The organism is Mycobacterium sp. NGS24 (assembly GCF_059813065.1).
The window spans coordinates 169,510-221,448 of record NZ_JCALDW010000008.1 but is presented as its reverse complement, the minus strand read 5'-3'; the positions used below and the strand labels follow the sequence as shown (position 1 = coordinate 221,448).

General features: G+C 68.6%; 50 protein-coding genes and 1 pseudogene (1 of these 51 only partly in view). 12 read left to right on the top strand and 39 right to left on the bottom strand.

Annotation, left to right across the window (positions count from 1 at the left end; genetic code table 11):
- Positions 1 to 55: 55 nt before the first annotated feature.
- From AC5Y6Y_RS13815 to mqo, 7 genes are read right to left on the bottom strand one after another with little or no spacing between them, the layout of a single operon-like run.
- Entirely contained in the window at positions 56 to 1,648 is a 1,593-nt protein-coding gene (locus AC5Y6Y_RS13815; RefSeq protein WP_463826975.1) for an MFS transporter, read from the bottom strand.
- 22 nt (positions 1,649 to 1,670) lie between these two features.
- Entirely contained in the window at positions 1,671 to 2,879 is a 1,209-nt protein-coding gene (gene cobA / locus AC5Y6Y_RS13810; RefSeq protein ID WP_473139938.1) for a uroporphyrinogen-III C-methyltransferase, read from the bottom strand.
- Positions 2,876 to 4,273 (bottom strand): cobyrinic acid a,c-diamide synthase CobB, encoded by a 1,398-nt coding sequence (locus AC5Y6Y_RS13805; RefSeq protein ID WP_473139939.1) that lies wholly within the window; start codon positions 4,271 to 4,273, stop codon positions 2,876 to 2,878. Before AC5Y6Y_RS13805 ends, cobA begins: the two co-directional genes overlap by 4 nt.
- On the bottom strand, positions 4,267 to 4,881 hold the full coding sequence (cobO, locus tag AC5Y6Y_RS13800) for a cob(I)yrinic acid a,c-diamide adenosyltransferase (protein WP_473139940.1): 615 nt from the start codon (positions 4,879 to 4,881) through the stop codon (positions 4,267 to 4,269). Before cobO ends, AC5Y6Y_RS13805 begins: the two co-directional genes overlap by 7 nt.
- 1 nt (position 4,882) lies before the next feature.
- The gene (locus AC5Y6Y_RS13795) at positions 4,883 to 6,712 is read right to left on the bottom strand and encodes a magnesium chelatase subunit D family protein (protein ID WP_473139941.1); all 1,830 of its coding nucleotides are present in this window, start codon (positions 6,710 to 6,712) and stop codon (positions 4,883 to 4,885) included.
- Positions 6,709 to 7,185, bottom strand: a complete 477-nt coding sequence (locus AC5Y6Y_RS13790) for a GNAT family N-acetyltransferase (RefSeq protein WP_463826980.1) — start codon at positions 7,183 to 7,185, stop codon at positions 6,709 to 6,711. The genes AC5Y6Y_RS13795 and AC5Y6Y_RS13790 overlap by 4 nt, the downstream gene beginning before the upstream one ends.
- A gap of 7 nt (positions 7,186 to 7,192) precedes the next feature.
- Positions 7,193 to 8,674 (bottom strand): malate dehydrogenase (quinone), encoded by a 1,482-nt coding sequence (gene mqo, locus AC5Y6Y_RS13785; RefSeq protein ID WP_473139942.1) that lies wholly within the window; start codon positions 8,672 to 8,674, stop codon positions 7,193 to 7,195.
- Between the two features lie 130 nt (positions 8,675 to 8,804).
- Here mqo and AC5Y6Y_RS13780 point away from each other — a divergent pair, with 130 nt between their 5' ends.
- The 4 genes from AC5Y6Y_RS13780 (at position 8,805) to AC5Y6Y_RS13765 (ending at position 13,367) form a co-directional block, all read left to right on the top strand.
- Positions 8,805 to 9,791 (top strand): alpha/beta hydrolase, encoded by a 987-nt coding sequence (locus AC5Y6Y_RS13780; protein ID WP_463826982.1) that lies wholly within the window; start codon positions 8,805 to 8,807, stop codon positions 9,789 to 9,791.
- A gap of 7 nt (positions 9,792 to 9,798) precedes the next feature.
- Positions 9,799 to 11,178: a mycothione reductase gene (mtr, locus tag AC5Y6Y_RS13775; RefSeq protein WP_499930102.1), complete on the top strand. Its 1,380-nt coding sequence runs from the start codon at positions 9,799 to 9,801 to the stop codon at positions 11,176 to 11,178.
- A gap of 39 nt (positions 11,179 to 11,217) precedes the next feature.
- On the top strand, positions 11,218 to 12,348 hold the full coding sequence (locus AC5Y6Y_RS13770) for an alkaline phosphatase family protein (protein WP_473139944.1): 1,131 nt from the start codon (positions 11,218 to 11,220) through the stop codon (positions 12,346 to 12,348).
- An 83-nt stretch (positions 12,349 to 12,431) separates the two neighbouring features.
- Entirely contained in the window at positions 12,432 to 13,367 is a 936-nt protein-coding gene (locus tag AC5Y6Y_RS13765; RefSeq protein ID WP_463826985.1) for a PPE family protein, read from the top strand.
- Position 13,368: 1 nt separating this feature from the next.
- On the opposite strand, the gene AC5Y6Y_RS13760 is transcribed toward AC5Y6Y_RS13765, so the two are convergent.
- The 12 genes from AC5Y6Y_RS13760 to dxr form a co-directional block, all read right to left on the bottom strand.
- Entirely contained in the window at positions 13,369 to 14,145 is a 777-nt protein-coding gene (locus AC5Y6Y_RS13760; RefSeq protein WP_473139945.1) for a 3-oxoacyl-ACP reductase, read from the bottom strand.
- On the bottom strand, positions 14,142 to 15,509 hold the full coding sequence (locus AC5Y6Y_RS13755; RefSeq protein WP_463826987.1) for an aldehyde dehydrogenase family protein: 1,368 nt from the start codon (positions 15,507 to 15,509) through the stop codon (positions 14,142 to 14,144). The genes AC5Y6Y_RS13760 and AC5Y6Y_RS13755 overlap by 4 nt, the downstream gene beginning before the upstream one ends.
- Positions 15,506 to 16,246, bottom strand: a complete 741-nt coding sequence (locus AC5Y6Y_RS13750) for a gamma-glutamyl-gamma-aminobutyrate hydrolase family protein (protein ID WP_473139946.1) — start codon at positions 16,244 to 16,246, stop codon at positions 15,506 to 15,508. The genes AC5Y6Y_RS13755 and AC5Y6Y_RS13750 overlap by 4 nt, the downstream gene beginning before the upstream one ends.
- Positions 16,227 to 17,582, bottom strand: coding sequence for a glutamine synthetase family protein (locus AC5Y6Y_RS13745; RefSeq protein ID WP_473139947.1), 1,356 nt, complete (start codon positions 17,580 to 17,582; stop codon positions 16,227 to 16,229). The genes AC5Y6Y_RS13750 and AC5Y6Y_RS13745 overlap by 20 nt, the downstream gene beginning before the upstream one ends.
- Positions 17,583 to 17,608: 26 nt before the next feature.
- Positions 17,609 to 18,157, bottom strand: a complete 549-nt coding sequence (locus AC5Y6Y_RS13740; RefSeq protein WP_463827175.1) for an alpha/beta hydrolase — start codon at positions 18,155 to 18,157, stop codon at positions 17,609 to 17,611.
- Between the two features lie 92 nt (positions 18,158 to 18,249).
- Positions 18,250 to 19,107, bottom strand: coding sequence for a type I methionyl aminopeptidase (map, locus tag AC5Y6Y_RS13735; RefSeq protein ID WP_463826990.1), 858 nt, complete (start codon positions 19,105 to 19,107; stop codon positions 18,250 to 18,252).
- 36 nt (positions 19,108 to 19,143) lie between these two features.
- Positions 19,144 to 19,719: a DUF1707 SHOCT-like domain-containing protein gene (locus AC5Y6Y_RS13730; protein WP_463827176.1), complete on the bottom strand. Its 576-nt coding sequence runs from the start codon at positions 19,717 to 19,719 to the stop codon at positions 19,144 to 19,146.
- A gap of 78 nt (positions 19,720 to 19,797) precedes the next feature.
- Positions 19,798 to 21,606, bottom strand: coding sequence for a penicillin-binding transpeptidase domain-containing protein (locus tag AC5Y6Y_RS13725; protein ID WP_473139948.1), 1,809 nt, complete (start codon positions 21,604 to 21,606; stop codon positions 19,798 to 19,800).
- Positions 21,607 to 21,697: 91 nt separating this feature from the next.
- Positions 21,698 to 22,552: a GNAT family N-acetyltransferase gene (locus tag AC5Y6Y_RS13720; protein ID WP_473139949.1), complete on the bottom strand. Its 855-nt coding sequence runs from the start codon at positions 22,550 to 22,552 to the stop codon at positions 21,698 to 21,700.
- Positions 22,553 to 22,601: 49 nt separating this feature from the next.
- Positions 22,602 to 23,780, bottom strand: a complete 1,179-nt coding sequence (gene ispG / locus AC5Y6Y_RS13715; protein ID WP_463826993.1) for a flavodoxin-dependent (E)-4-hydroxy-3-methylbut-2-enyl-diphosphate synthase — start codon at positions 23,778 to 23,780, stop codon at positions 22,602 to 22,604.
- Between the two features lie 19 nt (positions 23,781 to 23,799).
- Positions 23,800 to 25,014: a M50 family metallopeptidase gene (locus AC5Y6Y_RS13710; protein ID WP_463826994.1), complete on the bottom strand. Its 1,215-nt coding sequence runs from the start codon at positions 25,012 to 25,014 to the stop codon at positions 23,800 to 23,802.
- On the bottom strand, positions 25,014 to 26,243 hold the full coding sequence (gene dxr, locus AC5Y6Y_RS13705) for a 1-deoxy-D-xylulose-5-phosphate reductoisomerase (protein WP_473139950.1): 1,230 nt from the start codon (positions 26,241 to 26,243) through the stop codon (positions 25,014 to 25,016). The genes AC5Y6Y_RS13710 and dxr overlap by 1 nt, the downstream gene beginning before the upstream one ends.
- Before the next feature lie 96 nt (positions 26,244 to 26,339).
- On the opposite strand from dxr, the gene AC5Y6Y_RS13700 reads away from it, so the two are divergent.
- The 3 genes from AC5Y6Y_RS13700 (at position 26,340) to AC5Y6Y_RS13690 (ending at position 29,052) form a co-directional block, all read left to right on the top strand.
- Complete coding sequence (locus AC5Y6Y_RS13700) at positions 26,340 to 28,058, top strand: cytochrome c biogenesis protein DipZ (protein ID WP_473139998.1); 1,719 nt, start codon at positions 26,340 to 26,342, stop codon at positions 28,056 to 28,058.
- Between the two features lie 82 nt (positions 28,059 to 28,140).
- Positions 28,141 to 28,719: a fasciclin domain-containing protein gene (locus tag AC5Y6Y_RS13695; RefSeq protein ID WP_463826996.1), complete on the top strand. Its 579-nt coding sequence runs from the start codon at positions 28,141 to 28,143 to the stop codon at positions 28,717 to 28,719.
- A 78-nt stretch (positions 28,720 to 28,797) separates the two neighbouring features.
- Positions 28,798 to 29,052: a DUF2631 domain-containing protein gene (locus AC5Y6Y_RS13690; protein ID WP_463826997.1), complete on the top strand. Its 255-nt coding sequence runs from the start codon at positions 28,798 to 28,800 to the stop codon at positions 29,050 to 29,052.
- A 7-nt stretch (positions 29,053 to 29,059) separates the two neighbouring features.
- Here the strand turns inward: AC5Y6Y_RS13690 and AC5Y6Y_RS13685 are convergent, their stop codons facing one another.
- The 6 genes from AC5Y6Y_RS13685 to pyrH all read right to left on the bottom strand — a co-directional run bounded on the left by AC5Y6Y_RS13685 (position 29,060) and on the right by pyrH (position 34,106).
- Positions 29,060 to 29,941, bottom strand: a complete 882-nt coding sequence (locus tag AC5Y6Y_RS13685; protein WP_473139951.1) for a cytochrome c biogenesis CcdA family protein — start codon at positions 29,939 to 29,941, stop codon at positions 29,060 to 29,062.
- Between the two features lie 4 nt (positions 29,942 to 29,945).
- The gene (gene dsbE, locus AC5Y6Y_RS13680) at positions 29,946 to 30,437 is read right to left on the bottom strand and encodes a disulfide bond-forming protein DsbE (RefSeq protein ID WP_473139999.1); all 492 of its coding nucleotides are present in this window, start codon (positions 30,435 to 30,437) and stop codon (positions 29,946 to 29,948) included.
- Between the two features lie 213 nt (positions 30,438 to 30,650).
- Positions 30,651 to 31,745 carry a dual-specificity RNA methyltransferase RlmN gene (gene rlmN, locus AC5Y6Y_RS13675; RefSeq protein ID WP_473139952.1) on the bottom strand — a complete coding sequence of 365 codons (1,095 nt, stop codon included), beginning with the start codon at positions 31,743 to 31,745 and terminating at the stop codon, positions 30,651 to 30,653.
- A gap of 13 nt (positions 31,746 to 31,758) precedes the next feature.
- Positions 31,759 to 32,667 carry a phosphatidate cytidylyltransferase gene (locus AC5Y6Y_RS13670; RefSeq protein ID WP_463827000.1) on the bottom strand — a complete coding sequence of 303 codons (909 nt, stop codon included), beginning with the start codon at positions 32,665 to 32,667 and terminating at the stop codon, positions 31,759 to 31,761.
- A 31-nt stretch (positions 32,668 to 32,698) separates the two neighbouring features.
- Entirely contained in the window at positions 32,699 to 33,256 is a 558-nt protein-coding gene (frr, locus tag AC5Y6Y_RS13665) for a ribosome recycling factor (protein WP_463827001.1), read from the bottom strand.
- 85 nt (positions 33,257 to 33,341) lie between these two features.
- On the bottom strand, positions 33,342 to 34,106 hold the full coding sequence (gene pyrH / locus AC5Y6Y_RS13660) for a UMP kinase (RefSeq protein ID WP_463827002.1): 765 nt from the start codon (positions 34,104 to 34,106) through the stop codon (positions 33,342 to 33,344).
- A gap of 265 nt (positions 34,107 to 34,371) precedes the next feature.
- On the opposite strand from pyrH, the gene mbp1 reads away from it, so the two are divergent.
- Both mbp1 and AC5Y6Y_RS13650 read left to right on the top strand, forming a co-directional pair.
- Positions 34,372 to 34,608 carry a microaggregate-binding protein 1 gene (mbp1, locus tag AC5Y6Y_RS13655; protein ID WP_463827003.1) on the top strand — a complete coding sequence of 79 codons (237 nt, stop codon included), beginning with the start codon at positions 34,372 to 34,374 and terminating at the stop codon, positions 34,606 to 34,608.
- Positions 34,609 to 34,796: 188 nt separating this feature from the next.
- A complete protein-coding gene (locus AC5Y6Y_RS13650) occupies positions 34,797 to 35,516 on the top strand; it encodes a winged helix-turn-helix domain-containing protein (RefSeq protein WP_463827179.1) in 720 nt (239 codons plus the stop codon).
- Positions 35,517 to 35,520: 4 nt separating this feature from the next.
- Here AC5Y6Y_RS13650 and AC5Y6Y_RS13645 read toward each other — a convergent pair whose 3' ends face one another.
- The gene (locus AC5Y6Y_RS13645; RefSeq protein WP_473139953.1) at positions 35,521 to 36,456 is read right to left on the bottom strand and encodes a lysophospholipid acyltransferase family protein; all 936 of its coding nucleotides are present in this window, start codon (positions 36,454 to 36,456) and stop codon (positions 35,521 to 35,523) included.
- Between the two features lie 258 nt (positions 36,457 to 36,714).
- Positions 36,715 to 37,266, bottom strand: a pseudogene (locus AC5Y6Y_RS13640) (MPT63 family protein); the annotation flags it as partial.
- Between the two features lie 389 nt (positions 37,267 to 37,655).
- Between AC5Y6Y_RS13640 and AC5Y6Y_RS13635 the strand changes: the two are divergent.
- A complete protein-coding gene (locus AC5Y6Y_RS13635; protein ID WP_473139954.1) occupies positions 37,656 to 38,075 on the top strand; it encodes a MarR family winged helix-turn-helix transcriptional regulator in 420 nt (139 codons plus the stop codon).
- A 3-nt stretch (positions 38,076 to 38,078) separates the two neighbouring features.
- Here the strand turns inward: AC5Y6Y_RS13635 and AC5Y6Y_RS13630 are convergent, their stop codons facing one another.
- Genes AC5Y6Y_RS13630 through rpsB form a run of 3 tightly spaced genes read right to left on the bottom strand, consistent with a single transcriptional unit; the run spans position 38,079 to position 41,166 of the window.
- Positions 38,079 to 39,482 (bottom strand): amidase, encoded by a 1,404-nt coding sequence (locus tag AC5Y6Y_RS13630; protein ID WP_473139955.1) that lies wholly within the window; start codon positions 39,480 to 39,482, stop codon positions 38,079 to 38,081.
- 12 nt (positions 39,483 to 39,494) lie between these two features.
- Positions 39,495 to 40,313 carry a translation elongation factor Ts gene (tsf, locus tag AC5Y6Y_RS13625; protein WP_463827007.1) on the bottom strand — a complete coding sequence of 273 codons (819 nt, stop codon included), beginning with the start codon at positions 40,311 to 40,313 and terminating at the stop codon, positions 39,495 to 39,497.
- Between the two features lie 13 nt (positions 40,314 to 40,326).
- On the bottom strand, positions 40,327 to 41,166 hold the full coding sequence (gene rpsB / locus AC5Y6Y_RS13620; protein ID WP_463827008.1) for a 30S ribosomal protein S2: 840 nt from the start codon (positions 41,164 to 41,166) through the stop codon (positions 40,327 to 40,329).
- Between the two features lie 286 nt (positions 41,167 to 41,452).
- Between rpsB and AC5Y6Y_RS13615 the strand changes: the two genes are divergently transcribed.
- Positions 41,453 to 41,962 (top strand): M23 family metallopeptidase, encoded by a 510-nt coding sequence (locus AC5Y6Y_RS13615; protein ID WP_473139956.1) that lies wholly within the window; start codon positions 41,453 to 41,455, stop codon positions 41,960 to 41,962.
- On the opposite strand, the gene AC5Y6Y_RS13610 is transcribed toward AC5Y6Y_RS13615, so the two are convergent.
- The 9 genes from AC5Y6Y_RS13610 to AC5Y6Y_RS13570 all read right to left on the bottom strand — a co-directional run bounded on the left by AC5Y6Y_RS13610 (position 41,947) and on the right by AC5Y6Y_RS13570 (position 51,630).
- Positions 41,947 to 42,843, bottom strand: coding sequence for a tyrosine recombinase XerC (locus AC5Y6Y_RS13610; protein ID WP_463827010.1), 897 nt, complete (start codon positions 42,841 to 42,843; stop codon positions 41,947 to 41,949). The genes AC5Y6Y_RS13615 and AC5Y6Y_RS13610 overlap by 16 nt on opposite strands.
- Before the next feature lie 31 nt (positions 42,844 to 42,874).
- Entirely contained in the window at positions 42,875 to 44,035 is a 1,161-nt protein-coding gene (locus tag AC5Y6Y_RS13605) for a lactate 2-monooxygenase (protein ID WP_473139957.1), read from the bottom strand.
- Positions 44,036 to 44,061: 26 nt separating this feature from the next.
- Positions 44,062 to 44,910: a siderophore-interacting protein gene (locus tag AC5Y6Y_RS13600; RefSeq protein ID WP_463827012.1), complete on the bottom strand. Its 849-nt coding sequence runs from the start codon at positions 44,908 to 44,910 to the stop codon at positions 44,062 to 44,064.
- 64 nt (positions 44,911 to 44,974) lie between these two features.
- Positions 44,975 to 46,135, bottom strand: coding sequence for a DNA-processing protein DprA (gene dprA / locus AC5Y6Y_RS13595; RefSeq protein ID WP_463827013.1), 1,161 nt, complete (start codon positions 46,133 to 46,135; stop codon positions 44,975 to 44,977).
- Positions 46,132 to 47,643 carry a YifB family Mg chelatase-like AAA ATPase gene (locus AC5Y6Y_RS13590; protein ID WP_473139958.1) on the bottom strand — a complete coding sequence of 504 codons (1,512 nt, stop codon included), beginning with the start codon at positions 47,641 to 47,643 and terminating at the stop codon, positions 46,132 to 46,134. Before AC5Y6Y_RS13590 ends, dprA begins: the two co-directional genes overlap by 4 nt.
- Positions 47,643 to 48,020, bottom strand: coding sequence for a YraN family protein (locus AC5Y6Y_RS13585; protein ID WP_473139959.1), 378 nt, complete (start codon positions 48,018 to 48,020; stop codon positions 47,643 to 47,645). The genes AC5Y6Y_RS13590 and AC5Y6Y_RS13585 overlap by 1 nt, the downstream gene beginning before the upstream one ends.
- Before the next feature lie 118 nt (positions 48,021 to 48,138).
- Positions 48,139 to 48,369, bottom strand: a complete 231-nt coding sequence (locus AC5Y6Y_RS13580; RefSeq protein WP_463827016.1) for a deoxyribodipyrimidine photolyase — start codon at positions 48,367 to 48,369, stop codon at positions 48,139 to 48,141.
- A 70-nt stretch (positions 48,370 to 48,439) separates the two neighbouring features.
- Positions 48,440 to 49,267, bottom strand: a complete 828-nt coding sequence (gene fdhD, locus AC5Y6Y_RS13575; protein ID WP_473139960.1) for a formate dehydrogenase accessory sulfurtransferase FdhD — start codon at positions 49,265 to 49,267, stop codon at positions 48,440 to 48,442.
- Positions 49,267 to 51,630 carry an FdhF/YdeP family oxidoreductase gene (locus AC5Y6Y_RS13570; RefSeq protein ID WP_473140000.1) on the bottom strand — a complete coding sequence of 788 codons (2,364 nt, stop codon included), beginning with the start codon at positions 51,628 to 51,630 and terminating at the stop codon, positions 49,267 to 49,269. Before AC5Y6Y_RS13570 ends, fdhD begins: the two co-directional genes overlap by 1 nt.
- Before the next feature lie 110 nt (positions 51,631 to 51,740).
- Here AC5Y6Y_RS13570 and AC5Y6Y_RS13565 point away from each other — a divergent pair, with 110 nt between their 5' ends.
- Positions 51,741 to 51,939, top strand: the beginning of a protein-coding gene (locus AC5Y6Y_RS13565) for a WS/DGAT/MGAT family O-acyltransferase (RefSeq protein ID WP_473139961.1). Its footprint extends 1,157 nt past the window's final position; 199 of the gene's 1,356 nt are visible here — the first part of the coding sequence; it begins with the start codon at positions 51,741 to 51,743; its stop codon lies off the right edge, out of view.

Genomic DNA, 51,939 nt, shown 5'->3' with positions numbered 1-51,939 from the left:
GGGGGTAGCGGCGAATGCGGGCTCGGCGACGCGAAGGGCGCGACGACGCGAAGGGCTACAGCTCGCCCGCGTCCAGCGCTTCCTTGACCTCCTGCGCGTGCGCGACCTGCTCCGGCGTGTAACCGATGAACAGCGCCGCACACCCCACGATGACGGCCGTGCCGGCCACCCACAGCAACCCGTAGGTGTAGCCCTTGTCGAGGGCATGCAGCTGCAGTTCGTTCATGAACTTCACCGGCCCGGTGGTGCCGCCGTTGTAGAGCGTGCGCGAGGTGATCACGGCCTGGATGACCGCCAGCACCAACGGCCCGCCCAAGCTCTGCAGCATCAGCGTCATCGCCGAGACCGGACCGATCTGGTCGAACCCGACGCCGGCGATCGCCGAGAGCGTCAGCGGAACGACGACCATCCCGATCCCGATGCCGCCGACGACGATGGGCAACACCAGGTTGGGGAAGTAGGGAGCCCCGCGGTGCATGCACAGGGAGCCGTAGATCATGGCGCCCAGCAATAGCCAGCCACCGCCGATGGTCAGCACCCGCGGCGAGAACCGGGACACCAGCTGTGAGGAGATGCCCAGGCCGATCCCCATCGCAATGACGAACGGGATGAACCCGATGCCGGCGCGTAGCGCGCTGTAGCCCAGGATGTCCTGCACGTACAGGCCGATCGACACGGTCAGGCTGAACATGACGCCGCCGGCCAGGAAGATCGCGCCGAAGGTGACCAGCCGGTTGCGGTCGCGGAACAGCTCGAACGGAATCACCGGGTTCTCCGCGGTGCGCTCCACGATGACGAAGGCGATCGCGGCGGCCAGTGCCACCACGCCCGAACCGATGGTGGTCACCGAGATCCAGCCCTTTTCCGGCCCGATCGAGAAGGCGAAGACGGCCGCGGTGCAGGCCAGGGTGGCCAGCATCGCACCTGCGGCATCCAACTTCATCCGCTCGCGGTTGGTTTCCCGCAGCGCGGTGCGGGCCAGGTAGATCATCACCAGCCCGATCGGCACGTTCACCAGGAACGCCAGCCGCCAGGAGTACTCGGTCAGGAACCCGCCGACCACCAGACCCATCACCGAACCGATCGCGGTCATCGCGGCGAACACGGCGGTCGCGGCGTTACGCGCCGGCCCCTTCGGGAAGGTCGTCGCCACCAGCGCCAAACCGGTCGGCGATGCGATCGCCGAACCAATGCCCTGCGAGAGCCGCGCAATGACCAGGGTCACTTCATCCCACGCGACCGCGCACAGCACCGAGGAGATGGTGAACAGGGCGACACCGACGATGAACGTGCGCTTGCGCCCGATGGTGTCGCCGAGGCGCCCGCCGAGCAGCATCAGTCCGCCGAAGGTCAGCACGTAGGCGGTGATCACCCAGCTGCGGCCCGCATCGGACAGGCTGAGCTCGTCCTGAATCTTAGGAAGCGCGACGATGGCAACGGTGCTGTCCATGGTGGCCAACAGCTGCATCCCACCGATCGCGATGACCGCGGCGATGAACCGGTAGGAAGGCAGCCAGGTCGGGTAATACCTGCTCAGGCGCTGCAAGGTGGTCTCCACCGAATCCGTGGGACGCTCCTGTGCCGAACTTTGCGAGCGTCCATCTGTCCAAGTATGGACAACCCGCTCTGAGTCGTTGAGAGCCGTCATAGCAGGTTACCTTACAGTAATCTTAAGAATCGTCTAAAGCCCCGAGGCCCGCGACGGGTCCGATCACGATGATTGCGGGTGGTCGGATCCCCTCCGCACGGACCTTCTCCGGGGTCTCCGCGAGGGTGGCCCGCAACGTCTGTTGCGCCGCCGTCGTGCCGTGCTGGACCACCAACACGGGAGTATCCGCAGGTCGGCCGCCTTCCAGCAGCGCGGCCGCGAAGAGTTCGATGCGTTCGACCGCCATCAGCAAAACAATCGTGCCCGTCATTGCTGCCAATGCATCCCAATTCACTAACGATTCGGGATGGTCGGGCGCCAGATGGCCGCTGACCACCACAAACTCGTGATTTGTGGCCCGATGGGTGACCGGAACGCCCGCCATGGCAGGTACAGCTATGGCACTGGTCACACCCGGCACCACAGTCACCGGAATCCCCGCTTCGGCGCACGCCAGCACTTCCTCGTAACCCCGTGCGAACACGAACGGATCACCGCCCTTGAGCCGGACCACGAACTTGCCGGCCCGAGCCCGTTCGATCAGCACGGCGTTGATCGCGTCCTGGGCCATGGCGCGCCCGTACGGGATCTTGGCCGCGTCGATCACCTCCACGTGCGGGGCCAGCTCGGCGAGCAACTCCGGCGGCGCGAGCCGATCGGTCACCACGACGTCGGCCTGGGCCAGCAGGCGGCGGCCGCGCACCGTGATCAGCTCGGGATCGCCGGGTCCGCCGCCGACCAGTGCCACACTTCCGCGCACCGCGTCCTCGCTGTCGGCGAGGATGACGCCCTGCTGCAGCGCCTCGCGGATCGCCGACCGGATTGCCGCCGAACGGCGGTGCTCGCCACCGGCCAGCACGCCGACCGACAGGCCCGCGTATTCGAACGACGCCGGGGTGACCGCGGTGCCCTCGACGGCGATGTCCGCGCGGACACAGAAGATGCGGCGACGTTCCGCTTCGGCGACGACGGCCGCGTTCACCTGCGGATCGTCGGTGGCCGCGATGGCATACCAGGCGTCGTGCAGGTCACCGTCGCGGTATTCCCGCAACGTCAGCGTGATCCCGTCCATCGCCTCGACGGACTGGGTGGCGCTGCGGGAGACGACGTGCACGTCGGCGCCGCTGGCGATGAGCAGTGGTAGCCGTCGTTGCGCCACGCTGCCCCCGCCGACCACGACGACCTTCCTGCCGGTCAGTCGCAGTCCCACCAGGTAGGGGCTCTCGGTCACCGGGCAAGCCTAGTGGCGGGTGTGGCGGCGGTGCAGGCCGTGGCGTGCGCGACGAAGCGCGCCACCGCCCGGGGCGTCGCGGCGGCGTGGGTGTGCAGATACGAGGCGTGCACACCGCCGTGCACTGCGCCTTCGCGCGCCCCGCCGGCCCCCGGGTAGGCCCAGGCGGGCTGGTAGTCGTCGTTGAAAGCGATTGTGGTCCGGTGGAATTCGTGTCCGGACACCCGCTCCCCGGTCGCGTACACCGACGAATCGGCCAGCGCGACGGCGTCGCGGTAGGCCAGGGTGAGGTGCTGGGTGAAGCGCGCCGAGCCGGCCAGTACCCCGCACATCGGGTGTCCGTCGACGTCGGAGACCAGATAGATCAGTCCCGCGCATTCGGCATGCACCGGAGCGCCGGAAGCGGCCAGTTCGCGGATCTGCCGGCGCACCTCGTCGTTCGCGGACAACTCGGCGGCGAACTGCTCGGGGAACCCGCCCGGCAACAACACGGCGGTCGTCCCCGCGGGCAGGGTTTCACTGAGCGGGTCGAACTCGGCGACCTGCGCACCGGTGCCCTGCAGCAGTTCGGCGTGTTCGGCGTAGCCGAAGCTGAACGCCTTTCCCGCAGCCACGGCGATCACCGCGTCGCGGGCGCCTGCGACCGGCCCGACGGCGACCGCCGGATCCCACGCCGCGTCGTCGACCCGTCCCCCGGCGGCCGCCACCACGGCGGCCAGATCGACATGACGGGCCACCAGATCCGTCATCGCCGCCACCGCCGACCGGGCGTGCCGACCGTATTCAACGGCAGTCACCAAACCCAGATACCTGGTCGGCAGCTCCAATTCGGCGACGCGGGGAATCACACCCAGCACCGGCACGCCGGCCTGCTCGCACGCCTGCCGCAGCACCTGTTCGTGCCGGGCCGAACCGACGCGGTTGAGGATGACGCCGCGGACCCGGGTCTGGGGGTCGAACGTGGAAAAACCGTGCAGCAGCGCGGCGATGCTGTGGCTCTGGCCTCGTGCATCGACCACCAGGATCACCGGCGCGCCCAGCAGGGCGCCGACGTGCGCGGTGGACCCCACCGCCGGGCCGGTCACGGTCGCCCCGATCCGCCCGTCGAACAGACCCATCACTCCTTCGATCACCGCGATGTCGGCGCCCGCGGTGCCGTGCCGAAACAGCGGGCCGATCAACGACTCCCCCACCAGCACCGGGTCCAGGTTGCGGCCGGGACGGCCCGCGGCCAGCGCGTGATAGCCGGGGTCGATGAAGTCCGGGCCCACCTTGAACGGCGCCACCCGGTGCCCGGCCCGAACCAGGGCACCGATCAAACCCGTTGCGACCGTTGTCTTTCCGCTGCCGGAGGCGGGCGCAGCGATGATGACGGCGGGCGCGGGGGCTACCACTCGATTCCCTTCTGGCCCTTGCGCCCGGCGTCCATCGGGTGCTTGACCTTGGTCATCTCGGTCACCAGGTCGGCGGCCTCGATCAGCCGCGGCGGGGCGTCGCGGCCGGTGATCACCACGTGCTGGTGGCCGGGTCGAGCCGTGAGCGCCTCCAGCACGTCATCGAGGTCGAGCCAACCCCATTTCAAGGGGTAGGTGAACTCGTCGAGGACGTAGAAGTCGTGCCGCTGGGTGGCCAGGCGCTGCTTGATCTCGGTCCAACCGTCCGCGGCCGCCGCCGCATGGTCGACGTCGCTGCCCGATTTGCGGGTCCAGGACCAGCCCGAGCCCATCTTGTGCCACTCGACCGCGCCGCCGACGCCGTGTTCGTCGTGCAGCTCGCCGAGTCGCCGGAACACCGACTCCTCGCCCACTTTCCATTTCGCGCTTTTGACGAACTGGAACACCCCGATGCCGAGCCCGACATTCCAGGCCCGCAACGCCATTCCGAACGCGGCCGTCGACTTACCCTTGCCGTCGCCGGTGTGCACGGCCAGTACCGGGGTGTTGCGGCGCGCCCGGGTGGTCAGGCCGTCGTCGGGAACTTCGGTCGGAATGCCCTGCGGCATATCAGGCCACGCTACGAACGGCTTGGGTGAGGTGGTCGGCGTGCAGCTGTTCGAGCCGCAGCACCGGCGCGCCCAACTGGGTGGCGAGCTGACCGGCCAGACCCAGCCGCACATAGGACGTCTCGCAGTCCACCACCACCGCGGCGACATCCTCGGCGACCAGGCGGGCTGCGGCAATTTTACTGCGGCCCAACGGGTCTGGGCCGGAGGTCGCGCGTCCGTCGGTCAGCACCACCAGCAGCGGCCGCCGGCCCCGGTCGCGCACCCGCTCGCGCAGCACCAGCTCACGCGCGGCCAGCAGACCCTCGGCCAGCGGCGTCCTGCCACCGGTGTCGAAGCGGGCCAGTCGACGGCCGGCGATGTGCGCCGACGAGGTCGGCGGCAGCAACACGGTAGCGGCCTGCTGCCGGAACGTGATGACGGCGACCTTGTCGCGACGCTGATAGGCATCGCGCAGGAGCGAGAGGGTGGCGCCACTGACCGCCGCCATCCGGTCGCGCGCGGCCATCGACCCGGACGCGTCGACGACGAAGATCACCAGGTTGCCTTCCCGGCCCTCGCGGACGGCGCGGCGGATGTCGTCGGGCCGCAACCGCAACCGCCCGCCGGCCGATGCCTGCTCGGCCGCCGACAGCAGGCTGGCGAACAGGTGCAGACCGTGGGCGTCGGGGTCGGCCGGTGGTGCGGCGGCCACCACGCTGCCGGCGGCGTTGCGCGCGCGGGACCGTCGGCCGGGGGCCCCGGCACCGACGCCGGGCACGGTCAGCGCCCGGGCGCGGAAGACCTTCGCCGGCGGGGCGCTGGGCCGTGGTGGTGCGGGGTTCGAATTCGGTTGTGGTGTATCGCTCTTGGGTGTGACGCCGCCGCCCGATGGATCGGGATCCGGGTCCGGTTCGCCGTCCTGGGATTGCGCGGCCTGGGCCAGCGCTTCGTCCAGTTGGTCTTCGTCGATGCCGTGCTCGTCGAACGGGTCACGCCGGCGCCGATGCGGCAGCGCCAGCTGCGCCGCCACCCGGATGTCCTCTTCCTCCACGGTGTGAGCCCCGCGCCAGGCCGCGTGCGCGACGGCGGTCCGGGCCACCACCAGATCCGCGCGCATGCCGTCGACGTCGAACGCCGCGCACAGCGCCGCGATGCGCCGCAACTCGTTGTCCGGCAACACCACATCGTCGACCAACGCGCGGGCCGCGGAGATGCGCGCGGCCAGCTCGGCATCGGCGGGCGCGTAACGCTGCGCGAAGCCCTCCGGGTCGGCCTCGTAGGCCATTCGTTGGCGGATCACCTCCACCCGTACGTCGACGTCGCGGGACGCCTGGACATCCACGGTGAGTCCGAACCGGTCCAGCAACTGCGGACGCAGCTCGCCCTCTTCGGGATTCATCGTCCCGATCAGCACGAAGCGGGCGTCGTGGGAGTGGGAGATGCCGTCGCGTTCGATGTGCACCCGTCCCATCGCCGCGGCGTCGAGCAGGATGTCGACAAGATGGTCGTGCAGCAGGTTCACCTCGTCGACGTAGAGCACCCCGCCATCGGCGCGGGCCAGCAGTCCCGGCGAGAACGCGTGCTCGCCGTCGCGCAACACCCGTTGCAGGTCCAGCGAGCCCACCACCCGGTCTTCGGTTGCGCCCAAAGGCATTTCGACCAGGCCGGCACCTTCGGCACCCGTCGCCGCCGACAGCAGCGCGGCCAGTCCGCGCACCGCCGTCGACTTCGCGGTGCCCTTCTCACCCCGGATCAGGGCACCGCCGATCTCCGGGCGTACCGCACACAACAGCAGCGCGAGCCGCAGCTGGTCGTGTCCGACGATGGCGCTGAACGGGTAGGCCTTCATCGCTGAGCTCCCGCGCCGGGTCCTGAACCGGGCCTGAGCATCGGCACGTGCGGAATGCCGCCGTCGATGAAATCATCGCCGTCCCGGACGAACCCGTGTTGGGCCCACATGTCGACCAGGTAGGTCTGCGCGTCGATCCGGCACGGAAAGTCACCCACCTCAGCCAGCGCGGCGCGCAGCAACCGGGTGGTGTGGCCCTGACCACGGGCGCTGCGCTTGGTGCACAACCGGCCGAGCCGGAAGGCCTTCTCTCCGCCGGGGTGTTCCTCCATCAGCCGCAACGTGCAGATCACCTCTCCCTGCGGGGATTCCAGCCAGAAGTGCCGGGTCTCGGCGAGCAGGTCGCGCCCGTCGAGTTCCGGGTAGGGCCACGCCTGCTCGACCACGAAAACCTCCACTCGCAGTTTGAGCAGCTCGTAAAGAGTCTGCGCGTCAAGATCTTTGGACCACATCCGGCGCAATGCTTCACTCATCGGCGGCTCACGCGGCGTCCAACTGCAGAGCCCGGGAGGTCCAGGACCGCAACTCCTCGTACAACACCGGTTCGTCGGACAACGTGGCCCCCAGCGACGGCACCATCTCTTTGAGCTGGGGCAACCACGACTGATACCGGCCGGCGAAACAGGTTTGCAGAACTTCCAGCATGATCGGCACCGCGGTCGAGGCACCCGGCGAGCCGCCGAGCAGGCCGATGATGCTGCCGTCGGCGTCACCGACCAGCGAGGTGCCGAACTCCAGCACCCCGCGCCCGCGACGGCCCCGCCGGATCACCTGGACCCGCTGTCCCGCCACCGTCATTTCCCAGTCGGAATCCGTTGCGGCGGGTACGAATTGGCGTAACACGCGGACCCGCTCGGGTTCGGACAGCCGCAACTGGCCGAGCAGATAGGCGAGCATGGTCGTCTGCGTGGCGCCGACACCGAGCATCGGCACCAGATTCCCCAGCCGGATCGACCGGGCCAGGTCACTGAAGTGCCCGTGTTTCAGGAACTTCGGCGACCAACCGGCGTACGGCCCGAACACCAGCCACGGCTTGCCGTGCACGAAACGCAGATCCAGGTGCAGCGCGCCGAGCGGCGGGGCGCCCGGCGACGGCACGCCGTACACCTTGGCGCGGTGCCCGGCGGTCAGCGCCGGGTTGGTACAGCGCAGGAAGCGGCCGCCGATCGGGAACCCGGCGAAGCCCCGGATCTGCCTGATGCCCGATTTCTGCAACAACGGCAGCGCGTCGCCACCGGCGCCGACGAACACGAACTTGGCGGTGAGCTGGCGCTTTTCGCCGGTGCGGCGGTTCGCGACCGTGATGGTCCAGCCGCCGTCGGACCGGGGGGACAGGTTGAGCACCTGATGACCGAACCACGCCGTGGCGCCGCCGCGCACGCAGTAACCGACGAGCTGGCGGGACAACTCGCCGAAGTCCACGTCGGTGCCGTCGGCGGACCAGTTGAGCGCCACGGGCTCGGTGAAGTCGCGTCGGGCGGACATCAACGGCAGCCGGCGCGCGAATTCGTCCGGGTCGAGAATCAATTCGGTGGCGGCGAACAGTGGGTTGGACGCCAGCGCGTCACGGCGGCGCCGCAGATACTCGACACCGTCGGCGCCGCGGACGTAACTCACGTGCGGGACGGCGTTGAGGAAGTCGCGGACGTCGGTCAGCATGCCGTTTTCCACGGCGTACGCCCAGAACTGGCGGGTGACCTGAAACTGCTCGTTGACCAGCACCGCTTTGCTGATGTCGATCGTGCCGTCGGGCCGCTGCGGGGTGTAGTTCATCTCACACAACCCGGCGTGGCCGGTGCCGGCGTTGTTCCACGGACTGCTGCTTTCGGCGCCGACGCCGTCGAGTCGCTCGATCACCGTGATCGACCAGTCCGGCTCCAGCCGGCGCAGCAGCGCCCCCAGCGTCGCGCTCATGATCCCGGCGCCCACCAGCACGACGTCGGTTCTGGTTCGCTGTGACACCGGCTGATGATCCTTCCCTGCGTATGCCGGTCCCAGGTTATCCCGATGGGTCCGGGCCCAACGACCCAAGCGCCCGACGGCCCGGCACCTTTGTGAGCACCACCGGGACACCTTCTTTAAGCTGGCCATCGTGACTGGCTGGGTGCCCGATGTGTTACCCGGCTACTGGCAGCACTCGATCCCGCTGGGGGCCGATCCCGACGGCGAGGGCGACATCGTCGCGACCCTGGTCCGACGCGGGCCGCCGGCGGCTACCGAGCACGCGGTGCTGGCCGTCCACGGCTACACCGACTACTTCTTCCAGACCGCCCTGGCCGACCATTTCGCCGAGCGCGGCTTCGGGTTCTACGCGCTGGACCTGCGCAAGTGCGGCCGGTCGCGGCAGCCCGGGCAGACCCCGCACTTCACCACCAGCCTGGCCCGCTACGACACCGAGCTTCGCCGCGCGGTGACCCTGATCCGCGCTGAGTCCGGCAATCCCACCGTGGTGATGTACGGGCATTCCGCGGGCGGGCTCATCGTGTCCCTGTGGCTGGACCGCCTGCGGCGCCGGAACGCGACCGGGTCCGCCGGCATCGGGGGCCTGGTGCTCAACAGCCCCTTCCTCGATCTGCACGGGCCGGCCTACCTCCGACTCGGCGTCACGTCGGCGACCATTGCGGCGCTGTCGCGGGTGCGGGGCAAGGCGATCGCGCGGGCCGGCGGTGCCGGCGGCTACGGCTCCAGCCTGCACCGCGACTACCACGGCGAGTTCGACTACGACCTGCGGTGGAAGCCCTTGGGCGGCTTCCCCATCACCTTCGGCTGGCTGCATGCCGTGCGCAGCGGCCAGGCCCGCCTGCACCGGGGACTCGACGTCGGGGTGCCCAACCTGATCCTGCGCTCGGATCACACCGTGCCCGAAGACGCCGGCCCGCAGGCGCTGCAATGCGGTGACGCGGTGCTCGACGTCCGCCAGATCGCCCGCTGGGCCGGCTGTATCGGCAACCGCAGCAGCATCGTTCCGGTTCCCGACGCCAAACACGACGTCTTCTTGTCGCTGGAGCAACCACGCCGGTTGGCCTACCGCCATCTCGACCGGTGGCTGGACGATTATCTCTGCACACGGAAAGGCTGACCGCTGAATGGAAACCTACGATCTCGCAATCATCGGAACCGGTTCGGGCAACTCCATTCTCGACGAGCGTTACGCCGACAAGCGGGTGGCGATCTGTGAGCAGGGCACCTTCGGCGGCACCTGTCTGAACGTGGGTTGCATTCCGACCAAGATGTTCGTCTACGCCGCCGAGGTCGCCGAGGCGGTACGCGGGGCGGCGAAGTTCGGCATCGACGCGCACCTGGACGGGGTGCGCTGGGATGACATCGTCTCCCGTGTGTTCGGCCGCATCGATCCGATCGCGAACAGCGGCGAAGACTATCGGCGTTGGCTGCCCAACGTCGAGGTGTACGGCCACCACACCCGTTTCGGGCCAGCCCAGGACGACGGCCGCTACCTGCTGCGCACCGAGGCCGGCGACGAGTTCACCGCCGAGCAGGTGGTGATCGCGGCGGGTTCGCGACCAGTGGTCCCGCCCGCGATCCAGAACAGCGGTGTGACCTACCACACCAGTGACACCGTGATGCGCATCCCCACCCTGCCACAGCACCTGGTGATCGTCGGAAGTGGTTACGTGGCAGCGGAATTCGCGCACATTTTCGCCAGCCTGGGTAGCCGGGTCACCATCGTGATGCGCGGCGGCACCATGCTCAAGCACTGTGACGACGCGATCTGCGAACAGTTCACCCGGATCGCGTCCGCCAAATGGGAGCTGCGGGCGCGGCGCAACGTCGTCGACGCCGAGAACCGGGACTCGGGCATCACCGTCAAACTCGACGACGGGTCCAGCATCGAGGCCGACACACTGCTGGTCGCCACCGGCCGGATCTCCAACGCCGATCTACTGGACGCCGAACAGGTGGGTGTCGATGTCGAACTGGGCAGAATCGTGGTGGACTGTTACCAAAGAACCTCTGCGCGTGGGGTTTACGCCCTCGGTGACGTCTCATCGCCCCATCAGCTCAAACACGTCGCCAACCACGAGGCCCGGGTGGTGGCGCACAATCTGCTCACCGACTGGGACGACACCGAGTCGATGGCCGTCACCGACCACCGATTCGTTCCGTCCGCCGTCTTCACCGACCCGCAGTTGGCCAGCGTCGGACTGACCGAAAACCAGGCACTGGCAGAGGGATACGACATTTCCGTCAAGATTCAGGAGTACGGCGACGTCGCCTACGGCTGGGCGATGGAAGACACCACCAGCATCGTCAAGCTGATCGCCGAACGCGGCACCGGCAAGTTGCTGGGCGCGCACTTCATGGGCTACCAGGCCTCGGCACTGATCCAGCCGTTGATCCAGGGCATGAGCTTCGGTCTCACCGCTGCTCAGATGGCCCGCGGTCAGTACTGGATCCACCCGGCGTTGCCCGAAGTGGTCGAGAACGCGCTGCTGGGCCTGGCGTGAATCAGCCTGGCCCGCTCGCAGCCGTGCCACACTGACCGCGTGCCCGGCTCGATCTGCGATGTGCTGCCCAGCGTGGCGGCACTGTTCGGGGTGCCGGACGGAGTCGACGTACTCGGGCTGGCGGATTCGGTCGGCGGCACCGACCGCGTCTGCATCGTGCTGGTCGACGGGATGGGCTGGGAGTTGCTGGCCGACCTGGCCGCGGACGCGCCGCTGCTGGCCTCGGTGCTCGCCGGCGGCACCGGACGGCTGCGCCGCCTGGACTGCACCTTTCCGTCCACCACCCCGGCCAGCCTGGTGTCACTGGGCACCGGAGCCCCGCCCGGCCAGCACGGGGTACTGGGCTTCACGGTCAACGTGCCCGGCACCAAGCAGGTGCTCAATCACATCCGCTGGCGCGACGACCCACCGCACGCCCAGTGGCAGCCGTTGCCGACGTGGTTCCAGCGGCTGTCCCGCGCCGGGGTCGGCACGCGCGCGGTGCTGCCGGAGTGGTTCCGCGGCAGCGGACTGACCGAGGCGGCGTATCGCGGTGCCACGTTCGTCCCGGCGCGTTCCGGTGCGGACTACGCAGCCACGCTGGCAGCGGAGGTACGCGCGGCGCCCGGCCTGATCTACGGCTACACCGCCGACCTGGACACCGCCGCCCACGTGTTCGGCATCGGCTCACCAGCCTGGCACGAAGCGGCGAGCGGGGTCGACGCCCTGCTGCGCAGCGTGACCGAGGCGCTGCCGGAGAACGCCGTGCTGCTGGTCACCGCCGACCACGGCGGTCTCAACGTGCCCACGGACGCCCGCATCGACATGGACGCCGACCCGCGGCTCACGGCGGGTGTGCGGGTGGTGGCGGGCGAACCGCGGGTGCGCTACCTGCACACCGAACCCGGCGCCACCGACGACGTGGTGGCCACCTGGACCGAGCTGCTCGCCGGCCGCGCGCAGGTCCGCACCCGGGCCCAGGCCGTCGCATCGGGCGTCTTCGGGCCGGTCCGCCCCGACCACCTGCCCCGGATCGGCGATGTCGTGGTCACCTGCACCGGCGAGGCGGCAATCCTGGCGACCGGCCACGAACCGCCGGAGTCGGCCCGTCTCGTCGGCTTTCACGGCGCGGCGACCGCCGCGGAACGGGCAATTCCGCTGATCGAAATTCGGAGCGAACTCAAATGTTGAGTCAGGTGGCTGACACCACGGGCTCGGGATAGGTTGAGAACGTGGATCTGCTGGTCGCGGGCCACGGCTGAGGAGATGTAGCGATGGATTACGGCTGCCTGGCACCGGAGATCAACTCGGCGCGAATGTATGCCGGTCCCGGCGCGGGATCGTTGCTGGCGGCCGCGACAGCCTGGAACCAGTTGGCCGACGGGCTGGACGAAGCGGCAGCCGACTTCCGGAGCGTGACCACCCGGCTCAACGGCGGGTGGCAGGGTCACGCCGCCATCGCGATGACCCAGGCCGCCGCGCCCTACCTGGGCTGGCTGGGCGCCGCCGCCGCCAAAGGCCGGCAGACGGCCGCACATGCCGCGGCAGCCGCGAGTGCTTACGAAGAAGCGCATGCGGCGGTGGTGCCTCCTGCCGTCGTCGCCGCCAACCGGTCCCGGCGCACCTCGATGGCCAGCACCAATTCGCTGGGCCAGGACAGCGAGTCGATCGCCACCGTCGACGCCGACTACGAACAGATGTGGGCCCGGGACGTCGAAGCCATGTACAGCTATGCCGACGCGGCTGCCGCGGCCTCCCGGGTGACGCCGTTCACCTCGGCGCCGCTGGCCGTCGACCTGCCGGTGCTCGCCAGGTCGGGCGAGGTCAGCGACCCCGACGTGATCGCGGCCGGATCGCAACTGATCTCCAGCCTTCCGCAGGCACTGCAGGCGCTCGCGTCGTCGCCGTCGGCCGCCTTCGATGCCGCGCTGATGTCGATGTCCTCCTCGCTGGTGCGGCTGGGTTCGTTGGCCGCGCCGGTAAAATTCCCGATGCAGCTGCTGAATTTCCTGGGCCGCGGACCCCGGCGGGCGGCGGCTTCGGTGACGGCACGCTGGGGCGGTGGGGCGCGGATAGGTCGATTGTCGGTGCCGCCGGCCTGGAGCGACATCGAACCGCCCAGCCCGGTCAGCGTGGACTTCCGCGCCTCTGCCCGCCGGATGCGGATGATCGGCGGGCGGGCCGTCTGCGCGCGGCTGATCTGCTCCTGACTCAGATCGGGGTCACGTAGGCCGAGCTGATGCCGCCGTCGACCAGGAACGTCGACGCGGTGATGAACGACGCGTCGTCACTGGCCAAGAACGCCACCGCGGCGGCGATCTCGTCCGGATCGGCGAACCGGCCCAGCGGCACGTGCACCAGCCGGCGCGCCGCCCGCTCCGGGTCTTTGGCGAAAAGTTCCTGCAGCAGCGGAGTATTCACCGGACCCGGGCACAGCGCGTTGACGCGGATGCCCTGCCGGGCGAACTGCACACCGAGTTCGCGTGACATGGCCAGCACGCCCCCCTTGGAGGCGGTGTAGGAGATCTGTGACGTCGCCGAACCCAGCACTGCGACAAAGGATGCCGTGTTGATGACCGCACCCCTGCCGGCCGGCACCATGTGCCGCAACGCCGCCCGGCAGCACAGGTACACCGACTTCAGGTTGACGTCCTGCACGTGCTGCCAGGCCGCCAGTTCGGTGTGCTCGATCAGGTCGTCCTCCGGCGGTGAGATACCGGCGTTGTTGAACGCGATGTCGACCCCACCGCAGGTGTGGGCGGCGGCGTCGAACAGCTTGTTCACCGACTCCTCGTCGGAAACGTCGACGTGCACATACAGACCGGACAGTTGCTCGGCGGCCGCGCCGCCGGCCTCGCCGTCGATGTCGGCGATGACGATGGTGGCACCCTCGGCGTGCATGCGGCGGGCGGTGGCCAAACCGATGCCGCTGCCGCCGCCGGTGATGACGGCCACCCGCCCGGCCAGCCGTTGCGTCAGGTTGATCACGGACTCTCCTTGATCGCGATGAAGACGTTCTTGGTCTCGGTGAAGTGCAGCGGCGCATCGGGTCCGAGCTCGCGGCCCAGCCCCGACTGCTTGAATCCGCCGAACGGGGTGCTGTAACGGACCGAGGAATGCGAATTCACCGACAGGTTGCCGGACTCGACCGCGCGGGACACCCGCAGCGCCCGGGACAGATCGTCGGTCCAGATCGACCCGGACAGACCGTATTCGGTGTCGTTGGCCAGCTCGACGGCGTCCGCCTCGTCGTCGAAGGCCAGCACCGTGACCACCGGTCCGAAGATCTCGTCGGTGACGCTGCGGTCACCGCGTTGCGGGGTGAGAACCGTTGGTGGGAACCAGAATCCGGGGCCGGCCGGGGCGACGCCCTGAAACGCGACCGGGGCACCGTCGGGCACGTAGGAGGCCACCCTGGCGCGGTGCGCCGCCGATACCAGCGGGCCCATCTCGGTGTCGCGCTGGGCGGGATCGCCGACCACTACGGCTTTGACGGCCGGCTCCAGCAGTTCCATGAACCGCTCATAGACGTTGCGCTGCACCAGGATTCGGCTGCGGGCGCAGCAATCCTGTCCAGCGTTGTCGAACACCCCGGCCGGTGCGGTCGCGGCCGCACGCTCCAGATCGCAGTCGTCGAAGACGATGTTGGCGCTCTTGCCGCCCAGTTCCAGCGTCACCCGTTTGACCGCCGCTGCCGCGCCGGCCATCACCTTCTTGCCGACGTCGGTGGACCCGGTGAACACCACTTTGCGGATGTCGGGGTGGGTGACGAACCGCTCCCCCACCACCGCACCCTGGCCGGGCAACACCTGCAGCAGGTCCGGGTCCAATCCGGCCGCGGCGGCCAGCTCACCGATTCGCATGGTGCTCAGCGGCGTCCATTCGGCAGGCTTGACCAGTACCGCATTGCCCGCCGCCAGAGCGGGCGCGATGGCCCAGGTCGCGATCACCATCGGGAAGTTCCACGGGGTGATCACCCCGACCACGCCCATCGGTTCGTGGAAGGTGACGTCGATGCCGCCCGCCACCGGAATCTGCTTGCCGCACAGTCGTTCCGGGCTGCCGGCGTAATACTGCAGCACATCGCGGACGTTGCCGGCCTCCCATTCGGCCGAGGTGATCGGGTGTCCGGAGTTGGCCACTTCCAGCGCGGCCAGTTCGTCGAGGTGGGCGTTGACGGCGGCGGCGAACGCCCGCAGGCCGGCGGCGCGGTCGGCCGGCGCGAGCCTGGCCCACCGTTTCTGGGCCGCCCGGGCGCGGCCCACCGCGTCGTCGACGGCCGCCGCGTCGGCGTGCTCCACCGAGCGCAGCACTGCCGCGGTGGCGGGGTTGAGCAGCTGTACCGCAGTCACCGGCGCGTCCTTGCCGCGTCGACCAACGCAGTGAACAGCCGCAGGTCGTCCAGCGACTTCTCCGGGTGCCATTGCACCGCAAGGCAGAACGTGTCACCGGGCAGCTCCACGGACTCGACCACCCCGTCGGCGTCCCAGGCACCGACCACGAGTCCGTCGCCCACCTTGTCGATGGCCTGGTGGTGATAGCACGGCACGTCGGTGGACTCACCCAGCAACGCCGCCACCCGGGTGCCCACCACCGTGCGCACCGGCAGCCTGCTGAACACCCCGTCGCCGGCCCGGTGCCCGGAGTGGCCGAGCACCTCGGGCAGATGCTGGTGCAGGGTGCCGCCGAAGGCGACGTTGAGGATCTGCGCGCCCCGGCAGATGCCCAGCACCGGCAGCCGCCGGTCCAGCGCGGCCCGTAGCAACGCGAACTCCCAGGCGTCCCGATCGGTGCGCGGCGCATCGGTGGTGGGGTGCGGCTGTTGGCCGTAGCAGGCAGGGTCCAGGTCGTACCCCCCGGTGATCACCAGCGCATCCAGGCGGTCGAGCAGCGCATCGACGGTGTCGGGCGCCACCGGCTGCGGCGGCAGCAGGACCGGGACGCCACCGGCGAGCGCCACGCCCTCGAAGTAGTCGGCGGGCAGGTAGGCGGCCGGGATGTCCCAGACCCCGGTGCGGACCTGCTCCCGATACATGGTGAGCCCGACGACCGGAGCTCGCGCGCTGTCCCTAGAGCCGTTCAAAGCCACGAATCCTCTCCCAGTCGGTGACCGCCGCGTTGAACACCGCCTGTTCCACGTGCGCGTTGTTGAGGTAGTGGGCGACCACCTCGTCGCCGAACGCCGCACGGGCACGTGACGAGGCCCCGAATGCCGCGGCCGCCTCGGTGAGCGTGCCGGGCAGTCGCTCCACATCCTGGGCCTCGTAGGCATTCCCGAGGTACGGCTCGCCGAGCTCGAGACCCTGCTCGATACCGTACAACCCGCCCGCGACGAGCGCCGCCACGGCGAGGTACTGGTTGACGTCGCCGCCGGGAACCCGGCACTCGACGCGGATACTCGGTCCGTGCCCGACCACCCGCAGCGCGCAGGTGCGGTTGTCCAGGCCCCAGGCCACCGCGGTGGGCGCGAAGCTGCCGTCGGCAAAACGCTTGTAGGAGTTGATGTTCGGCGCATAAAACAGCGTGAACTCCCGCACGGTGGCCAGCAGCCCGGCGATGAAGCTCCGGAAGGTGGCCGACATACCCTGTGGCGCATCGGGATCGGAGAAAACCGAGCCCTCGGTGTCGCGCAGCGAGACATGGATATGGCAGCTGTTGCCTTCGCGCGCATCGTATTTCGCCATGAACGTCAGGCTCTTGCCGTGCCGGTCGGCGATCTCTTTGGCACCGTTCCTGTACACCGCGTGGTTGTCACAGGTGACCAGCGCCTGGTCGTAGCGGAAGCCGATCTCCTGCTGGCCGGCATTGCATTCGCCTTTGCTGGTCTCCACCCGCAGCCCCGCGCCCTGCATGCCCAGCCGGATATCGCGCAGCAGCGGCTCCATCCGCGTGGACGCCGCGATCGCGTAATCGATGTTGTAGTCGCTGGCCGGGGTCAGGTCACGGTAACCGCCGGCCCAGGCCTGCCGGTAGGACTGGTCGAAGACGATGAATTCCAGCTCGGTAGCGACGTCGGCGACCAGCCCACGCTCGCCCAGCCGATCGAGTTGGCGGCGCAGCACCGCCCGCGGCGACACCGCGACCGGACTGCCGTCGGCCCAGGACAGGTCGGCCAGGACCAACGCTGTGCCCGGCAGCCACGGCACACGGCGCAGCGTGCTCAGGTCCGGTGTCATCGTCATGTCGCCGTAGCCGGTCTCCCAGCTCGACATCGCATACCCGGCAACGGTGTTCATGTCGACGTCGACGGCCAGCAGATAGCTGCAACACTCGGCGCCGTGCCCGGCCACCTCGTCGACGAAGAACCGGCCCGCCACCCGCTTGCCGACCAGCCGGCCCTGCATGTCGGTGAACGCCACGATGACGGTGTCGATGTCACCGGCAGCGACCAGCCGTTCCAGGTCAGCCTCGGAGAACCCAGTCATGCTCGTCAGTCAACCACCTGGAAACCTCACCAACCGCTGGTACGCAGGATGATCTCGGTGGCCAGCTGCGCGGTCGTCTCGTGCGCGCTGCGCCGCCCGAGCATCTCCACCACCCGGTAGTCACCGAAGACGAAGCGCTGGCTGTCCCGGGCGGCGTCGCGCACGGTCGGCACGCTCACCAACACGGTAGTGGCGATTTCCACCGGCGGGCACGTGTCGTCGGGCCCCTCGCCGCCGTTGATCCGCGGATGTGGCCGGTCGATCGCGACCAGTCCGGCGAAGCGACCCAACTTGGTGGCGGCCAGCACCCACGCCAACTCCGCGCCGCTGCGATCGCCGACCACCACCGCCCAGCCGATCCCGAGCGAATCGAGGATGCCGATCACCGACTTCGGGGTCAGGCGCGGGTCGGCGCCGATCACGACGGTGCGCAGCGAGGCGTTGTGCAGTCGCTCGCAGAGGGGGTCGTAGGCGGCGGGGGCGCGTTGCTCGGCGGCCAGCACCACCACGACAGTGCCCTTCTCCGGGCCGGACACGCCCACCGGGACCGGGAAGCCGTCGTGCGTGGTCATCATCGTCGGGGGCACCACCGCAAATTACCGGAAATCGCCGCCCCGGGCAGCGGACGGCATCGCTGTGTGGGCCGGCCCCGACACTGGACGGCAGCTCAGGGCAGCGTGAGGATTTCGGCCCCGGTTTCGGTGACCAGCAGCGTGTGCTCGAACTGCGCGGTCCACTTGCGATCACGGGTGACCACTGTCCAACCGTCGTCCCAGATCTCGTAGTCCAGCCCACCCAGGTTGATCATCGGCTCGATGGTGAACGTCATCCCCGGCTGAATTACCGTGTCGACGGCGGGCTGGTCGTAGTGCAGCACGACCAACCCGTTGTGGAATGTGGTGCCGATCCCGTGCCCGGTGAAGTCACGAACCACGTTGTAGCCGAACCGATTTGCGTAGGCTTCGATGACGCGTCCGATCACCGACAGCGCCCGGCCGGGCTTGACGGCCTTGATCGCCCGCATCGTCGCCTCGTGGGTGCGCTCGACCAGCAGGCGGTGCTCCTCAGAGACGTCGCCGGCCAAAAACGTCGCGTTGGTGTCGCCGTGTACGCCGTTGATGTAGGCGGTGACGTCGATGTTGACGATGTCGCCGTCCTCGATCACCGTCGAGTCGGGAATGCCGTGGCAGATCACCTCGTTGAGCGAGGTGCAGCACGATTTCGGGAAGTGCTTGTAGCCCAGCGTCGACGGGTACGCCCCGTTGTCGACCATGTATTCGTGGGCGATGCGGTCGAGTTGGTCGGTGGTGACGCCCGGGGCGACGGCCTTGCCGGCTTCCTGCAGCGCCCGGGCCGCGATCTGGCCGGCGACGCGCATCTTCTCGATGACCTCGGGCTCCTGCACCCACGGCTCGGTGCCTTCCTTGGCCGTGGATTTGCCGACGTATTCCGGGCGCGCGATCCACGTGGGTACCGGCAGCGTCGGGGACAGCACGCCGGGGGAAAGCGCGGTACGAGCGGGCATGGCAGACAGCTTAGCGAGGCGCACCCGGCGCTGCCGCTACGAGCGGCCGTCGAACAGGTGCGGGCGGCGCAGCAGCGCCCGGCGCGGACCGCGAATGATCACCGAGCCGAACACCAGCTGACCGGTCAGCACGACGTGCGGATTGCCTTCCGCCGGCGGGTCTTTGCGACGATCGCTCGCGCTGCCCACGTAGGCCTCGACATTGTCGATGGAGGCGCTGGCGCCCTCCGGCAGACGCAGATCGAGGTTGCCGAACTTCATGTCGATCTCAATGACGACCACGGGCCCCGCGAAGCGCGCCTTGGTGAGATCGAGGTCGATGTTGCCGAACCTGCGCACCAGCGTGAGCCGGGTCGGCACCGTCCACTCCCCGTGCCGCTTGAGCGAACCGGCCCAGCCGCGCAGTTCCACCCGGTCGGTGGCGGAGCTGACGATCGCACCTGGTCCGGGCAGGTCGCCGACCAGGCTGTCGAGCTCGTTGCGGGTCCGCGCATAGGCCACCTGGGTGGACCGTTGCTCGAACTCGTCGATGTCGATCAGCCCGAGCGCCAGGGCATTGTGCAGGCGGCGCATGGTGCCGTTGCGGTCGGCGTCGGAGACCCGCAACGCCATGTCCCCGTCCGTCACGGCCTACTCCGGTCTTTCGCGCACACCCTCGCAACTTACCGCCGCCGGCGGGTTCGATGACTATCAGGCCAGGTAGCCCGGCGGCAGCGAGTCGAACATCACCTTGGTCATCCGGACCGCGTATTCCGAGCTGCCGCCCCCGACGATCAGCGCCGCGAAAGCCAGGTCGCCGCGGTATCCGGCGAACCAGGAATGCGAGCCGCCCGCGAATTCGGCCTCACCGGTCTTGCCGTAGACCTCCCCGCACCCGGCGATCTCCTTGGCGGTCCCGTTGGTCACGACCAGCCGCATCATCGGCCGCAGTGCCTCCACCATCTTTGGGCTGATCGGGGTGTTGTCGCCGTTGACCGTGGTCGGCCGGCCGGCGATCAGCTGCGGCACCGGGGTTTTGCCGGCGGCGACGGTGGCCGCCACCAGGGCCATGCCGAACGGGCTGGCCAGCACCCGACCCTGCCCGAAGCCGTCCTCGGTGCGCTCGGTCAGATCCACTGTCGGCGGTACTGAGCCGGTCACCGTGGTGATGCCCTCGACCTGGTAGTCCAGTCCGATCCCGTAGCGGGTGGCCGCCTGGGTCAGCCCGCGCGGTGGGAGTTTGCTGCTCAGTTCGGCGAAGGTGGTGTTGCAGGAACTGGCGAAGGCACGCGACAGCGGCACCACGCCGAGGTCGAAGCCGCCGTAGTTCGGGATGGTGCGATGGCCGATGTCCAGGTGGCCGGGGCAACCCAGCATGGTGTTGGGGGTCGCCATGTCGCGGTCGACGGCCGCGCCGGCGGTGACCATCTTGAAGGTCGAACCCGGTGGATACAGGCCGGTGGTGGCCGGCAGGCCCTCGGCGCTGGCCCCGGCGTTCTGTGCGATGGCCAGGATCTCCCCGGTCGACGGCTTGATCACCACCAGCATCGCCTTGCCGCCGCGGGTGTCCACCGCGTGCTGCGCGGCGTTCTGCACGGCTCGGTCCAGGGTGATCGACACCGACGGCGCCGGCGAACCCTCGACTTCGTGCAACACCGCGACGTCCACACCGTTCTGGTTGGTGCTGACGATGCGCCAACCGGCCTGGCCGTCGAGCTGGTCGATCACGGCCTTGCGCACTTCGCTCATCACTGCCGGCGCGAAGTGGGGATCGGTGGCCAACAGTTCGGGTCGTGGTGTGATGACGACGCCGGGAAGCTGGCCGATCGCCGGAAAGACCCGGTTGCTGTCGTCGGGCAGCAGGGTGACCAGGTCGACGGGCCGGGTCGCCGAGCTGGCGGTCTCGGCAAGCAATTGCGGGTCGTTGAGCTGGTCGTTGAAGGGACGCAACGCGTCGATCACCGCATGCGATGTCGCGCTCAGTTCCGGCCCGGCCTGGGTGGCGTCCAGCGAATAGTTGTACAGATAACCCGGGGCCAGCACATCGGTGCCGCCGAATTCATTGACCGAGGCGCGCCGGGGCTGGTCGGCGCGCAGTGCGAACGTCTGGTGTTCGCCCAGCTTGGGGTGGAGCCCGGTCGGGGTCCAGCGCACCTGCCACCGTCCCTCGTCACGGGCCATTTTCAGCTGGCCGTCATAGCTCCAGGTCCGGTTCTTGGGTAGATGCCAGGTGAAGCGATACACCACCATGCCGGTGTCCTCGGCGTACTTCGAGCTCAGCACCTGGGCGTCGAGATGGGTGGCCTGCAGGCCGGCCCATGCGGCGTTGAGTGCTTCGCGGGCCTCGTTGGGCGCGTCGCTGAGTCGCGCGGCGGTTGCGGTGTCGCCGACCGACAGCGCGGCCAGGAACTTCTCGGCGGCCGGTCCGGGGCCCTCGGGTTTCGGGGTGCACCCGGGCAGGATCGTCAGCACGATCAGCAGACCGACCACCGCTGTTGCCAATGTTGTTTTTGTGACCATCGATGCTGATGTTAAAGCTGTGACCGCGCGACGACGGCCGACACACCGAGACCGAACCGTTATGGCTTGGACCCGGTCGGGCCCGGCGCGGTCAGTCCAGCAAGATGGTGGCGAAGGTGCCGACTTCTTTGAACCCGATCCGGGCGTAAGCGGCCCGCGCCACCGTGTTGAAGTCGTTCACGTACAGGCTGGCGATCCGCCCGCTGCCGACGATCACGGCGGCCAGCGTCGCGGTCCCGGCCGTGCCCATTCCGCGGCCGCGCAGCTCGGGATGGACCCACACACCCTGGATCTGTCCGACCGATGGCGACTGTGATCCCACTTCGGCCTTGAACACGACCTGGCCGTGTTCGAAGCGCGCCCACGCCCGTCCGGCCGCGATCAGGCTGGCCACCCGGCGGCGATAGCCGCGGCCGCCGTCGCCGAGCCGCGGATCGACGCCGACTTCGCCGATGAACATGTCCACGGCGGCCACCAGATAGGCATCGAGTTCCTCCGGGCGCACCTGGCGCACTTCGGTGTCCAGCGTGCACTGGGGATGGGTGTTCAGCGCCATCAGCGGCTGGTCGGCGCGCACGTCACGCGCCGGACCCCAGGCTGGTTCCAGACGCTGCCACATCGGCAGCACCAGATCGGCCCGCCCGACCAGCGACGAACACCGCCGCGCCGTGCTCTTGGCCTCGTCGGCGAACGCATTCAGATCGATCAGGTTGCCCCGCAACGGAATCAGGTTGGCGCCGGCGAAGCACAGCGACTCGTCCACACCGCCGCGCGTCCACAGTTCCCCGCCGATCGAATTGGGCTCCACGCCGTAATCGGCGACGCGCGCGGCCACCATGCACGATTCGACCGGGTTCTCGCCGAGGACGCGCCATACGGCGGCGGCATCACGCACCACCGACACCCGTCTCTCGCCAACCAGGCGCAAGATGGGCGGAGCCGACATCTCAAAACTCTCTGTCGTGCGTGTCGAGGGCCGGTGAGTCAGGCCTCTATCAGCTTACGGTCACAATAGGCGAACCGCTCGCTGCCGTCCCGGGATTCTCGGTCGCGTCGGCCTCCGAGCCCATCTGCTCGGCCAGCCGCATGGCCTCTTCGATCAGCGTCTCGACGATCTGCGATTCGGGCACCGTCTTGATCACCTCGCCCTTGACGAAGATCTGGCCTTTCCCGTTGCCGGAAGCCACGCCCAGGTCCGCCTCGCGGGCCTCGCCGGGGCCGTTGACCACGCACCCCATCACCGCGACGCGCAGCGGCACGTCGAGTCCGTCCAGTCCGGCGGTCACCTCGTTGGCCAAGGTGTAGACGTCGACCTGAGCGCGACCGCAGGACGGGCAGGACACGATCTCCAGACCGCGCGGGCGCAGATTGAGCGACTCCAGGATCTGGGTGCCGACTTTCACTTCCTCGACCGGGGGCGCGGAGAGCGAGACCCGGATGGTGTCGCCGATGCCCCTGGACAGCAGCGCACCGAAGGCGACGGCGGACTTGATGGTGCCCTGGAACGCCGGTCCGGCTTCGGTGACACCCAGATGCAGCGGATAGTCGCACTGCTCGGCCAGCTGCTGGTAGGCCGCGACCATGATCACCGGGTCGTTGTGCTTGACGCTGATCTTGATGTTGCCGAAACCGTGCTCCTCGAACAGCGAGGCCTCCCACAGCGCCGACTCGACCAGCGCCTCCGGGGTGGCCTTGCCGTACTTCTGCATGAAGCGCTTGTCCAGCGAACCCGCGTTGACGCCGATACGGATCGGGATGCCGGCGGCGCCGGCGGCTTTGGCCACCTCGCCGACCCGGCCGTCGAACTCCTTGATGTTGCCGGGATTGACGCGGACGGCCGCGCACCCGGCGTCGATGGCGGCGAAGATGTACTTCGGTTGGAAGTGGATGTCGGCGATGACCGGGATCTGGCTGTGCTTGGCGATCTCGGCCAGTGCGTCGGCGTCCTCTTGGCGCGGGCATGCCACCCGGACGATGTCGCAGCCGGCCGCGGTCAACTCGGCGATCTGCTGCAACGTGGTGTTGACGTCATGGGTTTTGGTGGTGCACATCGACTGCACCGCTATCGGATGGTCGCTGCCCACCCCGACGTCGCGCACCATCAGCTGACGCGTTTTACGGCGGGGAGCCAGCGTGGGCGCCGGGGGCTGCGGCAGGCCCAGGCCAACGGTCACTGTTCTGCCTTCTCTCTATTTACTGGAACAGGCGGATCGGGTTGACCAGGTCGGCGGTGACGGTCAACAGCATGTACCCGACCACGAAAATCAGCACGACGTAGGTCGCCGGCATCAATTTCAGATAGTTCACCGGGGCGGCGGCCACCTTGCCGCGCGCCGACCGAATCGTGTTGCGGATCTTCTCGTACACCGCGACCGCGATGTGGCCGCCGTCGAACGGCAACAACGGCAACAGATTGATCGCGCCCAGGATGAGGTTCAGCTGGGCCAGGAAGAACCAGAACGCCACCCACAGGCCGTGGTCGACGGTGTCGCCGCCGATGATGCTGGCGCCGACGACGCTCATCGGGGTCTGCGGGTCCCGCTCTCCGCCGCCGATGGCATTGACCAGGGCACCAACCTTGGTCGGGATGGCGGCCAGCGATTTGCCGACCTCGACGGTCAACTGCCCGGCGAAGACGAACGTTCCCGGCACCGCGGTGAGCACGTTGTAATGGGTGGGTTCGTTACGGGTGGCGCCCACCCCGATGGCGCCGACCGTGGCGGGTTCGAGTTGCTTGCCCTGCGCGTTGGGGACGTAGCGCTGGGTGGATTCGACGGTCACGTTCGTGGTGATGGTCCTGCCGTCCCGCTCGACGACGACCGGGACGGTGCCGTGCAGCTTGCGCACCGCGGTGGCCATTTCCTCGAACGAGGACACCGGGGTGTCCCCCACCTTGACCACCACGTCACCGACCCGGATCCCGGCCTGGGCCGCGGGGCCCGGACCGTTGCACTTGTCCAGCTTGCCTTTGCTGGTTTCCGGTGCCACGCAACTGACTTCGCCGACGACGGCTTTGGTGGACGGGTGCAGGTTGGGCAGTCCCCAGATCAGCGCGATCGCGTACATCAGCACCAGGCAGATGACGAAGTTCATGCCCGGCCCGGCGAACAGCACCGCCACCCGCTTCCAGGTGGCCTGCTTGTACATCGCGCGGTCCTCCTCGTCAGGCGCGAGTTCCTCGACCGGCGTCATCCCGGCGATATCGCAGAAGCCGCCCGCCGGAATGGCCTTGAAGCCGTACTGGGTCTCGCCGCGCCGGGTGGACCACAGCGTGGGACCGAAGCCGACGAAGTAGCGGCGCACCTTCATGCCGGTGGCGCGCGCGGCCCACATGTGTCCGCACTCGTGCAGGGCGACCGAGATGAGGATGGCAAGTGCGAACAGCACAATGCCGACGACGAACATCATCAGCCTGATACGACCTTTCTCACGCCAGCGACTCCGACCGACGCCGAGCTTGTTTTCGCGATCGCGCGCTGTGCCCGCTCGCGGGCCCAGCGCTGCGCCTCGAGTACCTCATCCACGGTAGCGGGTACCTGGCCGAATTGCGGGGCCCACCGGTCGGCGGCGTGCAACACATCAGCGACGGTGTGCACGATCGCGGGGAATCCGATCCGGCCGCCGAGGAAGGCCGCAGCCGCCTCTTCGTTGGCCGCGTTGTAGATGGCGGTCATGCAGCCGCCTGTTTCGCCGGCAGCGCGGGCCAGTTCCACGGCCGGAAAGACGTCGCTGTCCAGCGGCTCGAATTCCCAGGTCGACGCCGTGCTGAAATCACACGCGGCGGCGGCACCGCTGACCCGGTGCGGCCAGCCCAGCGCCAGCGAGATCGGCAGCTTCATGTCCGGCGGACTGGCCTGGGCGATCGTCGAGCCGTCGATGAAGGTGACCATCGAGTGCACGATCGACTGCGGGTGCACGACGACATCGATGCGGTCGTAGGGGATGCCGAAAAGCAGGTGGGTTTCGATGAGCTCGAGCCCCTTGTTGACCAGCGTGGCCGAGTTCAGCGTGTTCATCGGCCCCATCGACCAGGTCGGATGCGCGCCGGCTTGCTCGGGGCTCACGCCGTGCAGGTCGTCGGCCGACCAGCCCCGGAACGGCCCGCCCGAGGCCGTCAGCACCAGCTTGGCGACCTCGTCGGCGGTGCCCCCGCGCAGGCACTGGGCCAGCGCGGAGTGTTCGGAGTCCACCGGCACGAGCTGGCCCGGGCGCGCCGCTGCCAGCACCAGAGGTCCGCCGGCGATCAGAGATTCCTTGTTGGCCAGGGCGAGGCGGGCACCGGATTCCAGTGCGGCCAGCGTCGGCCCCAACCCGAGGGCGCCGACCAGGGCGTTGAGCACGACGTCGGCGTCGGTGTCCTGGACCAGCCGGGTGGCGGCATCGGGGCCGCGGTAGGGAATGTCGCCGGCCCGCTCCGCGGCGGCCGCGTCGGCCACCGCGATGTTGGTCACCCCGGTCTCGGCACGCTGCCGCAGCAGCGTGTCCATATTGTGACCACCGGCGGCCAGCCCGACCACCTCGAAGCGGTCCGGGTTGGCGGCGATGACCTCGAGCGCCTGGGTACCGATCGAGCCGGTGCTGCCCAGCACCAGCACCCGCAACCGGCGTTCGGCCGGCCCGTCATCGCCGATAGTCACCCGTCCATTGTGCCGCCAGGCACCGTCAGACGATCATCGAGCCGCGAGGCACCGTCCAAAATCAGTCCGCGGCGGGCACCGTACCGAATGACTGACATGTTGACCCTCGCCCTAGTCGGCTTCGTCGGTGGCCTGATCACCGGGATCTCGCCGTGCATCCTGCCGGTCCTACCGGTCATCTTCTTCTCCGGAGCCCAGCGCACGCCGACCGCTCAATCCGACAGCGCGGTGGCGGTCAAGCCAGAACAGTCCCGCGCGCAGCGGACCCGGCCCTATCGGGTGATCGGCGGTCTGGTGCTCAGCTTCAGCGTGGTCACCCTGCTGGGCTCGGCGCTGCTGTCAGCGCTGCGACTGCCCCAGAACGCACTTCGGTGGGCGGCACTGATCGCATTGCTGGCGATCGGTGTGGGCCTGGTGTTCCCGCGCTTCGAACAACTGCTGGAACGGCCGTTCGCCCGCCTACCGCAACGTCACATCGGCAGTGCCGCCGATGGATTCGGTCTCGGCCTGGCACTGGGCGTGCTCTACGTCCCGTGTGCGGGCCCGGTGCTGGCCGCCATCGTCGTAGCCGGGGCCACCGCGAAGGTCGGCGTGGGCACCGTGATGCTCACCGCGGCGTTCGCTATCGGCGCTGCGGTGCCATTGTTGTTCTTCGCACTGGCTGGACAGCGGATCACCCAGCGCGTCAGCGCCTTTCGACGGCGGCAACGCGAGATCCGGATCGGCGCGGGAATCGTCACTATTCTGCTCGCGGTCGCCCTGGTGTTCGACCTGCCCGCGGTGTTGCAGCGAGCGATTCCCGACTACACCTCGTCGCTGCAGCAGCAGGTCGCCGGATCACGGCAGGTCCAGGAAAGGTTGCGGGGCGTCGCCAGCGGGCAGCTGGCCGATTGCAGCAATGCGTCGACCCAGCTCCAGAACTGCGGTGCGGCACCGGATTTCAAAGGGATCACCAGATGGCTGAACACCCCCGGCGGCGCACCGGTCGCCCTGGATTCGTTGCGCGGCAAGGTCGTACTGGTCGACTTCTGGGCCTACTCGTGCATCAACTGCCAGCGCGCCATCCCGCATGTGGTCGGCTGGTATCGGGCTTACCGGGACAGTGGGTTGGCGGTGATCGGCGTGCACACGCCCGAGTACGCCTTCGAGAAGGTGCCCGCCAACGTCGCCCAGGGTGCGGCCGATCTGGACATCACCTACCCGGTCGCATTGGACGACAACTACTCCACGTGGACCAACTACCACAACCTGTACTGGCCGGCCGAATACCTCATCGACGCCGACGGCGTGGTGCGGCACACCAAATTCGGCGAAGGTGACTACAAGCAGACCGAGTTGCTGATCAGGCAGTTGCTTGCCGACGCCCAGCCCGGTGTCCGGCTTCCTGAGCCTGTCGACGCACCGGATCTGACACCCACCACTGTGCTGACCCCGGAGACGTACTTCGGTGTCGGCAAAGCCGCCAACTTCGGTGGCGGCGGCGCATACGACGAAGGCGCGGCGACGTTCAGCTACCCGCCGAACCTGGCGTCCGACAAGTTCGCACTGCGCGGCCGCTGGTCACTGGACTATCAGGGCGCCACCGCCGGCGGCGACGACTCGACGGTCAAACTCAACTACCACGCCAAGGACGTGTACGTGGTGGTCGGCGGCACCGGCACCCTGAGCGTGACGCGGGACGGCAAGACCACGACGCTAGCCATCAACGGACCCCCGACCAGCCATCGGATGGTGGCCGGCGAGGCGCTTGCCACCGCAACCGTCGAGGTGCGCGCCAGCAAGGGCTTGCAGTTTTTCTCGTTCACTTACGGCTGAACCCATCCAGGTGTCGGTCCACTCCGAATCACTGGGGTCGGGGGGTCTCAGCACATAGCGACGAGCAAAGGAACGAGCGACGATGAAGACGCAGAATTCAATCGCAGCAACCGGTTTCGCGGCCGCCCTGGTGGCCTGCGCGGTAGCTGTGTCCCCGACCGCGTCGGCGGCCGATCTGGTGGGCCCGGGTTGTGGGGATTATGCAGCCATGAACCCCACCGGTCCGGCTTCGGTGCAGGGCATGTCGCAGGTCCCGGTGACCGAGGCAGCCGCGAACAACCCGATGCTCACCATGCTGACCTCGGCGCTGTCCGGCGGGCTCAACCCGCAGGTGAACCTCGTCGACACCCTCAACAGCGGCCAGTACACGGTGTTCGCGCCCACCGACGCCGCCTTCGCCAAGTTGCCGGCGGCCACCGTCGAGCAGCTCAAGACCGACGCACCGATGCTGACCAGCATCCTGACCTACCACGTGGTCAACGGTCAGGCCAGTCCGGCCAGGGTCGCCGGCACCCACCCGACTCTGCAGGGCGCCAGCCTGATGGTGACCGGCCAAGGCAACAACATCCGGGTCAACAATGCCGGTCTGGTCTGCGGCGGCGTCTCGACGGCCAACGCTCAGGTGTACATGATCGACACGGTGCTGATGCCGCCGTCGTAACAGGTGCTTCGCTGCTCGCCGGCGGACGGCTGTGCCAGAATGTCAGGGTCTGAATCCAGTCCAACCGGAGGGATCGCCGTGGCAAGTACTGAGGTGGAGCCGTACGCCGGCGTCGACGAAGCTGAGGTGCCGTCCGCGCGGTGGGGCTGGAGCAGGATCAACTACCGCACCTGGTACGGCGTCGGTATCGCCAGCATCGTGCTGCTGCTGGCGTTCCTGCGCGGCAACCACGTGGGACACGTCGAGGACATCTTCTGTGTCGGGTTCGCCGTGGTCGTCCTGTTCATTCTGGTTCGCGACATCTGGGGACGACGCCGCGGCTGGTTGCGGTAACCCGGCCTCAACCGGGCCCGGCAGGACCACCCTGCCGGTGCGGTGCGGCGCGGTTGCGTCGGCGCCGCCCGGCGCCCAGCGCCGCAATCACCACCAGCGCCAAGCCCAGCAACCACGGCCAGCCGCCATGCTGGTGCACCCAGCCCGCGACGGCGCCCTGCAGTCGTCCGGCAGCGGCGATCACCGCATCGTCGGGACTGCCGTTCGCGGTGAAAAGCCGAACCTCATAGAGGCCGTAGTAGCCGACGTACAGGCCGGCCAGGATCAGCACAACCCCGCCGGCCCGGCTGACACACGGTAAAACCCGGCGCACGCGCTCGACCAGCGTGGCGCTCGCCGCGGCCGCCCCCACCGCCAGGACCCCCACCACCAACGACAGCCCGGCCACATAGGCGGCGTAGACCGCGATGCCGTCGAGCACCGAACCGCTGCGCAGCCCGGCGCCGGTGACCGCCAGAAAAGGTCCGACGGTGCACGACAACGAGGCGATCGCGTAGCTGACGCCATAGCCGAACATCGAACCCAACCGCGCGGTCGGCGCCCAGCGCGGACCGAACGGGTTCGGTGCCGGCAGCTCCCGCCCGGCCAGCAGCCAACCGCCGAGGCCGATCAGCACCAGCCCGATCAGCACCGTCGCATACGGCAGGTAGCGCTGCACCGTCGCACCGGCCGAGATGGTCAGCAGCCCGAAGGCGCCGAACACCGCCACAAACCCCAGCACCATTCCCAGCGTCGCGCCCACTGCGCGGCCGAGCGCCACGATCGGACGCCGGGATCGTTCGCCGCGCACCACCAGCAGCAGGTACGCGGGCAGCAACGCAAAACCGCACGGGTTGAGCGCAGCCACCAGGCCGGCGGCGAATGCCAGTCCGAGCAGGGGCTGACTCACCCGGTCAGGACAGCGCGGCGACCCGGGCGGACAAGTCCTGCTGGGACATGGCCGAGCTGGTGTTGTTCACGAACGTGGACGAACCGTCGGAACGGTAGAACACCCAGGCAGGCTGCCAGGGCACGTTGTAGCGGGCCCAGATCGCACCGTCGGCGTCGTTGAGGTTGGTGAAGTTCAGGCCGTACTTGGCGACGAAGTCCTGCATCTGCCCGATGTCGGAATGCGCGGCGATGCCGACGAAAGTCACCTTCGGATTGGCTGCCGCCACCTGGCTGAGGGTGGCCGCTTCGGCGTTGCAGAACGGGCAGAAGGGGGTCCAGAACCACAAGACCGCCGGTTTGCCCTGCAGGCTGGCCCCATCGAACGGGGCTCCGCTCAGCGTGGTGCCGGTGAAATTCAGCCGGTCGTCGGCGGCCACCGCGCGCGGCGCGGTAACCAGGCCCGTCATCAGGACGACCGCGACGGCGGTGGCGGCAAAGATCTTGAGTGGGAACATCAGGCATCGGAGCACGGCACACCTCATTCGGTCGGCGGTTTACCCAGCACACCGGTTACCCCGCCGGACGGTTCATCACGCCTCGGGCCCGCTCCAGCTACCCGCCTTCGGCGGCCAGCTGTCCGCAGGCCCCAGCCCAATCGCCCGCGCTCCAGCTACCCGCCTTCGGCGGCCAGCTGTCCGCAGGCCCAAGCCGAATCGCCCGCGCTCCAGCTACCCGCCTTCGGCGGCCAGCTGTCCGCAGGCGGCGCTTATCTCGCGGCCGCGGGTGTCCCGCACCGTACATGAAACACCTTGCGCGCGAACACGTTTGACGAATTCCCGCTCCACCGGCTTGGGACTGGCGTCCCAGTCGCTGCCCGGAGTCGGGTTCAACGGGATCAGATTGACGTGCGCCAGCGGACCCAACGCCCGGTGCAGCAGCTTGCCCAACATGTCCGCCCGCCACGGATGATCGTTGACCGCACGGATCAGCGCGTACTCCACCGACACCCGCCGGCCCGTCACGTCCGCGTAGTGACGGGCGGCTTCGAGCGCCTCGGAAACCTTCCACCTGTTGTTGACCGGAACCAGGGTGTCGCGCAGTTCGTCATCGGGAGCGTGCAACGACAACGCCAGCGTCACGCCGAGCCGCTCGTCGGCCAGCTTGCGGATCGCCGGAGCCAGACCCACCGTCGACACCGTCACCGACCGGGCCGAGATCCCGAAGCCGGACGGCGGCGGCTCGGTGATGCGGCGCACGGCGGCAACAACTCTGGCGTAGTTGGCCAGCGGCTCCCCCATACCCATGAACACCACATTGGACAACCGCTCGCCGAATTCATCGCGCGACGCGACCGCTGCGGCGCGCACCTGCTCCAGGATCTCGGCGGTGGACAGATTGCGGGTCAGCCCGCCCTGGCCGGTGGCGCAGAACGGGCAGGCCATCCCGCAGCCCGCCTGCGAAGAGATGCACACCGTGTTCCGCTGCGGATAACGCATCAGCACCGACTCCACGGTGGCGCCATCGGCGCACCGCCACAACGTCTTTCGCGTCTGACCGGAATCGCAGGTAACTTCGCGGTGCGCGGTCAGCAGAGCGGGGAACATGCTCGAGGCGACCTGGTCGCGAACCGCGGCCGGCAGATCCGTCATCTGGTGTGGATCGGCGATCAGCCGCCCGTAGTACTGGCTCGCCAGTTGCTTGGCGCGAAACGCCGGCAATCCCAGCTCCGCGACTGCCGCCACGCGACCGGCCGCATCGAGGTCGGCCAGGTGCCGCGGTGGCTTACCGCGGCGTGGCGCATCGAATACCAACTCTTGGACCATGACCAGTCCAGTATCAGGGCAACAGCGTCAAAACGGTCCACGCGGCCACCGCTGAGGGCAGCACCCCGTCCAATCGATCCATCAACCCACCGTGGCCGGGCAGCAACCGGCCCATGTCCTTGATCCCCAGATCACGCTTCACCTGCGACTCGATCAGGTCGCCCAGGGTGGTGGTCAGCACGAAGAGCAGACCCAGCAGCACTCCGACCCACCACCGCTCGCCGGCCAACAGCGTCGCGGTCAAGATCGTGGCGGTGATCCCGCAGATCAACGAGCCGGCGAAGCCTTCCCAGGATTTCTTCGGGCTGATCGCCGGAACCATCGGATGCTTGCCGAACAGCGCCCCGACGGCATAACCCCCGGTGTCGGAGGAGATGACCGCGATCATCATGCAGAACACCCAGCCGGGGCCGTGCTGCGGGTCGTAGACCAGCATCGCGGCGAACGAGGCGAACAGCGGCACCCAGGCGGCCAGGAAAACGGTGGCCGACACATCGCGCAGGTAGTTACTCGGCGGCGGTGTCCCGTCGGCCTCCGGCTTGGCCTGCATGAACAGCCGCCAGATCAGGCAGATGACCACCATGCCGCCGAATCCGGCCGCCGCGCCGGCAGCACGATAAGGCCAGGTCAGCCACACCGTCGCCTGTCCGCCGAGCAGCAACGGAATGACCGGGATCAGGTAACCGGCCTCGCGCAACCGCCGGACCACCTCGTGGCTGGCCACCAGCGTGGCCAGAGCGCAGTACAGCACCCAGAAATGCGGCACAAAGAGCAGGGTCGCAATCAGGACCGCGCCGATGCTGACGCCCACCGCGATCGCAGCGGGCAGGTCGCGGCCAGCGCGGGACTTCTTCTTGGCTGGCTGGGACGCCTCGACCGGCTCCTCGGTCGGGCTGCCGGCTTCGGCATCGGTGGTTGCCACGGAGGTGAACTGTCTGGACTGCTGTAGGCCGCTAGACCTCCAGCAGCTCGCCTTCTTTGTGTTTGACCAGCTCGTCGATCTGGGCGACGTACTGGTGGGTCGCCTTCTCCAGATCTTTCTCCGCTCGGCCGACCTCGTCCTCGCCGGCCTCGCCGTCCTTACGGATGCGGTGCAGTTCCTCCATCGCCTTGCGACGGATGTTGCGGATCGAGACCCGGGCGTCCTCTCCCTTGGCCTTGGCCTGCTTGACCAGATCGCGCCGACGTTCCTCGGTGAGCTGCGGTATCGCCACTCGGATCAACGTGCCGTCGTTGGTGGGGTTGACACCCAGGTCAGAGTTGCGGATCGCCGTGACGATGGCATTCACCTGGCTGGCTTCATAGGGCTTGATGACGACGAGCCGCGCCTCGGGCACGTTGATGCTGGCCAGCTGGGTGATGGGCGTGGCTGCGCCGTAGTAGTCGATGACGATCCGGGAGAACATGCTCGGGTTCGCCCGGCCGGTCCGAATGGTCGACAGGTCGTCGCGGGCCACCGAAACGGCCTTTTCCATTTTCTCCTCGGCGTCGAAGAGAGCCTCGTCAATCATCTGCACCGCTCCTCTCCCCCGCACGCGGGTGGTACCCCGCATGGCTTGTTGTGTCGCCGTCGGCAGGCATCATGTCCGCGTCATCTCAGGTGGTGACCAGTGTCCCGATCTTCTCACCAGCGACCGCCCGGGCGATATTGCCGTCGGTCAGCAGGTTGAACACCAGGATCGGCATGCCATTGTCCATACAGAGACTGAACGCGGTGGCATCGGCCACGCGCAAGCCGCGGTCGATCACCTCGCGGTGGCTGATCGCGCTGAGCATTTCCGCGTCCGGGTTGTCCCGCGGATCCTCGGTGAACACACCGTCGACCGCTTTGGCCATCAGCACCACGTCCGCACCGATCTCCAACGCCCGCTGGGCGGCCGTGGTGTCGGTGGAGAAGTACGGCAGGCCCATGCCGGCGCCGAAGATCACCACGCGCCCTTTTTCCAGGTGCCGCACCGCGCGTAACGGGAGGTACGGCTCGGCCACCTGGCCCATGGTGATCGCGGTCTGCACCCGCGTGGCGATGCCTTCCTTCTCCAGGAAGTCCTGCAAGGCAAGGCTGTTCATCACTGTGCCGAGCATGCCCATGTAGTCCGACCGGGTGCGTTCCATACCGCGCTGTTGCAGCTGCGCGCCGCGGAAGAAATTGCCCCCGCCGATCACCACGGCGACCTGCACCCCGGAGCGAACCACCTCGGCGATCTGCCGAGCCACCAACGCGACAACGTCGGGATCCAGCCCCACCTGACCGCCGCCGAACATCTCGCCGCCCAATTTGAGCAGCACGCGAGAGAACTTCGACGGCGGGCCGGAAACCGCGGCGGTCGCCGACACGCCGTTGCTCTCCGCAGGCTCTGTCATCGGTCTCCTCGCAAGAAAGTGTCATCCCAGCAAACCACCCGGCACGACCCCTCTCATCCTGCCTCATCTTCCGCTACCGACGGGGACGGGGTCCCGGAGTCGTCGTACAGGTTTGGCGGCGCGGCACCGTGGGAACCCGCTTTGCGCCGGGGTGACATGGGGGTCTTGAGAAAAGAATCGCGTTGCCCGGCAGTGTGTTGACCGCTGGTTCGGTCGGCACCACCCCGACAGACGCCTACCGATGCGGCCGATCAAGGAGGAATTCATGGCGGACAGCAACTCTGGACCCGCGGAAGCGGTCAAGGGTGTCGTCGAGGACGTCAAAGGCAAAGCCAAAGAAGCGGTCGGCACCGTGACCGGTCGCGGCGACCTGATCAACGAGGGCGAAGCCCAGCAGGACAAGGCCGAAGCTCAGCGCGACGCCGCGAAGAAGGAAGCGCAGGCCGAGGCGGCTCGCGGTGCGGCCGAAGTCGCCGAAGAGCGCCAGAAGGCCAACCAGTAGAACTTGTCACAAGGATGGGCCCGGTCTGTGTACACGGACCGGGCCCATCGAACATCTCCGGGTAGGGTTTCCGGCGCTGTAACAAAGTTGGAATAATCGCGGGCGCAGGCAGTTTGCGCTGGGGGCGGATATCCACGGGGCTGCGGCAGGGACCGGCGGCACGCCGGTACCACCCTCGAGGCCTGGAGATACCAGTGGACGTTCTGCTCCTCACCAACGACAACCATTTCGAATCCTCATTGCAGCTGGGATCTTTCGCCCTCACGGTGCGCAGCGCGCCGTTGAACGACGGTGATTTCTGGCGGCTCGACGGCGCCGACGTCGCAGTGATCGACGCCCGCACCGATTTGGTGGCCGCGCGGGCCGCGTGCCGCTGGCTGACCGCCACCGCGCCGGCACTGGCGGTCATTGCCGTGGTGACCCCGACAGACTTCGTGGCCGTCGACGTCGACTGGAACTTCGACGACGTGCTGCTGGCCTCCGCCGGGGCGGCCGAGTTGCAGGCACGGTTGCGGTTGGCGATCACCCGTCGTCGCAATGCCGTGGGCGGCACTCTGCAGTTCGGCGAGCTGGTGCTGCATCCATCCAGCTACACCGCGATGCTGCGGGACCGGGACCTCGGGCTGACGTTGACCGAGTTCAAGTTGTTGAACTTCCTGGTCCAGCACGCCGGCCGCGCGTTCAGCCGGACCCGGTTGATGCACGAGGTGTGGGGTTATGAGAGCAACGGGCGGGTCCGCACGGTGGACGTTCACATCCGTCGACTGCGCGCCAAGCTGGGGCCCGCGCACGAGTCGATGGTCGACACCGTCCGCGGGGTGGGCTACATGGCCGCCACCCCGCCGCAACCACGCTGGGTTGTCGGCGAACCGGTGCTGAGTCCGGTATCCGACGCCGTCGCGCGGTGACCCGCTAACCGAACAGCGGCAGCGTCCGTTTGCGGGCCAGCGCATCCATCCCTGCTTGAATGCTGTCTTCGACTTCCCGGTACTTCGCGTCGATGTACTCATCGTCGCCGGCGCGGGCGGGATCCGAGTCGATCTCGACAGGCGGCATGAATCGCGTCCTGATCTTGGCCGGCAGCGGCAGTTGCGGCAGGGCCGCCGGGGCGATACCCCAGGGCAGCGAGACCGCGAGCGGAAAGACCTTCAGCCGCAGCAGTTTGTCCAGCCGCAGCGTCTTTGACAGTTGGTCGCCGCGAATCAGCACCGGCATCGCGTCGGCGCCGCCGACAGTGGCGATCGGCACGATCGGCACCCCCGCCCGGATCGCCATCTTCACGAATCCCTTGCGTCCGGCGAGGTTGGCGCGGTCCCGCTCGCTCCAGGGCCGCAGCGAATCCACTTCGCCGCCGGGCCACAGGGCCACGTCGCGCCCCTCGGCCAGCGCCGTGGCGATCGCGTCCGGCGCCGCCGGCAGCACGCCCATGGACCGGAAGTAGCGCCCGATGCCGGGAATCGCCATCAACGCGTCGTGCGCCGTGCCGTGCAGCGGGCGGTCCGGACCGAACCGCCGCCACCACTGCAGGCCCACCGTCCACGCATCCCAGACGAATGGCGCGCCGGAGTGGATGCCGATCAGCAGAACCGGGGACTCCCCGACGTTTTCCCAGCCGTCGATCTCCATCCGGAACCAGTAGTCGACCAGCACGTTCCAGAAGAACTTCTGCCGTTGCATGGTGGCTTCGTCCTGGCCGTCGAGGGACCAGTCCCCGGCCCGATCAGCAACCCAGCCGCTGACGCCGCCGCTCTGCTTGTCGCGCTTTTCCGCCATGGTCGAACGGGCTTCTTCGGCGTGGTGGCGTGCCTGCTCGAGAACGTCTTCCGATCGGTGATCTGTGTGGGTCATGGCTTGTGGCATACCCCACATGTCCATAGAAAACTCCGATAAACGAGACCTCCCCGCGCCGGTTGAGTGGCGCGGGGAGGGTCGTCTAGCTACGGGTACCGACTATTACGCGGGTTCCGACGGGTTGGGCTCCGCGGCGTTCGGGCCGGGTACCGAGTTCGGGCCGGTCATCGAGTTCGGCGCCGCAGGGTTGGGGCCGGTCATCGAGTTCGGCGCCTGGTTCGGGCCGGGCACCGTGTTCGGCGCCTGGCCGGGCACCGTGTTCGGTGCCTGACCGGGCATCCCATTGGGTGCCTGGTTCGGCAGGGCGTTGGGCGCGGGAGCGGCGGCCGAACCACCCTCCCAGACCAGCGCGTCCTGCATGCCGTCGTTGTAGACAACGCGGGTCGGTGCAGCATTAGTCACGTCGAAGTAGATCTTCCCGCTGGTCATCCCGCCCTGCGTGATCGGCGCGGGGCTCAGTCCCTCAGGAGTTGCCTTGGTGCTGATGACGCGGTAGTTCGTGCCATCGGCGGTACGCGCGTTGAAGTTGGTCACGACGGGCGTGACGACTCCGTTGGTCGCATGCACCTGGACGTCGGCCTGCCAGAGCTGGCCCTTGACGGTGTAGCCCGGGATGGTGATGGTGGCGGGCTGCAGGTTGCTCACGGTGTACTCGGTGCTCAGCGGCCCGTCAACCAGGGTTTCGGGGGTCCCGAGACCGTCGACTATGGTGGGCGCAGCCGAGGCCGCTGCCGCACCGAACAGGCTGACAGCCGCGATTCCGGCGGCACCGATGACCGTTTTTGCAGTGGTAGTGCTGAACTTCACGCTCAATCCTCTCGTTTGGTGTCGTTCTCAGCAGTCAGCGTCTTACGTTCGCTGTGCCAACCGCACTTGCATCCCATTACCCACCGCACACCTACTCAAACAGCGCCGGGCTGGCAGAATTACCACACGCGGGGCCGCTAGCTGCGTAAACAGCGCACAAATTGACCTGTGCCACAATAATGATTTCGTCACATCTTCAACATTGGCACCACCGTAATTCACAATGCCGGACCGAAAACCTATCCGTCGAATGTCAAATATCCAGGATTAGCACCGGACCGCCGCTGCGCATTGAATACTTTTTTGCCCACCATTGTTGGCAGACCGATCGAGGTGAAATTCTCGGGATGCACCCGCGCCGGAGGAATACCTATGTCAATATCCTTGAGATGGATGCCACCGAGGACGCCCCGCTTGGTTATCTGCTGTATCGAGTGTCATCGGTACTGCGACCCGAGGCGTCCGCGGCGCTGAATCCGCTGGGCCTGACGCTGCCGGAATTCGTCTGCCTGCGCATCCTGTCCCAGTCGCCGGGATCGTCGAGCGCTGAACTGGCCCGTCATGCAAGCGTCACGCCACAGGCGATGCACACGGTGCTGCGCAAACTGGAAGACCTCGGCGCGGTGGACCGTCCGGCCTCGGTGTCCTCCGGGCGTGCCCTGCCGGCGTCGCTGACCGACGCCGGTCGCGAGCTGCTTCACCGTGCGGAGGCGGTGGTGCGTACCGCCGACGCCCGCATCCTGGCCAAACTGACCGCGGCCGAGCAGGCCGAGTTCAAGCGACTGCTGGACAAACTCGGGTCGGATTGACGCTCAACCCTGAATCCGCGCCCACGGCCGCGCCGCTTCGAGTTCGTAGGCCAGCTCCAGCAGCCGCGACTCCTGGCCCAAGTCGGCGGACAGCATCATGCCCACGGGCAGGCCGTTCGCGGACTGGCCCACCGGCAGCGAGATGGCCGGGTCGCCGGTGACGTTCTGCAGCGGTGTGAAGGCCACCCAGTCGACCAGACGATCGATGACCTGCTGGTAGTCGGTCGGCGCCAGGAAGCCGACCGGGGGCGGCGGATCGGCCAGGGTCGGCATCAGCACGGCGTCGTAGTCAGCAAAGAACCGGGCGCTGCGCCGCCGCAGCCTGCGCAACCGGGCGATGGCCAGCGGGAGCCGGTGGATGTGGCGCCGGGTGTGCCGGTACAGACCCATCGTCAAGGCATCCAGACGGGAGCGGTCGAACGAGCTGCCGAAGACCCGCCGTCCGGCGCTGACCTGCGCCAATGACAGGAAACCCCAGTACAGCACGAAGTCGTCCTGGAAGCCGGCGTGCACCGGCAGCTCGTCGAGGGTTTCCACCCGGTGCCCGAGTTCCTCGAGCAGTGCCGCCGTCTTCAGCGTGAGGTCCCGCACCTCGGGTCCGGATTCGCGATGCATGGACCGGGTCGTGACGGCGATCTTGAGCCGCTGCCGGCCCGGCCCGCTCACGTCACCGATCGGTGGCAAAGTGTGATTGCGGAAGCTGCGTTCCGCCTCGCGGTACCAAACGGCGGTATCGCGCACCGAGCGGGTGAGCACGCCGTTGGCGACGATGCCGACCGGTAGCCGGCGCAATTCCGGGTCCAGCGGCAACCGGCCCCGGGACGGTTTCAACCCGACCAGCCCGGTGCACGCCGCCGGGATCCGGATCGACCCGCCGCCATCGTTGGCGTGGGCGATCGGGGTGACGCCGGCGGCGACGAATGCCGCCGACCCCGACGACGAGGCGCCCGCGGTGTGCTCGGGGTGCCAGGGGTTGCGCACGGCCCCCAATCGGGGGTGTTCGGCGGCAGCGCTGAACCCGAACTCCGAAAGTTGGGTTTTGCCCAGCACGATCAGCCCGGTGTCCAGCAATACCCGGGTGACCACACTGTCGCCGGACGCCGGATACGGTTCCCACGCGTCCGTGCCGTGCCGCGACGGCAGCCCGGCGACGTCCACGTTGTCCTTGATGAAGGTCGGGACGCCGGCGAAGAAGCCGGTGCTCGGCCGCGCGGCGGCGGCGGCGCGCGCCTGATCGAAGCCTGCGCAGGCCAGCGCGTTGAGCGCCGGGTTGACGGCGTGCGCACGCGCAATCGCAGCCTCCAGCACCTCGGCACGGTTCAGCTGGCCGGACCGCAGGGCCTCAGCCAGCGCGACGGCATCCAGGTCACCCAGGGCGTCGTCGCCGAATGCGTGTACGCGCGGCATCGGGAACCGGCGCTAGGCCTGGCCCACCTCGAACCGGACGAACCTGGTCACGGTGACGCCGGCCTCGTCGAGCAGGGCCTTGACGGTCTTCTTGTTGTCCGACACCGACGGCTGCTCGAGCAGCACGGCGTCCTTGAAGAACCCGTTGAGCCGGCCCTCGACGATCTTGGGCAGCGCCTGTTCCGGCTTGCCCTCGGCCTTCGCGGTCTCCTCGGCGATGCGGCGCTCGCTGGCCACCACGTCCTCGGGGACGTCCTCCCGCGACAGATAGCGCGCCTTGAGCGCGGCGATCTGCAGCGCGACGGCGTGTGCCGCGTCGGCGCCCCCGTCACCGGTGTACTCGACCAGCACCCCAACCGCGGGCGGCAGGTCGGCGGCACGCTTGTGCAGGTAGGCCTCGACGGTGCCGTCGAAGTTGGCCACCCGGCGAAGCTCCAGCTTCTCCCCGATTTTGGCCGACAGCGCGGCGATGGCCTCTTCGACCGTCTGGTCGCCGGTGCTGGCTGCCTTGAGCGCGTCGACGTCGGTGGCCTTGGAGGCCACCGCGGCTTCGACCACCTTGTCGGCCAGCTCCTGGAACTCGGCGTTCTTGGCGACGAAGTCGGTCTCGCTGTTCAGCTCGATCAGCGCGCCGCCCTTGGTGGCGACCAGGCCTTCGGCGGTGGCCCGCTCAGCGCGCTTGCCGACGTCCTTGGCGCCCTTGATGCGCAGCGCCTCGACCGCCTTGTCGAAGTCGCCGTCCGTCTCCACCAGCGCGTTCTTGCAATCGAGCATGCCGGCGCCGGTCAGCTCGCGAAGTCGCTTGACGTCGGCAGCGGTGTAGTTCGCCAATGCTCAGCCTTTCCTAGGATGCGTCTGTGGTTGGTGCGCCGGCGGCGGTGTCAGCGCCGGGGGCGGCGTCGGTGCCGGCGGCAGCGCCGGCCAGCAGTTCCTGCTCCCATTCCGGCAGCGGCTCGGCGGCCTCAGCTTCCGGCTTGCCGTCGCTGCGGCCCGCGCCGGCACGCGCCTGCAGACCCTCGGCGACCGCCTTGGCGATCACCGTTGTCAACAGCTCGGCCGAGCGGATCGCGTCGTCGTTGCCGGGGATCGGGTAGTCGACCTCGTCGGGGTCGCAGTTGGTGTCCAGGATCGCGATGACCGGGATGCCCAGCTTGCGGGCCTCGCCGACGGCGATGTGCTCTTTGTTGGTGTCCACCACCCAGACCGCAGACGGCACCTTGGCCATGTCCCGGATACCGCCCAGGGACCGCTCCAGCTTGTTCTTCTCCCGGGTCAGCATCAGGATTTCCTTCTTGGTGCGACCCTCGAAGCCACCGGTCTGCTCCATCGCCTCGAGCTCCTTGAGGCGCTGCAGCCGCTTGTGCACGGTGGAGAAGTTGGTCAGCATGCCGCCCAGCCAGCGCTGGTTGACGTACGGCATCCCGACCCGGGTCGCCTCCCTGGCGACCGAGTCCTGCGCCTGCTTCTTGGTGCCGACGAACAGCACCGTCCCACCGTGGGCGACGGTTTCCTTGACGAACTCGTATGCGTTGTCGATGAAGGTCAGCGTCTGCTGCAGATCGATGATGTAGATGCCGTTGCGGTCGGTGAAGATGAACCGCTTCATCTTGGGGTTCCAACGACGGGTCTGATGCCCGAAGTGCGCGCCGCTGTCAAGCAGCTGCTTCATGGTTACGACAGCCATGGTGAAGCCACGTCCTTTTCTCGGTTGTCGCCCGGCGTCGGGTGAAGCCGGGCCCTGGCGCCTGCTGCGATGCCGAACCCGCTGCCAGGTACACCTGGTCACGGGACCGCTCGGCATGCTGATGCGGATCCCTGGACTACTGGGTCGCGATGCAGACGCGCGAAGTCAGCCCGCTTGTCACGAGCTGCGCCGAGAAGTTTACACCGACTCGGCGACCGGAATTCCCACGCCGCAGAGCTGTCCACAGCGACTGGTCCGATCCCGCGCGTGCGGCTGCACTGATCAGGTGCGATGGCTGGTAGTGGTGTTGTTCCTGTGCTGGGTGCTGCTGAACGCACCGCCGGCAGACGCCGACAACGGGCGGTTCAGCTGGCCGCTGCGCCCGCCGCCGACGGTGGTCCGGGTATTCGACGCGCCGCGCCCGGATTGGCTGGCCGGGCACCGCGGTGTGGACCTGGCCGGTCGACCGGGTCAGCCGGTGTACGCCGCCGGCGAGGCGACAGTGGTGTTCGCCGGGTCGGTCGCCGGACGGCCGGTGGTGTCGCTGGCCCACCCGGGCGGATTGCGCACCAGCTACGAACCGGTCCGGTCAGCGGTGCGCGCGGGACAATCGGTGACGTCGGCGACGGCGATCGGTGACCTGCTCGCCGGGCACGCCGGTTGCCCGGCGCCGGCGTGCCTGCATTGGGGCGCGATGGGGGGGGCGGCGTCGCGAGCCGACTACGTGGACCCGCTCGGCCTGCTGGCGGTCACGCCGATCCGGCTCAAACCATTGCCGGGTCAGGCGCGCGGATGAGCCTGGTCGTGTACCGCGCGCAGCCTGGCCACCGCGACGTGCGTGTAGAGCTGGGTGGTGGCCAGGCTGGAATGGCCGAGCAGTTCCTGGACCACGCGCAGGTCGGCGCCACCTTCGAGCAGGTGGGTGGCAGCGCTGTGCCGCAGTCCGTGCGGTCCCATGTCGGGCGCGCCGTCCACGGCGGCGACGGTTTGGTGCACCACCGTGCGGGCCTGCCGGACGTCCAGACGGCGGCCGCGGGCCCCCAGCAGCAGCGCGGGACCGGACTCGGCGGTGACCAGTTCGGGACGCCCGTGCGTCAACCACGCCTGCAGCGCCGCGGCGGCCGGCTGCCCGAACGGCGCGGTGCGCTGCTTGTTGCCCTTGCCGAGCACCCGGACCACTCGATGCCCGGTGTCGACGTCGTCGACATCCAGCCCGCACAGCTCGCTGACCCGGATCCCGGTCGCGTACAACATCTCCACGATCAGCCGGTCCCGCAGGGCCAGGGGATCGCCCTGCTGCGCACCGGATTCGGCGGCCGACATGGCGGCCAGCGCCTGGTCCTGGCGCAGCACCGCAGGCAGGGTGCGGTGCGCCTTGGGGACCTGCAGGCGGGCGGCGGGGTCGTTTGCGATGATGCCGCGCCGCAGCGCCCACGCGGTGAAGGCTTTGACCGACGACGTGCGCCGGGCCAGGGTGGTGCGCGCGGCGCCGGCGCCGGCCGCGGCGGCCAGCCAGGCCCGCAGCACCGGCAGGCTCAGCGTCTGCAGACTGGATCCACGCTCGGCGAGAAAGTCCAGCAGCGCCCGCACGTCCCCCAGATAGGCCCGACGGGTATGCGCCGACCGGCCGCACTGCAGGTCGAGATATTCGTCGAACTCGTCAAGGATCGCCTGCACTCCCCCACGCTCGCAGACGCGGCACGGCGATTCAGCGGACGCGCCGCAGCGTGTCCGGGGTGAGATCTGTCAGCGTCGGATAGCCGTCGACGGCCATGATCAGGTCGGCTTCGGCGAGCAGCATCCGCAGCACGTGCACCAGGCCGTCGACGCCGCCAAGCGCGAGGCCGTAGGAATAGGGCCGGCCGACGCCGACCGCGGTCGCACCCAGGGCCAGCGCTTTGATGATGTCGGCGCCGCTGCGGATGCCCGAGTCGAACAGCACCGGCAGCCCGTCCGCCGCCTCGACCACGTCCGGCAGGCAGTCCAGGGCGGGCAGCCCACCGTTGGCCTGCCGACCGCCGTGGGTCGAGCAGTAGATGCCGTCGACGCCGCCGTCCTTGGCGCGCCGCGCGTCGTCGGGATGGCAGATCCCTTTGAGGATCAGCGGCAGGTCGGTCAGCGAGCGCAGCCAGGGCAGGTCGTCCCAGGTCAGCGGGTTCCCGAAGGTCTGGGCCCACTGCAGCACCGCGCCTTGCGGGTCTTCCTCGGGCGGGCGCGGCAGGCTGGCGCGGAAGACCGGGTCGCTGGTGTAGTTGCTCAGGCACAACCCGCGCAGCTGGGGAAAGTTGGCGGTGGTGAGGTCCCGCGGTCGCCAACCGGGAATCCAGGTGTCCAGCGTGACGACGATCGCCTTGTAGCCGGCCGCTTCGGCACGCTGCACCAGGCTGGCGGCCAGTTCCCGGTCCTTCGGGGTGTACAGCTGGAAGAAGCCCGGGGTGTCGCCGAATTCGGCCGCGACGTCTTCCAGCGGGTCGGCGGTCAGCGTGGACACCACCATCGGCACTCCGGTGCGGGCCGCCGCGCGTGCGGTCGCCAGGTCGCCGTGGCCGTCCTGCGCGCACAGTCCGATGACGCCGATCGGCGCCATGAACAGGGGCGAGGGCAGTTTCAACCCGAACACGTCGACGGAGAGGTCGCGTTCGGCGGCGCCGATGAACATGCGCGGCATCAGGCCCCACTGATCGAAGGCTTCCCGGTTGGCCCGCTGGGTGCGTTCGTCGCCCGCTCCCCCGACGACGTAGGACCACACTGACGGCGGCAGGGCCATTTCGGCCCGCAGCTCCAGTTCCGCGAAACTCATCGGCAGCTTGGGAGCGATCCCGGAGAGTCCTTGGAAGTAGATCTCGTACTGATAGTCGCCGTATGCCATGAGCTAGAGGATGCCAGTGGCCCGCGCTACTGGTCCGGGCCCTCCGCCTCGGCGAGTTCCTTTTTCCACTCCCGGAACGACTCTTCGGTGCGCCCGCGCCGCCAATATCCGGAGATCGACGCCCACTGGGCATCGACGCCGCGTTCCTTGCGGATGTAGGGCCGCAGGTTGTGCATGACGGCTTGTGCTTCGCCGTGGATGAAGACGTGCACCTGCCCCGGCAGCCAGGGCGAGGTGGTGACCGCCTCGATCAGCGGTGCGTGATCGCCCGCGCGGTCTTCGGGAACCAGGTCGGCGCGGCCGCCGCGCACAATCCAGAACACGTCCACACCTTCGGGTGCGGTCAACGGGATTTCGTCCTCGGGAAAGCCGACCTCGATGAAGGCCTTGCCGACCGCAGTTTCGGGCAGTGCCTCCAGCGCTGCGGCGATGGCGGGCAACGCGGATTCGTCTCCGGCCAGCAGATGCCAGTCGGCGGCCGGGTCGGGAGTGTAGGCGCCGCCGGGGCCCATCAGATAAATCGGCTGGCCCGGTTCGGCCGCGGCCGCCCACTGTCCGGCCACGCCGTGCTCGCCGTGCACCGCGATGTCGACGGTGATCTGGCCGGCCTGTTCATCCACGCGGCGCACGGTGATGGTGCGCACCGAGGGCCGGTGCGCGGGGGGCAACTCGGCGAAGCTGTCGATCGTCAACGGCTGGGGTAGCCCGTTGATGTCGACGTTGTCGGGGACGAACACCAACTTGACGTAGGAGTCGGTGAACTTGCTCGGCACGAAGGCGTCGAAATCCTTGGCGCCCAGCACCAACCTGACCATGTGCGGCGTGAGCTGTTCGGTACTGACGACCTCGAATGCCTGCAGCGGCCGACCTGCCACCGTGTCCTCCTGTCCCGCGGTCGTCCCGTCCCGCGCCGCGATACCCACACCCGACCCCAGTCGACTATACGAGTCGGGTTTTGCCGCGACCGTGCCGTGCGATCCGCCACCGGCCGTCGTCGCACTCGACCAAGCCGGCAACCTCGAGCAGCGCCAGTGGCCCCAGTACCTGTTCGGGAACCAGGCCGGACGCGACCGCGATCTGTTCGACGGTGGCCGCGCCACGGCCCGGCAACGCGTCGTGCACCCGTTGCTCGGCCTCGCTCACACCGTCCAGCACGGTGGCGGGCCGTGACTCCTCGGGCGCCAGTTCCCCGATGCGGCCCACCATTTCGACGACATCGTCAGCACGGGTGACCAGCTCCGCGCCGTTGCGCAGCAGTACATGACATCCCGCTGAGGCCGACGACGTGACCGGCCCGGGTACCGCGGCCACTACCCGCCCCAGCGCGCGCGCCCACGCTGCGGTGTTGGCGGCACCGCTGCGCAGCCCCGCTTCCACCACGACCGCGGCGCCGGCGACGGCGGCCACCAGGCGGTTGCGGGTGAGGAACCGGTGCCGGGCCGGCCGGGTACCGGGCGGGTACTCGGTGACCAGCAGCCCGTGCCGGCTGATGCGGTGCAGCAGCGCGGAGTGCCCGGCCGGATACGGCACGTCGATCCCGCCGGCCATTACTGCCACCGTGCTGCCCTCGGCGGCCAGCGTTGCCCGGTGCACCACACCGTCGATGCCGAAGGCACCGCCGGAAACGGTTGCCACCTCCCGGTCGACCAGACCGGCCGCCAGATCGGCCGCCATGTGCTCGCCGTAGCTGGTGGCGGCCCGGGTGCCGACGATGGCGGCCGACCGGTGGGACACCTCGGCCAAGTCGACGGGCCCGATCGCCCACAGCGCCAGCGGCGGCCCGCCGCGCGATGTGACCGCCGCGTTGTCGAAGGCGGCGAACGCCAGCACCGGCCACTCCGCGTCGTCGGGTGTGATCAACCGGCCGCCGCGCCGCTCGAGCAGCTCCAAATCCGCTGCCGCCTGGTCGATGTGGCGCCGGGCCTCGGTGCGTCGGGCCAGATCCGGACAACCCGGTAGCCCGGCCTCCCCACGCTTGATCCGCTCGGCCGCCTCCTGCGCCCCGACGCATCGCACCAGCGTGGCGAGCTCCGCGCAGGGCGGTTCGACGACCCGCGACAGGTAGGCCCATGCCCGCGACTGCGGATCGGTGGCGCTCATCGTGCCGCCCCCGCCTGCCGGAAGCTGAGCGCGGTGGCGACGTCGTCGCGGCCAGGTGACGTGCGCCCGGCGAGGTCGGCCAGACTCCAGGCGACCCGCAACGTCCGATCGACCCCGCGGATGCTCAGCACCCCGCACCTCAATGCGGTGTGCAGTGGCTCCATCGTGGCGTGGCCGAGCCGGAATTTCCGGCGCAGCAGCGCGCCGGAGACTTCGGCGTTGGTACGACAACCGTGCGGCCGCCACCGGTCGGCTGCGGCCGCCCGGGCCTGCGCCACCCGGTGCCGGACCTGCGCGGTGGATTCACCGTCGGCAGGCGCGAACGCTCCCGATCGCACCACGGTCATCTGGACCCGCAGGTCCACCCGGTCGAGCAGCGGACCGGACAACTTGCTCAGGTACCGCCGCCTGACCGCGGCGGGACAGACGCAGTCCTGCGGGTCGGCCGGCGCGCACGGACACAGGTTCGCTGCCATCACCAGCTGGAACCGGGCCGGGTAGCACGCGACGCCGTCGCGGCGGGCCAGCCGAATCTCACCGTCCTCCAACGGTGTCCGCAATGCGTCCAGGGCGCTGGCGCCGATCTCGGCGCACTCGTCGAGGAACAACACGCCGCGGTGCGCGCGGCTGACCGCACCTGGGCGGGCCATCCCGCTGCCGCCGCCGACGAGGGCGGCCACGGTGGCACTGTGGTGCGGCGCCACGAACGGCGGCCGGGTGATCAGCGGTGTGTCTCCGGCCAGCAGGCCGGCCACCGAATGGATCGCGGTGACCTCCAGCGCCTCGCTGTCGGTCAGCGGCGGCAGCAGCCCCGGGAGACGTTGTGCCAGCATCGTTTTGCCCACCCCCGGTGGGCCGGTCATCATCAGGTGGTGCGCCCCCGCGGCCGCCACCTCGACAGCGAACCGGGCGTGGGACTGACCGACGACGTCGGCCAGATCCACCACCGGCTCGTCGGCGGGCGCCGACCCCAGCACCGGGCCGTCCAGGCCGCCGCTTCCGTTCAGCCAGCCTTTCAGCTGTCCGAGGGTGCGCACCCCCCATACCTCGATACCGTCGACCAGGCAGGCCTCGGGCAAATTCGCGCTGGGAACCACGACGGCGGGCCAGCCGTCGCGCTTGGCGGCCAGCACCGCGGGCAGCACCCCCCGGACCGGACGCACCCGGCCATCCAGCGCCAGCTCGCCGAGCAGCACCGTCTTCTCCAGCCGGTGCCATGACCGCTTGCGCTGCGCCGAGAGCACCGCGGACGCCAGCGCGATGTCGTAGACGGATCCCATTTTCGGCAGTGTGGCCGGTGACAGCGCGAGCGTGAGCCGGGCCTGCGGCCAGTCGTTGCCGCAATTGCTGACCGCCGCGCGCACCCGGTCCCGGGACTCCTGCAACGCCGCGTCGGGCAGGCCGACCAGATGCACGCCCGGCAGTCCCGAGCTGATATCGGCTTCGATTTCCACGATGTGCCCGTCCAGGCCTTGCACGGCGACCGAGAATGCGTGCCCGAGCGCCATCACCCGACCGCCTTGAGGTGGGTGAGCTCCGGGACGCGCCGGCGTCCGATGCGCACCGCGATCACGTCGATGCGGATCACCGCCCAGCGCTGCTGCTGACCGGCCAGCCAAAGTCCCGCGAGCCTGCGCAACCGGCGCACCTTGGCGTCGGTCACCGCCTGCGCCACGCCACCGTATCCGTCCGTCGTGCGGGTCTTGACCTCGACGAAAATCACTGTGCGAGTGGCTATATCAGCAGCGATCACGTCGAGTTCCCCGTAGCGGCAGCGCCAGTTCCGGTGCAGGATGCGCAACCCCAGGCCGGTCAGGTGTGCTACGGCCAGCTGTTCACCGAACGCTCCGAGCTGCGCCCGGGTCATCGTTTCTTGGCTCGTCATGAGGCTCACCCTGCAGGCGGGCCCCGACACGGCCGGTGGTGGCGGATGCGCAGCACCCGGTTGCGCCGCTACCTATCCACACCCGGGCATTCATCCACAGCCCGAGCAGACGCGGCCGTCAGGCGCGCTTGCTGGGCACGATGATCACGACGATCAACGTCAGGATGCTGAAGAACAGGCCGCACAGTCCCCAGATGACAGCGCTGCGTCCCTTCATCGACGCGATCACCGCGCAGACGATCGCCGCGATCACGCTGCCGACCATGACGAAGATCCCTTTGATCCCGCGCAGGATGAACCCCGCTGCCTCGGGATTGCTTTGCGCGGCGGTAATGACTTCGTGCAGCATGGCCGTCTCCTGGACTGAGTGAGGTGAGCTCGGTGAAGCGCTAGGACCGGCTACCCTCGCGGCCCGGGTCTCAATCCACGGTGACCCGGTCCACCCGGGTGTAGACGTTCATCGAATCCGCGCGCAGGAACGCCACCAGCGTGATCCCGGACTCTTCGGCCAACGAGACGGCCAACGACGACGGCGCCGAAACCGCGGCCAGCACCGGAATCCCGGCCATCAGCGCCTTCTGGGTCAACTCGAAGGACGCCCGCCCGCTGACCAGCAGCACCGTGCCCGCCAACGGCACCCGCCCGTGTTCCAGCGCCCAGCCGATCACTTTGTCCACGGCGTTGTGCCGGCCGATGTCCTCGCGTGCGGCCAGCATCGTCCCGTCCACCCCGAACAGCGCCGCGGCGTGCAGCCCGCCGGTGGAGGCGAAAACCTTTTGGGCGTCCCGCAATTGGTCCGGCATCGCCTCCAGGCTGGCCGCGGCAACGGTGGCGGGATCATCCCCGGGCGCGTGCCGGCTGATCAGCCGCACCGCCTCCAGTGACGCCTTACCGCAGACCCCGCACGACGACGTGGTGTAGAAGTTGCGGGTCACATCCAGATCGGGCACGTCGACACCCGGCGCCAGCGTCACGTCGAGCACGTTGTAATTGTTACCGCCGTCGGCATCTTGGCCTGCGCAGTAGCGAATCGTGCGTACGTCCTCGCGCCGGACAAGCACTCCTTCGGTGAGTAGAAAACCTTGTGCCAGTTCAAAATCGGCACCCGGGGTGCGCATGGTCACGGTGACCGCGGTGCCGTTGACGCGGATCTCCAACGGCTCCTCGACGGCCAGCGTCTCCGGCCGGGTGATCGCCCGGCCGGCGGCGAGATGCCGAACGCGCCGACGCGCGGTGACGTGTCCCACTAACCGCCCGGCTCCACTCGGATCACGATCGCCTTGGACACCGGGGTGTTCGATTTCGCCGCGGTGTGGTCGAGCGGCACCAGGGCATTCGTCTCGGGGTAGTAAGCGGCCGCATTGCCGACCGGCGTCGAATACTGCACCACCAGAAAGTCTTTCGCCCGGCGCTCCTTGAGCCGGCCTGCACTGTCGGTCCACTCCGACACCAGATCCACCCGGGCGCCGGGGGTCAGACCGAGCGCCTCGATATCGGCGGGGTTGACGAACACCACCCGGCGGCCGCCCTTGACCCCTCGGTAGCGGTCGTCGAGCCCGTAGATCGTGGTGTTGAACTGGTCGTGGCTGCGCAGCGTCTGCAACACCAGCCGCCCGGGTGGCACCTGAACCCACTGCAGCGGATTGATGGCGAAGTTGGCTTTGCCTGTGCTGGTACGGAATTCGCGTGAATCGCGGGGCGGATGCGGCAGCTGGAAGCCGTCGGGCCGGCGCACCTTGCGGTTGTAGTCGGCACAACCGGGCACCACCGCGGCGATGGCGTCGCGGATGGTGTCGTAGTCGTCGGCGAACCGCTCCCATGGCACGGGGTGCGCCGGGCCCAGCAGGGTCCGGGCCAGCCGGCAGACGATCTCCACCTCGCTGCGCAACTCGTCGCTGGGCGGCTGCAGGCCACCGCGGGACAGATGCACCATCGACATCGAATCCTCAACCGATACAAGCTGTTTGCGACCGCCGCGGATGTCGCGGTCGGTGCGGCCCAGGGTGGGCAGGATGAGCGCGGTGCTGCCGTGCACGATGTGGCTGCGATTGAGTTTCGTCGAAATCTGTACAGTCAGCGCGCAATTGCGGAGCGCGGCCTCGGTGACGGCGGTGTCCGGCGTGGCCGAGGCGAAGTTGCCGCCCATGCCGACGAACACGCTGGCGCGGCGGTCCCGCATGGCGCGGATCGCGGCCACCGTGTCATACCCGTGCGCACGGGGGCTGGTGATCCCGAACTCACGGTCCTGAGCGGCCAGGAACGGTTCGGGCATCTGCTCCCAGATGCCCATGGTGCGGTCGCCCTGGACATTGGAGTGTCCGCGCACCGGGCACACTCCCGCGCCGGGTTTGCCGATCATGCCGCGCAGCAACAGCACATTGGTGATCTCGCCGATCGTGGCAACCGCGTGCGTGTGCTGCGTCAGGCCCATTGCCCAGCACACCACGGTGCGTTGGGACGCCATCAGCATCGCGGCGACGCGCTGGAGTTGCGCACGTCCGATGCCGGTGGCGGCCGCCACGTCGTCGAGGTCGATTTCCAGGGTGCGCCGGCGGTACTCATCGAAGCCGGCACAGTGCCGGTCGACGAATTCGCGGTCGATCACCGTGCCCGGGGCGCGCTCGTCGGCCTCGAGCAGCAGCCTGCCCAGACCCGCGAACAGCGCCATGTCGCCACCCAGCCGCACCTGGACGAACTCGTCGGTGATGGGAATGCCCCGGCCGAGCACCCCGTGCACCTTCTGCGGGTCCTTGAACCGGATCAGTCCCGCCTCGGGCAGCGGGTTGACGGTGATGACCCTGGCGCCGTTGTCTTTCGCCTTCTCCAGAGTCGAGAGCATGCGGGGATGGTTGGTGCCCGGGTTCTGTCCGGCGATGACGATCAGGTCGGCGTGCACCACGTCGTCGACGGTGACCGAACCCTTTCCGATGCCGATGGATTCGGTCAGCGCCGAACCCGAGGATTCGTGGCACATGTTGGAGCAGTCGGGCAGGTTGTTGGTGCCGAAACTGCGCACCATCAGCTGGTAGCAGAACGCGGCCTCATTGCTGGTCCGCCCCGAGGTGTAGAACACCGCCTCATCCGGGCTGTCCAGGGCGTTGAGCTGATCGGCGATCAGCCGATAGGCGGCTTCCCAGCCGATCGGCCGGTAGTGGTCGTCACCGGGCCGCAGCACCATGGGCTGGGTGAGCCGACCCTGCTGGGAAAGCCAGTATTCCGGCTTCGCTGCCAGGTCGGCGATCGAATGCCGGGCGAAGAACTCCGGGTCCACCACCCGCTTGGTGGCTTCTTCGCCGACCGCTTTGGCGCCGTTTTCGCAGAACTCGGCCAGCTTGCGGCCACCGTGTTCCTCCGGCCAGGCGCACCCCGGACAGTCGAAACCGTTGCGCTGATTCAGCTTGGCCAGCGCCCGCGCGGTGCGCACCGCACCCATCTGCTCCAGGTCGCGCTGCAGCGACACCATGACCGCGCGCACTCCCGCCGCGTCCTGCTTGCGCGGCGTGACGGTTACCGCGTGTTCGTCGTAGTCGGCGGGAATGTCACCGGGTCCGCCGGAACGCTGAAACCACACGGCGTCAACGTACCCCGATTCGGGCGCACTCCACCGAATCCTGCTCGGTCGGGCACACTCAGCGACGACGTACGTCACCAAATGTGTGCGCGATGCCACAGTTGGCTACTACTACCGGGTTCAATACCACTTGGAGGGTACGAGGGACCATGAAATTGATCGCGCCGGCCGACTCGATGTTCCTGCTCGGGGAATCCCGCGAGCACCCGATGCACGTCGGCAGCCTGCAGTTGTTCCAGCCACCTGATGGCAAGGACGAAGACTTCGTGACCGAGGCCTACGAATCGATGCTCAACCGCACCGACGTCCAGCCGACGTTCCGCAAGCACCCGGCGTTCGTGGGTCCGG

Excerpts from the sequence above, each read along its gene's own strand:
- AC5Y6Y_RS13815 (WP_463826975.1), bottom strand. The coding sequence starts at position 1,648 with ATGACGGCTCTCAACGACTCAGAGCGGGTTGTCCATACTTGGACAGAT.
- cobO (WP_473139940.1), bottom strand. The coding sequence starts at position 4,881 with ATGCCGCAGGGCATTCCGACCGAAGTTCCCGACGACGGCCTGACCACC.
- AC5Y6Y_RS13795 (WP_473139941.1), bottom strand. The coding sequence starts at position 6,712 with ATGAAGGCCTACCCGTTCAGCGCCATCGTCGGACACGACCAGCTGCGG.
- AC5Y6Y_RS13790 (WP_463826980.1), bottom strand. The coding sequence starts at position 7,185 with ATGAGTGAAGCATTGCGCCGGATGTGGTCCAAAGATCTTGACGCGCAG.
- mtr (WP_499930102.1), top strand. The coding sequence starts at position 9,799 with ATGGAAACCTACGATCTCGCAATCATCGGAACCGGTTCGGGCAACTCC.
- AC5Y6Y_RS13765 (WP_463826985.1), top strand. The coding sequence starts at position 12,432 with ATGGATTACGGCTGCCTGGCACCGGAGATCAACTCGGCGCGAATGTAT.
- AC5Y6Y_RS13745 (WP_473139947.1), bottom strand. The coding sequence starts at position 17,582 with ATGACTGGGTTCTCCGAGGCTGACCTGGAACGGCTGGTCGCTGCCGGT.
- AC5Y6Y_RS13740 (WP_463827175.1), bottom strand. The coding sequence starts at position 18,157 with ATGATGACCACGCACGACGGCTTCCCGGTCCCGGTGGGCGTGTCCGGC.
- map (WP_463826990.1), bottom strand. The coding sequence starts at position 19,107 with ATGCCCGCTCGTACCGCGCTTTCCCCCGGCGTGCTGTCCCCGACGCTG.
- AC5Y6Y_RS13730 (WP_463827176.1), bottom strand. The coding sequence starts at position 19,719 with ATGGCGTTGCGGGTCTCCGACGCCGACCGCAACGGCACCATGCGCCGC.
- AC5Y6Y_RS13725 (WP_473139948.1), bottom strand. The coding sequence starts at position 21,606 with ATGGTCACAAAAACAACATTGGCAACAGCGGTGGTCGGTCTGCTGATC.
- AC5Y6Y_RS13720 (WP_473139949.1), bottom strand. The coding sequence starts at position 22,552 with ATGTCGGCTCCGCCCATCTTGCGCCTGGTTGGCGAGAGACGGGTGTCG.
- AC5Y6Y_RS13710 (WP_463826994.1), bottom strand. The coding sequence starts at position 25,014 with ATGATGTTCGTCGTCGGCATTGTGCTGTTCGCACTTGCCATCCTCATC.
- AC5Y6Y_RS13700 (WP_473139998.1), top strand. The coding sequence starts at position 26,340 with ATGTTGACCCTCGCCCTAGTCGGCTTCGTCGGTGGCCTGATCACCGGG.
- AC5Y6Y_RS13695 (WP_463826996.1), top strand. The coding sequence starts at position 28,141 with ATGAAGACGCAGAATTCAATCGCAGCAACCGGTTTCGCGGCCGCCCTG.
- dsbE (WP_473139999.1), bottom strand. The coding sequence starts at position 30,437 with ATGTTCCCACTCAAGATCTTTGCCGCCACCGCCGTCGCGGTCGTCCTG.
- rlmN (WP_473139952.1), bottom strand. The coding sequence starts at position 31,745 with ATGGTCCAAGAGTTGGTATTCGATGCGCCACGCCGCGGTAAGCCACCG.
- frr (WP_463827001.1), bottom strand. The coding sequence starts at position 33,256 with ATGATTGACGAGGCTCTCTTCGACGCCGAGGAGAAAATGGAAAAGGCC.
- pyrH (WP_463827002.1), bottom strand. The coding sequence starts at position 34,106 with ATGACAGAGCCTGCGGAGAGCAACGGCGTGTCGGCGACCGCCGCGGTT.
- mbp1 (WP_463827003.1), top strand. The coding sequence starts at position 34,372 with ATGGCGGACAGCAACTCTGGACCCGCGGAAGCGGTCAAGGGTGTCGTC.
- AC5Y6Y_RS13645 (WP_473139953.1), bottom strand. The coding sequence starts at position 36,456 with ATGACCCACACAGATCACCGATCGGAAGACGTTCTCGAGCAGGCACGC.
- AC5Y6Y_RS13635 (WP_473139954.1), top strand. The coding sequence starts at position 37,656 with ATGGATGCCACCGAGGACGCCCCGCTTGGTTATCTGCTGTATCGAGTG.
- AC5Y6Y_RS13630 (WP_473139955.1), bottom strand. The coding sequence starts at position 39,482 with ATGCCGCGCGTACACGCATTCGGCGACGACGCCCTGGGTGACCTGGAT.
- rpsB (WP_463827008.1), bottom strand. The coding sequence starts at position 41,166 with ATGGCTGTCGTAACCATGAAGCAGCTGCTTGACAGCGGCGCGCACTTC.
- AC5Y6Y_RS13605 (WP_473139957.1), bottom strand. The coding sequence starts at position 44,035 with ATGGCATACGGCGACTATCAGTACGAGATCTACTTCCAAGGACTCTCC.
- dprA (WP_463827013.1), bottom strand. The coding sequence starts at position 46,135 with ATGAGCGCCACCGATCCGCAGTCGCGGGCATGGGCCTACCTGTCGCGG.
- AC5Y6Y_RS13590 (WP_473139958.1), bottom strand. The coding sequence starts at position 47,643 with ATGGCGCTCGGGCACGCATTCTCGGTCGCCGTGCAAGGCCTGGACGGG.
- AC5Y6Y_RS13585 (WP_473139959.1), bottom strand. The coding sequence starts at position 48,020 with ATGACGAGCCAAGAAACGATGACCCGGGCGCAGCTCGGAGCGTTCGGT.
- AC5Y6Y_RS13580 (WP_463827016.1), bottom strand. The coding sequence starts at position 48,369 with ATGCTGCACGAAGTCATTACCGCCGCGCAAAGCAATCCCGAGGCAGCG.